This is a genomic window from Heyndrickxia shackletonii, from assembly GCF_001420715.1.
GTDB lineage: Bacteria > Bacillota > Bacilli > Bacillales > Bacillaceae_C > Margalitia > Margalitia shackletonii.
Genome location: NZ_LJJC01000004.1, coordinates 3,246,783 through 3,304,453, shown reverse-complemented (window position 1 = coordinate 3,304,453; position 57,671 = coordinate 3,246,783). Strand labels below are relative to the sequence as shown.

General features: G+C 35.6%; 55 protein-coding genes and 1 pseudogene. 47 read left to right on the top strand and 9 right to left on the bottom strand.

Going from position 1 to position 57,671, the window contains the following annotated elements:
• Positions 1–298 precede the first annotated feature (298 nt).
• Positions 299–1,342, top strand: coding sequence for a YkvI family membrane protein (locus tag AN964_RS15845; protein WP_055740617.1), 1,044 nt, complete (start codon positions 299–301; stop codon positions 1,340–1,342).
• Between the two features lie 43 nt (positions 1,343–1,385).
• Here AN964_RS15845 and AN964_RS15840 read toward each other — a convergent pair whose 3' ends face one another.
• A complete protein-coding gene (locus AN964_RS15840) occupies positions 1,386–1,574 on the bottom strand; it encodes a YkvS family protein (RefSeq protein WP_055740616.1) in 189 nt (62 codons plus the stop codon).
• Positions 1,575–1,778: 204 nt separating this feature from the next.
• On the opposite strand from AN964_RS15840, the gene AN964_RS15835 reads away from it, so the two are divergent.
• The 8 genes from AN964_RS15835 to AN964_RS15800 all read left to right on the top strand — a co-directional run bounded on the left by AN964_RS15835 (position 1,779) and on the right by AN964_RS15800 (position 9,673).
• Positions 1,779–2,723 (top strand): AAA family ATPase, encoded by a 945-nt coding sequence (locus AN964_RS15835; protein ID WP_055740615.1) that lies wholly within the window; start codon positions 1,779–1,781, stop codon positions 2,721–2,723.
• Positions 2,720–3,880: a DUF58 domain-containing protein gene (locus tag AN964_RS15830; RefSeq protein ID WP_055740614.1), complete on the top strand. Its 1,161-nt coding sequence runs from the start codon at positions 2,720–2,722 to the stop codon at positions 3,878–3,880. Before AN964_RS15835 ends, AN964_RS15830 begins: the two co-directional genes overlap by 4 nt.
• Positions 3,871–5,145 carry a hypothetical protein gene (locus AN964_RS15825; protein ID WP_055740613.1) on the top strand — a complete coding sequence of 425 codons (1,275 nt, stop codon included), beginning with the start codon at positions 3,871–3,873 and terminating at the stop codon, positions 5,143–5,145. Before AN964_RS15830 ends, AN964_RS15825 begins: the two co-directional genes overlap by 10 nt.
• A gap of 274 nt (positions 5,146–5,419) precedes the next feature.
• A complete protein-coding gene (locus AN964_RS15820; RefSeq protein WP_055740612.1) occupies positions 5,420–5,686 on the top strand; it encodes a phosphocarrier protein HPr in 267 nt (88 codons plus the stop codon).
• Positions 5,686–7,401: a phosphoenolpyruvate--protein phosphotransferase gene (gene ptsP / locus AN964_RS15815; RefSeq protein ID WP_055740611.1), complete on the top strand. Its 1,716-nt coding sequence runs from the start codon at positions 5,686–5,688 to the stop codon at positions 7,399–7,401. The genes AN964_RS15820 and ptsP overlap by 1 nt, the downstream gene beginning before the upstream one ends.
• A gap of 255 nt (positions 7,402–7,656) precedes the next feature.
• Positions 7,657–8,442: an SDR family oxidoreductase gene (locus AN964_RS15810; RefSeq protein WP_055740610.1), complete on the top strand. Its 786-nt coding sequence runs from the start codon at positions 7,657–7,659 to the stop codon at positions 8,440–8,442.
• A gap of 123 nt (positions 8,443–8,565) precedes the next feature.
• A complete protein-coding gene (locus tag AN964_RS15805) occupies positions 8,566–9,438 on the top strand; it encodes an NAD(P)-dependent oxidoreductase (protein ID WP_268888343.1) in 873 nt (290 codons plus the stop codon).
• Positions 9,439–9,493: 55 nt separating this feature from the next.
• A complete protein-coding gene (locus AN964_RS15800) occupies positions 9,494–9,673 on the top strand; it encodes a hypothetical protein (RefSeq protein ID WP_055740609.1) in 180 nt (59 codons plus the stop codon).
• A gap of 244 nt (positions 9,674–9,917) precedes the next feature.
• On the opposite strand, the gene AN964_RS15795 is transcribed toward AN964_RS15800, so the two are convergent.
• Positions 9,918–11,072 (bottom strand): aminotransferase A, encoded by a 1,155-nt coding sequence (locus AN964_RS15795; protein WP_055740608.1) that lies wholly within the window; start codon positions 11,070–11,072, stop codon positions 9,918–9,920.
• Between the two features lie 284 nt (positions 11,073–11,356).
• Between AN964_RS15795 and AN964_RS15790 the strand changes: the two are divergent.
• Positions 11,357–11,824: pseudogene (locus tag AN964_RS15790) on the top strand (chemotaxis protein CheW); the annotation flags it as partial.
• A gap of 166 nt (positions 11,825–11,990) precedes the next feature.
• On the opposite strand, the gene AN964_RS15785 reads toward AN964_RS15790, so the two are convergent.
• Complete coding sequence (locus AN964_RS15785) at positions 11,991–12,452, bottom strand: YkyB family protein (RefSeq protein ID WP_055740606.1); 462 nt, start codon at positions 12,450–12,452, stop codon at positions 11,991–11,993.
• 189 nt (positions 12,453–12,641) lie between these two features.
• Between AN964_RS15785 and AN964_RS15780 the strand changes: the two genes are divergently transcribed.
• The 3 genes from AN964_RS15780 to AN964_RS15770 all read left to right on the top strand — a co-directional run bounded on the left by AN964_RS15780 (position 12,642) and on the right by AN964_RS15770 (position 18,545).
• A complete protein-coding gene (locus tag AN964_RS15780) occupies positions 12,642–13,100 on the top strand; it encodes a MarR family winged helix-turn-helix transcriptional regulator (protein ID WP_055740605.1) in 459 nt (152 codons plus the stop codon).
• Positions 13,097–16,219 carry an MMPL family transporter gene (locus AN964_RS15775; RefSeq protein WP_055740604.1) on the top strand — a complete coding sequence of 1,041 codons (3,123 nt, stop codon included), beginning with the start codon at positions 13,097–13,099 and terminating at the stop codon, positions 16,217–16,219. The genes AN964_RS15780 and AN964_RS15775 overlap by 4 nt, the downstream gene beginning before the upstream one ends.
• Before the next feature lie 247 nt (positions 16,220–16,466).
• The gene (locus tag AN964_RS15770) at positions 16,467–18,545 is read left to right on the top strand and encodes a bifunctional diguanylate cyclase/phosphodiesterase (RefSeq protein ID WP_235950585.1); all 2,079 of its coding nucleotides are present in this window, start codon (positions 16,467–16,469) and stop codon (positions 18,543–18,545) included.
• Positions 18,546–18,799: 254 nt separating this feature from the next.
• Here the strand turns inward: AN964_RS15770 and AN964_RS15765 are convergent, their stop codons facing one another.
• Positions 18,800–19,675 carry a metallophosphoesterase gene (locus AN964_RS15765; RefSeq protein ID WP_055741263.1) on the bottom strand — a complete coding sequence of 292 codons (876 nt, stop codon included), beginning with the start codon at positions 19,673–19,675 and terminating at the stop codon, positions 18,800–18,802.
• 213 nt (positions 19,676–19,888) lie between these two features.
• Here AN964_RS15765 and AN964_RS15760 point away from each other — a divergent pair, with 213 nt between their 5' ends.
• The 18 genes from AN964_RS15760 (at position 19,889) to AN964_RS15680 (ending at position 39,788) form a co-directional block, all read left to right on the top strand.
• Positions 19,889–20,110, top strand: a complete 222-nt coding sequence (locus tag AN964_RS15760) for a hypothetical protein (protein WP_055740603.1) — start codon at positions 19,889–19,891, stop codon at positions 20,108–20,110.
• 354 nt (positions 20,111–20,464) lie between these two features.
• Positions 20,465–21,229, top strand: coding sequence for a 2,4-dienoyl-CoA reductase (fadH, locus tag AN964_RS15755; protein ID WP_055740602.1), 765 nt, complete (start codon positions 20,465–20,467; stop codon positions 21,227–21,229).
• Positions 21,230–21,247: 18 nt separating this feature from the next.
• Positions 21,248–22,126 carry an acetamidase/formamidase family protein gene (locus AN964_RS15750; RefSeq protein WP_055740601.1) on the top strand — a complete coding sequence of 293 codons (879 nt, stop codon included), beginning with the start codon at positions 21,248–21,250 and terminating at the stop codon, positions 22,124–22,126.
• Positions 22,127–22,580: 454 nt separating this feature from the next.
• On the top strand, positions 22,581–23,195 hold the full coding sequence (locus AN964_RS15745; RefSeq protein WP_161809260.1) for a DUF3993 domain-containing protein: 615 nt from the start codon (positions 22,581–22,583) through the stop codon (positions 23,193–23,195).
• 265 nt (positions 23,196–23,460) lie between these two features.
• Positions 23,461–23,715 carry a YkuJ family protein gene (locus tag AN964_RS15740; protein WP_055740599.1) on the top strand — a complete coding sequence of 85 codons (255 nt, stop codon included), beginning with the start codon at positions 23,461–23,463 and terminating at the stop codon, positions 23,713–23,715.
• Between the two features lie 85 nt (positions 23,716–23,800).
• Complete coding sequence (locus tag AN964_RS27320) at positions 23,801–23,929, top strand: hypothetical protein (RefSeq protein WP_280513065.1); 129 nt, start codon at positions 23,801–23,803, stop codon at positions 23,927–23,929.
• 91 nt (positions 23,930–24,020) lie between these two features.
• Positions 24,021–24,467 (top strand): cyclic-di-AMP-binding protein CbpB, encoded by a 447-nt coding sequence (gene cbpB / locus AN964_RS15735; protein ID WP_055740598.1) that lies wholly within the window; start codon positions 24,021–24,023, stop codon positions 24,465–24,467.
• A gap of 105 nt (positions 24,468–24,572) precedes the next feature.
• Entirely contained in the window at positions 24,573–25,460 is an 888-nt protein-coding gene (gene ccpC / locus AN964_RS15730; RefSeq protein ID WP_055740597.1) for a transcriptional regulator CcpC, read from the top strand.
• An 84-nt stretch (positions 25,461–25,544) separates the two neighbouring features.
• Positions 25,545–26,255, top strand: a complete 711-nt coding sequence (gene dapD / locus AN964_RS15725; protein ID WP_055740596.1) for a 2,3,4,5-tetrahydropyridine-2,6-dicarboxylate N-acetyltransferase — start codon at positions 25,545–25,547, stop codon at positions 26,253–26,255.
• A 55-nt stretch (positions 26,256–26,310) separates the two neighbouring features.
• Positions 26,311–27,432 (top strand): N-acetyldiaminopimelate deacetylase, encoded by a 1,122-nt coding sequence (locus AN964_RS15720; protein WP_055740595.1) that lies wholly within the window; start codon positions 26,311–26,313, stop codon positions 27,430–27,432.
• 235 nt (positions 27,433–27,667) lie between these two features.
• Positions 27,668–30,058, top strand: a complete 2,391-nt coding sequence (locus tag AN964_RS15715) for a DUF8725 domain-containing protein (RefSeq protein WP_055740594.1) — start codon at positions 27,668–27,670, stop codon at positions 30,056–30,058.
• Positions 30,055–30,990, top strand: a complete 936-nt coding sequence (locus AN964_RS15710; protein WP_055740593.1) for an ABC transporter ATP-binding protein — start codon at positions 30,055–30,057, stop codon at positions 30,988–30,990. Before AN964_RS15715 ends, AN964_RS15710 begins: the two co-directional genes overlap by 4 nt.
• A complete protein-coding gene (locus AN964_RS15705; protein WP_055740592.1) occupies positions 30,987–31,826 on the top strand; it encodes an ABC transporter permease in 840 nt (279 codons plus the stop codon). The genes AN964_RS15710 and AN964_RS15705 overlap by 4 nt, the downstream gene beginning before the upstream one ends.
• A 25-nt stretch (positions 31,827–31,851) precedes the next feature.
• The gene (locus AN964_RS15700; RefSeq protein WP_126647133.1) at positions 31,852–33,366 is read left to right on the top strand and encodes a DUF8809 domain-containing protein; all 1,515 of its coding nucleotides are present in this window, start codon (positions 31,852–31,854) and stop codon (positions 33,364–33,366) included.
• 16 nt (positions 33,367–33,382) lie between these two features.
• On the top strand, positions 33,383–34,384 hold the full coding sequence (locus tag AN964_RS15695; RefSeq protein WP_055740590.1) for an AAA family ATPase: 1,002 nt from the start codon (positions 33,383–33,385) through the stop codon (positions 34,382–34,384).
• Entirely contained in the window at positions 34,381–35,250 is an 870-nt protein-coding gene (locus tag AN964_RS15690) for a DUF58 domain-containing protein (protein ID WP_055740589.1), read from the top strand. The genes AN964_RS15695 and AN964_RS15690 overlap by 4 nt, the downstream gene beginning before the upstream one ends.
• Positions 35,204–37,045 (top strand): vWA domain-containing protein, encoded by a 1,842-nt coding sequence (locus AN964_RS15685; protein ID WP_055740588.1) that lies wholly within the window; start codon positions 35,204–35,206, stop codon positions 37,043–37,045. Before AN964_RS15690 ends, AN964_RS15685 begins: the two co-directional genes overlap by 47 nt.
• Entirely contained in the window at positions 37,029–39,788 is a 2,760-nt protein-coding gene (locus tag AN964_RS15680) for a VWA domain-containing protein (RefSeq protein ID WP_055740587.1), read from the top strand. Before AN964_RS15685 ends, AN964_RS15680 begins: the two co-directional genes overlap by 17 nt.
• 43 nt (positions 39,789–39,831) lie before the next feature.
• On the opposite strand, the gene AN964_RS15675 is transcribed toward AN964_RS15680, so the two are convergent.
• On the bottom strand, positions 39,832–40,521 hold the full coding sequence (locus tag AN964_RS15675) for an ArsR/SmtB family transcription factor (protein ID WP_055740586.1): 690 nt from the start codon (positions 40,519–40,521) through the stop codon (positions 39,832–39,834).
• Positions 40,522–40,609: 88 nt separating this feature from the next.
• On the opposite strand from AN964_RS15675, the gene AN964_RS15670 reads away from it, so the two are divergent.
• From AN964_RS15670 to mraY, 5 genes are all read left to right on the top strand, one after another.
• Positions 40,610–41,239: a flavin reductase family protein gene (locus tag AN964_RS15670; RefSeq protein ID WP_055740585.1), complete on the top strand. Its 630-nt coding sequence runs from the start codon at positions 40,610–40,612 to the stop codon at positions 41,237–41,239.
• Between the two features lie 94 nt (positions 41,240–41,333).
• Positions 41,334–42,119, top strand: coding sequence for a GNAT family N-acetyltransferase (locus tag AN964_RS15665; protein ID WP_055740584.1), 786 nt, complete (start codon positions 41,334–41,336; stop codon positions 42,117–42,119).
• A gap of 139 nt (positions 42,120–42,258) precedes the next feature.
• Positions 42,259–42,450, top strand: coding sequence for a helix-turn-helix transcriptional regulator (locus tag AN964_RS15660; RefSeq protein WP_055740583.1), 192 nt, complete (start codon positions 42,259–42,261; stop codon positions 42,448–42,450).
• Entirely contained in the window at positions 42,443–43,024 is a 582-nt protein-coding gene (def, locus tag AN964_RS15655) for a peptide deformylase (RefSeq protein ID WP_055740582.1), read from the top strand. The genes AN964_RS15660 and def overlap by 8 nt, the downstream gene beginning before the upstream one ends.
• Positions 43,025–43,264: 240 nt before the next feature.
• Positions 43,265–44,221, top strand: a complete 957-nt coding sequence (mraY, locus tag AN964_RS15650; protein ID WP_321198430.1) for a phospho-N-acetylmuramoyl-pentapeptide-transferase — start codon at positions 43,265–43,267, stop codon at positions 44,219–44,221.
• On the opposite strand, the gene AN964_RS15645 is transcribed toward mraY, so the two are convergent.
• Together AN964_RS15645 and AN964_RS15640 are read right to left on the bottom strand one after the other, a co-directional pair.
• Positions 44,181–44,369 (bottom strand): hypothetical protein, encoded by a 189-nt coding sequence (locus AN964_RS15645; RefSeq protein ID WP_055740581.1) that lies wholly within the window; start codon positions 44,367–44,369, stop codon positions 44,181–44,183. The genes mraY and AN964_RS15645 overlap by 41 nt on opposite strands.
• Positions 44,370–44,471: 102 nt before the next feature.
• Positions 44,472–45,278 carry a mechanosensitive ion channel family protein gene (locus AN964_RS15640; RefSeq protein WP_055740580.1) on the bottom strand — a complete coding sequence of 269 codons (807 nt, stop codon included), beginning with the start codon at positions 45,276–45,278 and terminating at the stop codon, positions 44,472–44,474.
• A 335-nt stretch (positions 45,279–45,613) separates the two neighbouring features.
• On the opposite strand from AN964_RS15640, the gene AN964_RS15635 reads away from it, so the two are divergent.
• The 9 genes from AN964_RS15635 (at position 45,614) to AN964_RS15590 (ending at position 54,439) form a co-directional block, all read left to right on the top strand.
• Positions 45,614–46,162 (top strand): peroxiredoxin, encoded by a 549-nt coding sequence (locus tag AN964_RS15635; protein ID WP_055740579.1) that lies wholly within the window; start codon positions 45,614–45,616, stop codon positions 46,160–46,162.
• Positions 46,163–46,236: 74 nt separating this feature from the next.
• Positions 46,237–46,692, top strand: a complete 456-nt coding sequence (locus AN964_RS15630) for a TlpA disulfide reductase family protein (protein WP_055740578.1) — start codon at positions 46,237–46,239, stop codon at positions 46,690–46,692.
• 489 nt (positions 46,693–47,181) lie between these two features.
• Entirely contained in the window at positions 47,182–48,936 is a 1,755-nt protein-coding gene (locus tag AN964_RS15620; RefSeq protein ID WP_055740576.1) for an ABC transporter ATP-binding protein, read from the top strand.
• A 43-nt stretch (positions 48,937–48,979) separates the two neighbouring features.
• Entirely contained in the window at positions 48,980–50,770 is a 1,791-nt protein-coding gene (locus AN964_RS15615) for an ABC transporter ATP-binding protein (RefSeq protein ID WP_152982426.1), read from the top strand.
• Between the two features lie 145 nt (positions 50,771–50,915).
• A complete protein-coding gene (locus AN964_RS15610) occupies positions 50,916–51,266 on the top strand; it encodes a lmo0954 family membrane protein (RefSeq protein ID WP_055740574.1) in 351 nt (116 codons plus the stop codon).
• Between the two features lie 21 nt (positions 51,267–51,287).
• Complete coding sequence (locus AN964_RS15605; RefSeq protein ID WP_055740573.1) at positions 51,288–51,932, top strand: PspA/IM30 family protein; 645 nt, start codon at positions 51,288–51,290, stop codon at positions 51,930–51,932.
• A 107-nt stretch (positions 51,933–52,039) separates the two neighbouring features.
• Positions 52,040–52,759: a cell wall-active antibiotics response protein LiaF gene (gene liaF / locus AN964_RS15600; protein ID WP_055740572.1), complete on the top strand. Its 720-nt coding sequence runs from the start codon at positions 52,040–52,042 to the stop codon at positions 52,757–52,759.
• Positions 52,756–53,799, top strand: coding sequence for a sensor histidine kinase (locus AN964_RS15595; RefSeq protein WP_055740571.1), 1,044 nt, complete (start codon positions 52,756–52,758; stop codon positions 53,797–53,799). Before liaF ends, AN964_RS15595 begins: the two co-directional genes overlap by 4 nt.
• Position 53,800: 1 nt before the next feature.
• Positions 53,801–54,439 carry a response regulator gene (locus AN964_RS15590; RefSeq protein WP_055740570.1) on the top strand — a complete coding sequence of 213 codons (639 nt, stop codon included), beginning with the start codon at positions 53,801–53,803 and terminating at the stop codon, positions 54,437–54,439.
• On the opposite strand, the gene AN964_RS15585 is transcribed toward AN964_RS15590, so the two are convergent.
• Complete coding sequence (locus AN964_RS15585) at positions 54,436–55,464, bottom strand: XdhC family protein (protein ID WP_055740569.1); 1,029 nt, start codon at positions 55,462–55,464, stop codon at positions 54,436–54,438. The two genes, AN964_RS15590 and AN964_RS15585, sit on opposite strands and share 4 nt — an antisense overlap.
• Before the next feature lie 158 nt (positions 55,465–55,622).
• On the opposite strand from AN964_RS15585, the gene AN964_RS15580 reads away from it, so the two are divergent.
• A complete protein-coding gene (locus AN964_RS15580) occupies positions 55,623–56,636 on the top strand; it encodes a cytochrome d ubiquinol oxidase subunit II (RefSeq protein ID WP_055740568.1) in 1,014 nt (337 codons plus the stop codon).
• An 85-nt stretch (positions 56,637–56,721) separates the two neighbouring features.
• Positions 56,722–57,387, top strand: coding sequence for a potassium channel family protein (locus AN964_RS15575; protein ID WP_055740567.1), 666 nt, complete (start codon positions 56,722–56,724; stop codon positions 57,385–57,387).
• 137 nt (positions 57,388–57,524) lie between these two features.
• On the opposite strand, the gene AN964_RS25650 is transcribed toward AN964_RS15575, so the two are convergent.
• A partial coding sequence (locus AN964_RS25650; protein ID WP_200915591.1) for a transposase occupies positions 57,525–57,671 on the bottom strand: 147 nt, incomplete at its 5' end.

Here is a 57,671-nt window from a genome sequence, read left to right as displayed (position 1 = left end):
AATTTGACATTGACTAACTTTGACTAATTAATTATAAGAAAAAGGTTTAATAGATCAAACCCTTCAAAAAAATATTTATGAATTTGATTAACAAGGAGTTATTTGACCAACTTTGACCTTGTGAAATCAGTATACATCAACCAAAACGATTTGTAAACCATTTTTGACTATTTTTGACTAATAAAATTTTCCATATACAAAATACGATTATTATTTCTTTTTCATTAATTGCTTGTCTTATTTTAGACAACTTGTACATATCTTTTAATAGTGTCGTTTATTTGAAAGGAGATGCAATGTGACTAAGTGGGTTGGTGCTTTGCAAGTTGCGGCTGTCTATGTTGGAACAGTGATCGGAGCAGGATTTGCAACTGGTAAAGAAATTGTTGAGTTTTTTACTAAATACGGTTTTGTTGGGTTTTTCGCCATATTAGCAGCGGGGTATTTGTTTATCCTTTTAGGATCAAAATTAATGGTGAAAGCAATTGATCTAAAAGCTAATTCATACGAAGAATTAAATGAATATTTGTTTGGACCAATATTAGCTAAATTCATGAACATTTTTATGATGATCATGTTGTTAGGTGTTTGTGCAGTGATGTTATCTGGAGCAGGTGCTGTTTTTCAGCAGGAATTAGCCTTAGAAAAATGGGTAGGAGTTTTTTTTACTATTGGTCTTACAATTCTAGTGATGGCCGTTGGTTCAAAAGGGATATTTGCAGTGAATACCTTCGTTGTCCCCATTATGCTTTTATTTAATTTTATTGTAATGACAAAATCAATTACTCATTGGCAATTTGTTCAATATTTTATGAATATACCAGAGGATCTTCATTTATGGAAGGCGGTTGTTTCCCCTTTTTCCTATGCCGCTTTTAATTTGTCGTTAGCGCAAGCTGTTCTTGTTCCGATTGCAGCAGAAGTAAATGATAAAAAAACCGTAAAATTAGGGGGAATCATCGGGGGAATCCTTTTAACGTTGATTTTAGTTTCTAGTCACTTTACCCTCATTACATTACCTAATGTGCAGTTTTATGAAATTCCAATGGCTGCAATTGTTAAGAGTTCCTTTATCGGCATCTATTTTATATATGTACTAATTATTTTCGGAGAGATTTTTACTTCATTAATTGGAAATATTTATGGGTTGGAAAAACAATTTAGTAAATATATTTCCATTCATCGTGGATGGATATTTACATTTATTTTAATCATTATTTATAGTCTTAGTTATTTTCATTATGGTACACTACTATCCTATTTATATCCTTTATTTGGCTATTTCAGCTTGCTTTTTGTTTTTCTTCTTTGGTTTAAGCCTTATAATAAGCTCCGTAAATAAAAAGAACCTAAGAAATGATTAATCATTTCCTAGGTTCTTTTATTTACTTATGAGATGTTGCAATAATTTTATAGTTTTTATGATTTACAACCGTTTTTTCTTCGAGGTCAAGATCACGATAGTTTTCCATATACGTTAAATCAACTATAACAGAATTTTCATTTACCTTTTCAACAATCCCTTGTAATCCATCCCTGAATTCAATAAGATTGCCCACATCGGCTTTTTTCAATGCCATCTCCCCTTATCACTAAAAGGTAATTTTATAATATTCAATCTACTTAGTTAACAGTTTGCACCATATATTAGAAAATTTCAAGTTATTTTAGTACAAAAGTATTTTATTCATCGTATTTAAATATTCAAAAAGATGACAATTTTTGTTTTATTTGTTATATTTTAATTACATTTTAATTACAAAAAAGGGGGAAATGATTTGAAGGAATACATAGTAAACTTAAAAAGTGAAATTGCAAAGGTCATCATTGGGAGAGATAAAGAGGTTGATATGATGATCGTTGCATTATTACAAGGTGGGCATATTTTGCTGGAAAGTGTTCCGGGAACAGGAAAAACATTATTGGCTAAAGCATTCGCCAGTTGTTTAAATGTTGAATTTAAACGAATCCAATTTACTCCAGATGTTTTACCAACTGATGTAACCGGAATTCATTTTTTTAATCCAAAATCTCAGGAATTTGAGCTAAAGCCAGGACCTGTTATGACTAATATTTTACTTGCAGATGAAATTAACCGTGCAACCCCAAGAACCCAATCGAGCTTACTCGAGGCCATGGAGGAAAGGCAAGTTACGATTGATGGAGAAACATTATCAATTTCTGAGCCTTTTATGGTCATCGCCACGCAAAATCCTGTAGAATCGCAGCAAGGAACCTTTCCATTGCCAGCTGCACAACTCGATCGATTTTTTATGAAACTGTCCATTGATTTTCCTTCTTTCGAAGAAGAACGAGAAATTCTAAGAAAGCATGCTGCGGATAGTGGTTTAGGAAGACTTATGTCCGTATTGCAGCCTGAGCAATTACGCCATTTGCAAAAAGAGGTTAAAAATGTACAAGTTCACGAGGATATTGAGAAATATATAATTTTAATTGCCAAAGAAACAAGAGAACATTCGTCTATAGAATTTGGAATGAGTCCAAGAGCAAGTCTTGCCTTACTAAGAGCAAGCCAAGGATATGCTTTTATTAATGGCAGAAATTTTGTCACACCGGATGATGTAAAAGCGGTTGCGCCAAATATTATCAAACACAGGCTCCATCTTACAATCGAGGCATCATTAACAAAGACCGTGGATGAAATACTAGCCGATGTAATTAACTCTGTTTCAGCCCCGGTTGAAATGGAGTATATCAAATGATTTGGGAAAAAGAGATTATCCAGGAAAAAAATGTTCTAATCATAGGACAATTAATGATCCTATTTGCTATTCTTTCGTTTATCTTCGGTTCAACCACAATCTTATTTTTGTTTATTTTTGGTTGTTTTATGTCGTTAGGAAATTATTTGTACTTAAAACTAGTGGGAAACAACTTAATATTACAAAGCGATAGGTCTACTGTCAGGTTAAATGTTGAAGACACAGATGAATGGAAATTTACCCTCGTAAATAAAGGATTGCCGATTTTAAAGGGGAATCTGCGAATTAGCTTTACAAATAAGGTGCAACCAGTAAATCATCCTTTTATTGATGTTCGTTCTATTGTGGAGGTCAATATCCCTTTTAAGGCTTGGAGAAATGAACAAGTGGACGTTATCATTCCAGTGAAAGCAGTAAGAAGAGGGGTTTCTAGAATCCATGGTATTGAAGTGAAAATTCCGCATTTGTTTGGGACAGGATTAGTGATTCTTCAAAATAAAAAAATGTTAGGAGTAAAAAAGCTAGTATTTCCCAATAGAAAGACAGTCCATACTTCTAACAAAGAATATAATTTTTTACAGGGAAGTCAACATAATCAAACATCCATCTTTTTTGATCCTTTGCAGCCTATTGGGACAAAGGAGTACCAAAAGGGAGATCCTTTTCAATATATTCATTGGAAGGCAAGTGCCCGAACACAGAAATTGCAAACAAAGGTTTTTTCACCTATTGGAGCTAGAACTTGGTTGCTGCTATTAAATGTAGATGGAAAAAAGACAGATTTGGAGGCAAGTATAAGTCATTGTGCATATCTCATTGATTATGCAGTGAGAGAAAATATCCCATTTGCATTGGCGATAAATGTAACAACCTTTGGGAAATCTTTGTATTATTTTTTAAATGAGGGAGAAGGCAGAGGTCATCGTCAAAAAGCATTTGACTTATTAGCCCATTTATCTGTTGCTTCCTTTACCATTCCATATCATTTAATGATCAAGGATATTTGCGGGAAGGGGATTTCCTATCCATATGTTATTCATATTGGTGATATCGAGCCTTCTGGTTATGCATCCCTTATAGGATTTGGAAAAAAAGGTTCACTGGTTTTTTCTGTGAAATCAATTGAGAATCAAGGGGCAATGGAACTATGGAAGTAAAATCGAGTGCTAATATTCAAATGAACTTTTTGAAAATATTTGAAGTACAAAGGCTGTTTCTTAGTGACGCGATTATTTTCGCACTTGTTCAATATGCCATTCCATATATAAATGGGAAAGGATCTATAAGTTGGAGTCTTTTAGGGATATTATTTTTGGTATCGCTTACTACTTTGTTATTTTCCCAGGGGGAAATAGAACGGTTTTCGAAAGCTTTCTATTTTTGTTCCATACCAATCATCATTATTTGTACATGGTTAGGGGACATTCCTATTTTCGAAATGTTTCTATTGTTTATCTTTTCCCTTTGGAGACTTAAGGTTTTATTTATAGAAGATGGTGATGAGGACTCCGAAAATATCCTAAGCAGTCGTTTACTGGCTACGATTTTAATTTTTATTTTCTTGTATTTTGTAGGGTTTATATCGGGTATGAAATCGAGAAATTTATTGATAATTTTTCCGGTGCTTCAAATATTCTTGTATTCATATGGGACTTTTTTTAAAAGATATATTCAAAGTTCATCTATTTCAAAAAAAACAATAGCTGCTTTTAGTAGTTTTCTCATCATTACTCCTATTGTCATATCAACAGCGGTTACCTTAATAGCAAGTGTTATTAAAAATGGACTATCCGTTATTTTTGACAAAATTTTTTGGTTTATTGTGACACTTTTAAGCCCACTGATAAGTTTCTTAAGTAATTTCATGGAAAAGAAGAATGAAGAGTACAATAACCGTATGATGGAGTCTGCGAAAGAACAGATGAAGCTCAGAATACAAAAAGGAAATTATTTGGATAATTTTCGTAGACTACAAAAAAACGACAATGAGAAAATTTATATTATAATAGGGATTGTAATTGTAGTTATCATCATCATTTCGCTAATTTTGCATTTTAAGAAAAGGAAATCCAAAACTGCGAATGTGGGAAATGAGATGAAGCAAAGTATTTTTCACAAGCTAATTGATAATCAAAATAAAAAAGACAATCATGCAAACTATTACTCAAAATCCAACCAGAAAATCCGAAAATTTGTCCGTCAATTGGAGCATTTCTCAGCTAAGCACAAATCGAAAAGACGTGGAGCTGAATCTGTAAGAGATTGGTTAAATCGACTAAATATACAGGTCTCTGAAAAATGGGTATTCATATATGAAAGTGTTCGATATGGTTCCATTCAGGTTACAGAGGAGGATATAGAGCAATTTGCTCTTGAAATGGAAAAAATAAAAAATAGGATGAAAGAGTTCCAGAAAAAATAAATTTTTTCATTAGATTATTCATAACTTATTAGGGGCAGGAAATATTAACCTTAAGCAACAGGATTGAATTCTAACATGGTGGATGATATTCTTTTAATTGTGTGCTCTAAAAATGATTTAATCAGTTTTTTAAAAAGCTGAGAGAATATTTAGTGAATGCAGAATCTTGCTTTAATGTTATTTCGTTGCTAAATAATTGACGAAAAAAGCAAGGTGGATTATTTTTTATATAGTAGACACTTTAATTTATTATTAATGTAAAGGAGAAATTCAAATGGTAGAAAAACAATTTAAAGTAGTAGATGCAACAGGAATTCATGCTCGTCCAGCAACACTATTAGTACAAACAGCGAGCAAATTTGATTCTGAAATTCAACTTGGATATAACGGTAAACAAGTAAATCTTAAATCAATTATGGGTGTAATGTCTTTAGGTATCGGTAAGGATGCACAAATCAACATAAGCGCAACTGGCAGCGATGAGCAAGATGCATTAAATGCCCTTGAAGATCTATTGAAAAAAGAAGGTTTAGCTGAGTAATGTCAACCATTTTAAAAGGGATTGCGGCATCAAACGGTATTGCGATTGCAAAAGCATATCGCTTGGTAGAGCCTGATCTGTCATTTTCTAAGAAAACCATTGAAAATGCAGACGAGGAAATTGCCCGCTTTCAAGCAGCTATGTCTGCTGCTAAATCCGAATTGGAAGTTATTCGTGAGCGTGCAGGGTCTGAATTAGGAGCGGATAAAGCTGCTATTTTTGATGCGCATCTTTTGGTTTTAAACGATCCAGAACTTATCACACCCATCGAAGATAATATTAAAAACAATAAACTCAATGCTGAAAGCTCTTTAAAAGAGACAACAGATATGTTCATTACTATGTTTGAACAAATGGATAATGAATACATGAGAGAACGCGCTGCTGATATTCGTGATGTAACGAAGCGTGTGCTATCTCATTTATTAGGAGTGAAAATTCCTAATCCAAGCTTAATTTCAGAGGAAGTAATTGTTGTGGCAGAGGATTTAACACCTTCTGATACAGCCCAATTGAACCGAAATTTCGTAAAAGGCTTCACTACTAATATTGGTGGAAGAACATCGCATTCTGCTATCATGGCAAGATCCCTTGAAATACCTGCAGTAGTTGGTACGAAATCAGCTACAGAGGACATTCAAAATGGCGACTTAATCATTGTCGATGGACTAAATGGGGAAGTACATATTAATCCTACTCCAGAAATTGTTGACCAATATAAGAAAGTGCAAGAAAGTTACGAAAAGCAAAAAGCCGAATGGGCAAAGCTTATGAATGAAAAGACCGTTTCTAAAGATGGTCATCATGTAGAACTTGGTGCAAATATTGGTACACCTAATGATTTAAAAGGTGTATTGGACAATGGCGGCGAAGCAATCGGTCTTTATCGTACAGAATTTTTGTATATGGGAAGAGATCAGCTTCCTTCTGAGGATGAACAGTTTGAATCCTATAAAGCTGTTTTAGAAGGAATGAATGGAAAGCCTGTCGTTGTTCGTACTCTCGATATTGGCGGCGACAAAAAGCTTCCATATTTAAATCTTCCAGAGGAAATGAATCCATTTCTAGGTTTCCGTGCGATAAGATTATGCCTTGAAGAACAGGATATGTTCCGTACACAACTACGTGCATTACTTCGTGCAAGTGTTTACGGAAATTTAAAAATCATGTTCCCGATGATTTCAACCTTGAATGAGTTCCGACAAGCCAAACAAATATTATTAGAAGAAAAAGATAAGTTAGTAAGTAATGGCGTCAATGTTTCTGATAATATTGAGCTTGGAATTATGGTCGAAATCCCTTCAACTGCGGTAATAGCTGACCAATTCGCTAAAGAGGTTGATTTCTTTAGTATTGGAACAAACGATTTGATCCAATATACAATGGCTGCTGACCGTATGAATGAGCGAGTATCTTATTTATATCAACCATACAATCCTGCAATATTACGATTAGTGAAAATGGTAATAGATGCCTCTCATAAAGAAGGAAAATGGACAGGCATGTGCGGTGAAATGGCTGGGGATGAGCTAGCAATTCCAATTTTACTTGGTCTTGGTTTAGATGAGTTCTCTATGAGTGCTTCTTCTATTCTCAAAGCAAGAGCACAAATCAAAAATCTTTCCAAGGCAGAAATGGAAAAGCTTGCTGAGCAGGTTCTTCAGCTTCAAACAACGGAAGAAGTAATTGAAGCTGTAAAGAAAGCAACTCTATAGTCATAAAACTGTAATATTGATTAGGTTTAAATTGGGGAGAAAGGTGGAATAGATAAGTATTCTCAAGTATTTGTGGATAGTTGAATGGGAAAACTGTTACAAACTTGGGTTAACCATTTCTTTCCTATTTTTCCCCCTTTATTTTTCCGGATGATTTCATCCGGTTTTTTTTATTTTAGGAGCATTTATAATGAAACCTTATTAGTGGTTCATTTATAATGAAGTCGTGAAAAACTATTTTAAGGAGGCTATAAAATGGAATTTGGCTTAAATGGGAAAACCGCACTTGTGGTAGCTTCAAGTCAAGGTTTGGGAAAAGCAATTGCTGCTTCATTGGTAAATGAAGGGGTAAATGTAATGCTAGCCAGCCGGAATGAAGAACAGTTGGAAAGTGTTGAGTATGAATTAGCAGGACTCGAAAAAGGAAAAGTAAGTCATATTCGCTGTGATATTACTAATCCTGAGGATATAAGAAACATGGTGGAAAAGACGAAAGCAGAATTCGGCCGGTTAGATATTTTAATCAATAATGCCGGAGGACCACCTGCAGGCAGTTTCGAAGAAATGACTGATGAGCATTGGCAAAACGCATTTGAACTTAACCTTTTATCTTACATAAGAGTTATTCGTGAAGCATTACCATTATTAAAAGTGAATGGCGGAAAAATTATTAATATCGCATCCTCTTCCATAAAAGAACCAATTCCAGGTTTGATTCTTTCAAATACCTTTAGAACCGGTATTGTCGGATTGTCAAAAACGTTAGCCTCTGAATTAGCACCATTCAATATCTTAATTAACACTGTTGGTCCCGGAAGAATTGCAACAGACCGTGTGAAGCATTTGGATGAAGTAAATGCTTCCAAGACAGGTTATTCACGTGAGGAAATTGAAAACCTTGAGAAGAAAACTATACCATTACAAAGATATGGACGGCCGGAAGAATTCGCTAATGTTGTTACTTTCCTAGTATCGGATGCCAACACCTATATGACCGGAAGCAGTTTCCTTGTAGACGGCGGAAAAATTAAGGCAATTTAAATACGGCCCGCACACATAGGAAAAGAAGCAAAGTGTCTTTTAAATGTCAATAAAAGATAGTTCACACCCAAGAATCATGAAAAGTTTTATTTAACATTGCCAATAGAAAAGGAGAGGACCCCTTTGGAAAAAACAATTGGATTTATCGGAACAGGTGTTATGGGGAAAAGTATGGTTCAGCATTTGATTAAGAGTAATTATCCGGTTTATATATATAATCGTACGAAAGAAAAAGCTATGGATTTGATAGAAAAAGGTGCTGTATGGTGTGACAGTCCTAAAGAGGTAGCACAGAATGCTGATGTTGTTTTAACAATTGTCGGCTATCCATATGATGTAGAGGAAGTATATTTTGGGAATGATGGGTTGCTTTCTAATGGGAAAGAAAATAGTATTTTTATCGATATGACCACCTCTACGCCGACACTTGCGATCAGAATATATGAAGAAGGTAAAAAGAAAGGTATCCAAACGATAGACGCACCAGTTTCTGGTGGAGATATTGGTGCAAAAAATGGTACATTGACCATCATGGTCGGAGGGGAAGAGCAAACATTCAATACCATTCTTCCGATATTATCTTGCTTTGGGCAAAACATCGTATATCAAGGTCCGGCAGGCAGTGGCCAGCATACGAAAATGTGTAATCAAATTGCCATTGCTACCAATATGATTGGGGTATGTGAAGCATTAGTTTATGCCAAGAGAGCAGGATTAGATCCGGAAACTGTTTTAAAATCGATTAGTGCTGGTGCGGCAGGAAGCTGGTCCCTCAGCAACTATGTTCCAAGAATTCTTACGGGTGACTATTCACCGGGATTTTTTATCAAACATTTTATCAAAGATATGAAAATTGCACTTGAAGAAGCGGAAAAAATGAATTTACCTTTGCCTGGTCTTGCATTAGCGAAACAAATGTATGAAGAATTAGCTGAACAAGGCGAGGAGAACAGTGGTACACAGGCATTAATAAAATATTGGAATCAGTTTGAATAAAATCTTACGTACTCCTAACAATAGATATGACTATGTAAGTTAGGAGGAACTCTTCGTGGCGAAGCGAACAAAGAAAAACGATGCTGATCAAAAAAATAAAAAAGGATTTGATTCTTCTGTATTAAATGAGGAATTTGCCCATGAAATGGGAAGTGCTGCAACGAATAAAATTCATAAGGATAAAGCGAAGAAAGAAAAAGCTCCCAAAAATAACGGTAAATACAAAGGTCAATAAGAACAAATGCGCAAAACGCCTTGCTCATCGGTGTACGGATTTCGTAGTCGCTCACCTCGAGATAAAGGAAACACAGTGAGGTAGTTCACGAGCTATTGAATATTGAACTACCATTTTCACCGAGTAAAATTTGAAGTGTAATTTTACCTGATGTTGACTTATCGTAGGGAGGAGACGGAGAAATCCGCTAGACGATAGACGCTGGAGCTAGACGTAATAAAAAAAGTGTCCATTGGACACTTTTTTAGCTTTTATTCACCAAGTACTTCTCCATTCGATTTAATCCTTCCTCGAGTTTTTCCATAGAGCATGCGTAGGAAAGTCTGAAAAAACCTTCTCCATAGATAGAAAAAGCACTGCCGGGAACAACTGCAATCTTGTTTTTATACGCCAATTCAACAGCAAAATCGAAAGAAGACAATTCCAGCTCATGAGGGATTTTTACGAAAAAGTAAAAGGCGCCATCCGGTTTAACATATTCCAATCCCATCTTCGTTAATCTCTCACAAACGTAATCTCGCCTTTTTATATATTCCTCGCGCATTGGTTCTGCATCATTATAACCTTTAGTAAGTGCTTCTATAGCAGCCATTTGCGAAATGGAAGATACACACGAAACATTGTATTGATGTACCTTTATAATATGTTTTGCAATATTTTCGGGAGCAAATAAGAAACCTATCCTCCAGCCTGTCATCGAATGTGATTTGGATAATCCATTAATGACAATTGTTTGCTCCCTAAGATCGTTTGCGATGGAATAATGCTTATTTTCATATACTAATTCACTATAAATTTCATCAGCAATTACAAATATATTTCTTCCTTTAAGAAGCCTAGCTATATCCTTTAATTCCTTTTCCGTTAAGCTGACGCCTGTTGGATTCGATGGATACGGTAAAATGATACATCTTGTTTTATCTGTTAAATAAGGAGCTATTTTTTCAGCCGTCAGTTTAAAATGGGAATCCCTTGTATCCACATGAACTGGAATTCCCCCAGCTATCCTTATGATAGGCTCATATCCCGGATAAATGGGACCTGGTAAGATTACTTCGCTGCCTTCTGTTAATATCGTTCTTAATGAAACATCTATTGCTTCACTTGCACCAACTGTTACAATTACTTCTTTTTCAGCATCATACTGTAAGTTATATTTTTGTTTCACAAAATCACTGGCGGCTTTCCGTAATTCTATATAGCCAGCATTATGGGTATATATTGTAAAATCGTTTTCAATTGCAGCAATGCCTGCATTCTTTACATGCGTGGGAGTTGGGAAATCAGGTTGTCCGATGGTAAAGGAAATCATATTTTCCACACCACTAACCATATTGGAGAATTTCCGAATTCCGGATATTTCTATATCTAAAACTCTTTTATTTAGTAAGTGCTCCACTAATAAGTCATCCTTCCCATGTTATCTTTCTAAATGGTGTCCAGCTCTATCGCCTATCGACTCACCGTGTTTCGTTTATCTCAGTCGAAGCCCTAAAGTTTATACGTAGTTGGACAGGCGCATTTCGCTTTCTTTTATATTACCACTTATTCACCGATTTTCTTATCATTTTTGATTCAATAATACTCTCTTTTCTTCTATTTAGAAATTTCATAACGATAGAACACTTCGGCAATTTTTCGTGTTATATTTACATTATGATAGATTGGAAGGGAAGTTGCTATATGACAATAGAAAAGGATATCCCATTAGAGAGTGGTTCAAAAGAATTAGAAATTATCGAATTTCAATTGCAAAATAATAAATTTGGCATCGATGTGATAAAAGTAAAGGAAATTATTCAGCCTCTGCCCGTTACCTTTATACCTCACGCACACCCGTATATGGAAGGAATTGTCCAGTTACGGGGAGAAGTTTTGCCGGTTATTGATTTAGCAAAAGTATTAAATTTTGATAACAGTGAAGATAGGTCAAAGGAGAAATATATTGTTTCAGAGTTTAACCAAATGAAAGTGGTTTTTCATGTTCATGAGGTAAGTCAAATCCATCGAATTTCGAAGCAGCAAGTGGAGAAGCCATCTGATATGTATGCAAGTGAGCGGCAACAAGTAATTGGCATCATAAAAAAAGAAAACGAGATGATTTTAATGCTTGATTTTGAAAGCATTATTTCAGAAATGAATCCAATCTCGATCAATTAAAATGAAAAGAAGAGCTTTTAGTGCTCTTCTTTTCTGCTTTTAAGAAATGATAAAATTTAATCTTGTGAAAACACCTTTTAACAAAAGCTGGACCTATAGCGCCAGCGCGTGTGCATTTGTTATGTTAGTTACAAATGCTTTATTAGTCGTAATGATATTAATAACTGTCTCCAAGTTTTTTGAAAATAGGTCTTTGAGGCCGCGGTTTACGGCTGTTGGAACGGGTATTACTTTTTTCCTTTAACCCAGTATATGTCTGCAATATTTGCTTTGCCTGATTTAATGGCATGTGACATTTAGGATTTCTCGTATAACGATCTAATTTTCCTAGATGAGGAAGCATTTCGAAATCTTGTTTTGTTGGGGGGATATGAAAAGAATATTCTCCGCATTGTACAAGAACATCCGATTGCTGCTGACTATATTTCGGATTGTCAGAAAAGTGAAGTCCAATCTTTTTAGCCTTTCCTTCTTGCACCATTTTCTCAATTGCTTCTCTTTTTAATTTATATAAAAACTTTGGGTTAGTGGCAGTTTTGGCATGCCGGTTCACAGTGAAAATAGCATATGAGAGGTTTAATATAGAAGGTGGTAACGGAGCGGAAGAGTGTGAATTCAAAAAAACGAACTCCTTTCCATTGTTAAATAATTTTGAAATTGATTGACTTTATTATACTACTAATTCATAAGATTGGAAAGGCTGTCTCAAAAAACATGTATATTTTGTGTCAATTTTATCAAGTTATTGACAGGACAAAAAAATACTCCTTATAGTTATGTTGTTAACAGTTTAGGGGGTGAACTATTATTGGAACGTGAAAAAATAAAGCTATTAATAAAAAGATACGAAGACGTCTATTTATTTGCTACAAAACGAATTTCTTCCCTAATTTCAGAAAACGTGTTGAAAGAATTGTCATTAGAACAGTATTCAATGCTGAGAATTATTTATTTTCAAGGTCCACTTCGCGCTGCTGAATTATCGGAACAATTAAATGTAAATAAAAGCGCTATAACTTCTAAAGTGGATAAATTAGAAACTAAAGGTTTCATTAAGAGAGAAAGAGATCAAAACGACCGTAGAAATATATACATAACTGCAACAGAAGAAGGAAAAAAGGTTTGTGAAGAAGTGGAAATAAAAATAGAAAAGTTTGTCAGTCATTATTTAGAGGAATTAGATCCAGATGATTTAGAAGAATTTATTAACCTCTATGAAAAAATATCCACTATTATTCAAAATTCAAAGGAGGGAGATACTCTATGAAATTTGTTGTCCGTTTTAGATGGCTGCTACTAGCCTTTTGGATTGTGGTGGCAGCTGTTCTTACATGGAAGGCTCCAAATATGGAGAACCTTGTCCGTGAAAAAGGCCAGATTACTGTTCCGGATGGATATCCTTCCAGACTTGCTTCTGAAATAAAACAGCATCATACAAGTGAGAAGGAAGGCTCTGAATCCTTTATCGTCGTTTTTCACGATAATAAAAAATTGGATTCTAATCAAATTGAAAATATTCATAAAACTATTCAAAAAATAAAAAGTAAAGAAAAGGAACTTAGCGTAAATAGCGTTACAACCCATTTTGACCAAGAGGAATTAAAAAATCAATTAGTTTCAAAAGATGGAAAAACCATTTTAGCTATTTTAGATGTTGAGTTAAAGAATAGAGAGATTAGCAGTGTCCGCGATAAACTGGACAATGCGATTGCTACACCGCATGTCCAAACGATGATGACAGGAAATGGACTAATCAATGAGGATGTAGTGATAAGCTCGCAAAAAGGGCTTAAAAAGACAGAATTAATAACCGTAGCGTTTATATTAATTGTTTTAATCCTTGTCTTCCGGTCGGTAGTAGCTCCTATCATTCCTCTGATTACCGTCAGTTTGACTTATTTGGTGAGCCAATCGGTTGTCGCCTTTTTAGTAGATAAGCTGAATTTTCCGTTATCGAATTTCACGCAGATTTTTTTAGTCGCAGTATTATTTGGGATTGGAACGGATTATTGTATTCTCCTATTAAGTCGTTTTAAGGAGGAATTATCGAAGGGAAATGAAGTGGTGCCGGCAATTATTGCGACATATAAAACTGCCGGGAAAACGGTTTTATTTAGCGGGATTGCAGTTATGATTGGATTTGCATCTATAGGTTTTGCAAGCTTTAAGCTTTACCAATCTGCATCAGCAGTCGCTGTGGGAGTAGTATTTCTTCTTCTGGCCCTACTAACAGTGGTTCCATTTTTTATGGCTACACTCCGCAAAGTAATTTTTTGGCCGCTGAAAGGAAATATTTCTCATTCAGAAAGTAAACTTTGGGGATGGGCAGGGAATCTTGCTATTACTCGACCGATTATAGCATTGGGAATTGTTGCTGTTATTACGATTCCGTTATTAATAAGCTACAATGGAAAGCTATCCTTTAACTCTCTAGATGAGCTGGGCAATGACTATGAATCTGTTAAGGCATTTAATATCGTTTCAAATGGCTTTGGATCTGGTGAAATTATGCCAGTTACGGTCGTTCTTGAAAATGATGAATCGATGAAATCGAAGGAATATTTAGGATTAATTGAAAATGTCAGTGGTGATTTATCTAAAGTAGATCATATTGAAAAAGTCCGCAGTGCAACACGTCCTGTTGGGGATGTTATGAAAGAGCTTTATGTTAGAAATCAAGCAGGTACAATCAGTGAAGGGATTGGCAAAGGAAATAAAGGAATCGGAGATATTAAAGCAGGCTTAAATACCGCAGCAAAGTCTTTAAGTAAAAATGAACCGAAACTTAAGAGTGCTACAGCCGGAATTGGTGATCTTCAGACAGGAACAAAATCATTACAATCTGGAATCACGGATTTACAGACTGCACTTGAACAAATAGAGAAAGGGATTCGCAGCGGATCGACGGGAGCAGGTGAACTAAAGACCGGAATTATGGAAGCCCGCAAACAAGCCTTTGCATTAAAAGCGGGAGTAAATGAACTCCTGACTAACTATCAGAAGATGCAGCAAGGAGTCCAGCAATTGGAATCAAATTATAAGCAAATAACTAATGGGATAACTTCCATTCAAGCGAGCTTGATGAATTTAAATAGCCATTTTACCCAACTTGAATCCAAATATAATGGGCTTAAAGAAGATGGTGACTACAATGCTATCAAACAAACTGTACAAGGTACGGCACAAAGTCTTGGTGTAAGCGCCGGAGCTTTAACAGAACTAGATAAAAATTTATCAGCAGTAAATAATGGTTTTCAGCAAGCAAATACAGGCTTAAGTAGTATTTTATCTGGAATTAGTCAATTTGCAAACAGCTTTAATTCCATTATAACGGGATTAGACCAATTAGAAAAAGGTATGTCAAAAGCGGCAGATGGACAATCGCAAGTCATCCAGAAACTCCCTGATGTATCAAATGGATTAGGAAAAATCGCAGATGGGCAACAACAGTTGCAGAAAGGGTTTGGATCCGTTGGCGAGCAATTATCTAATCTCACAAATGGTTTAAATCAAAGTACAGATGGTCTTGGGAAAATACAATCAGGATTAGATGATGCTAGTGACTATTTGAATAAGATGTCTAACGATAGTAACTTACAAAAATCTGGTGTATATATTCCGGATGAATTATTAACCAATGTGGATTACCAGAAAGCATTAGACACATATATTTCAAAAGATGGAAAAATGACAAGCTTTGATTTAGTACTAAACCAAAATCCATATTCCAACCAAGCAATGCAAACGATTGATCGAATAAATCAGGCATTAAAAACCTCGCTTAAGGGTACGAAGCTTGAAAATGCCCATATCGGAATATCCGGTGTTACTAGTATGAATCATGATTTGAATAAAATGTCAAACTCGGATTACAGCAGAACAGTTATGTTTATGCTGGCGGGAATAGGGATTATTTTAATTATCCTTTTAAGATCACTCATCATGCCGATTTACTTAATAATTTCTTTATTACTAACCTATTATTCTTCGATTGCCATGACTGAATTGGTATTTGTCCATATGCTTGGATACTCCGGTATCAGTTGGGCTGTACCATTTTTCGGATTTGTTATTTTAATGGCGTTAGGAATAGATTATTCTATTTTCCTTATGGATCGTTTTTCAGAATATCGTCAACTACAAGTAAAAGAAGGAATTTTAATGGCGATGAAAAATATGGGGACAGTTATCATTTCAGCTGCGATTATACTAGCAGGAACATTTGCGGCAATGCTTCCTTCTGGTGTAATGTCCTTATTACAAATTGCCACACTAGTCTTATCAGGATTGTTATTTTATGCATTCATCGTGCTACCGCTGTTTGTTCCTGTGATGGTTAAAGCACTTGGTAAGACAAATTGGTGGCCATTTATGGGAAATAAATAGGAAAATTTTCATAATCTCTTTATTTTAATGTCAGACTCTTATAAAATGAATGAGTCTGACATTTTTGTTGAAAATATGCTATTTTTCGACAAAAACTGGAGTTGTTTTTAGATGCAAATAGAAAAAATAATTATTTTATCTTTCATTATATTCATTTATACTGATAATTAGTAAAATAGACATAAGTAGATAAATAATGACAATTTTTGAATTAAAGAGGGCCTGGGGTTTAAAAAGGGATGGTTATATGAAGCAGACTAATAATACACATACGAAGAAAAAAATGGTACATCCTGAAAATGGTCATGAAGAAAAAATGCTTCGTGATATTTTCTTGCATCAAATTTCAGATATGGTATTTATCATGAAAGTGGAACCTGGTCCAACATTTCGTTATTTATTTGTAAATCAAAAAGGATTGGATCATGCGAATTTAAAGGAAGAGCATATAGGCTCTCTTATGGAAGAAGTGTTACCGGAAGAACTCTCTACCCATTTAAATAGATATTATCAAAAAGTGTTGGAAACAAACGAAACCGTCATTTTTACGGATTATATTCAAGTAAATGAACATGAAATTAGAGTGTTTGAGAGTCGTCTTACAGGAATAAATGATCAAAATTCTATTTCCTATATTGTTGGTATTACACGAGATGTTACGGATTTAGTTGAAACAAGACAAAAATATCAATCACTTATCGATCATAATTTAGATGCGATTTTTTCTATTAATGAAAAGGGAAGAATATTAAGTGCCAATCCTGCTAGTTTGAAAATGATAGGCTATACCGAAGAAGAGCTTATTAATCGTTCTATTTACGAATTAGTAGATAAAAACGGAGTCGGGGAAATATTCAGAGTAATGTCTAATACTTTATCTGGAGAACCGCAAGAAACGAATGATTGTACATTTATTAATAAACAAGGTGTTAAATTATATATACAATTAAAAACGGTCCCAATTAAAATTAATGGGGAAATAAGGGGAATATACGTCATTATTCGTGATACTACCGAGCAGTGGAGAACGAATGAAAAGATGAACTATATGGCAATGCACGATTCATTAACAGGTTTGTGGAATCGTCCGGCGTTATTAGAGCATCTTCAAGCTGAAATTACGACATCGATGATTAAAGAGCAAGATTTTGCCCTTTTTTATATTGATTTAGATCGATTCAAATACTTTAATGACACATTAGGTCATCAAGCAGGAGATGAACTGTTAAAGCAAACCTCTCACCGGTTATTAACTTTAAATGTCTCTTATAATCGTGTATATCGATTAGGCGGAGACGAGTTTGTTATCATTTTGCCTAGAATAAAGAAAAAAGAAGCGGATCGTGTCGCTGGAAATATCCTTGCATTGTTCCATGAACCATTTAATATTTATGATCAAGACTACTACCTAACCCCATCCATTGGTATTAGTCTCTTTCCGGCAGATGGGAAAGATGCGGAAAGCTTAATCAAAAATGCTGACAGTGCGCTTATTCAGGTAAAGGAAAAAGGGAAGGGACATTATCGTTTTTACCGTACAGAAATGAATGAAGCCTTTCCAAACTATATTTTGATGGAAGCACATTTGCGAAAGGCTATTGAAAAGAATGAATTTATCATGCATTATCAACCGCAAGTTAATTTACTTGATGGCAAGATAAAGAGCTTTGAAGCGTTAATACGCTGGAATAATCGAAAGTTTGGTTTTGTATCCCCGGCACAATTTATTCCGTTGGCTGAAGAAACGGGGCTGATAATCTCAATTGGTGAGTGGGTTATCCATACTGTTTGTGAACAACTTGCAATTTGGAGAAAAAAGGGTTTTAAAGATATTCGTGTTGCAATCAATATATCACCGAAACAATTACTTGATCCAAATCTGCCAACTATTATTAAAAAGGCACTGTTATTTTACCAATTACCGGCTTCTTCCATTGAAATTGAAGTAACGGAAGGAGCAATGGAGGATACTAGAAATGCTCTGTCCATGCTCCAGCGTCTAAAAGAAATCGGGATTGTAATTTCAGTTGACGATTTCGGAACAGGATACTCTTCCTTGAATTATTTAAAAAGATTTCCGATAGACATTATTAAAATTGATCAGTCCTTTGTAAAAGAAATTCAAGTAAATGAAAAAGATGCCGCTATTACGAAAACAATTATTAATCTTGCCCATAATTTAGGGATGGAGGTCATTGCTGAGGGAGTCGAAGAAAGCGATCAGGTTCAATTCCTCATTTCCGCACAATGTCTTAAAGCACAAGGATTTTATTTCAGCCGTCCGGTGAGTGCAGATGAGATTGAAAAAAATGTATTGTGTATATAAGAAGATCGCAAGTATACGGATGAGCAAAATTGGCACTTCAAAATTTCACCGAGTAACATTTGAAATGTAATTTTACCAAGTATAAATAGCACTACCATTTTCACTTGTTGCACTATCTCAAGCAAGAGACGTAGAAATCCGCTAATCAATGGCTTCTTACTTTAGATAGATATAGAATACTTGAAAATTAATTTATGCGATCCCCCTAAGAAATGCCCGCTACTTAACGGATATTGCAATGTTGCGGTCATTTCTTATGTTTTTCCCGATTGTAATTGGAAGATCGTTATTTCTGGTACGGATAAAAACCGAAAAGGTAGTCTGGTCGTCCCAAGTCCGCGGTTTACATATAAGTAAAGTGGATTCCTTATATTTACATGGTATTCCCCTTCGATATACTTCCTTCCATATGGAGGTGTTACTAAAGGTCCGTAAAACGGTATTTTTACTTGTCCACCATGGCTATGTCCGCTTAATTGAATATCAATGCCGATTGCGGATGCGGCATCTGCAAGGTCAGGTGCATGAGACAGGAGGATAGAAAAATAATGAACAGGTATTCTTTTAAGTGTTCCTGGAATATCTGGCTTCCCTAACATAGCATCGTCAATGCCCGCTACAAATATTTTTTCACCATTATTTAACTCAAGCGAAATGGCTTCATTTCTTAAAACGTAAAAATTTGCTTTTTCCATGATTTGCATATAAATATCGGTACCATAGCCGCCATGATCATGATTCCCAAAAATCGCATACTTTCCATAAGGAGCATTTAATTCCTTCAGAATATTGCATAGCGCTTCTTTAAATGGATACTGATTTGGTTTGTCCATTAAGTCACCTGTAAAAAAAATGATGTCAGGCTTTATCTTATTGATGGCTATAATATGTTTTTTTAATTGTTCTAAGCTATATTGAAATCCAATATGTGTGTCGCTAAATTGAACAATTTTACAGCCGTGAAAGCTTTTCGGAATTTTCTCGTGATAAATGGGAATATAATTCATGTCAAGACGGTGTGGTTCAATGTATCGACTATAAATATAGCCACCGCTGCTGAGACCTATTAATGCCAAAAAATAACTTATTACCCTTTTCAAAAAGCTTCTTCGGGATATGGGATTATTCATTTTTATCAATGAAGCAACATAAACTATTTGTTAAGTTTTTCATTTTATTCGCGGTATGCTTCTCTCCTTTATGCCATATCTATTGAAATCTTAAGTATTTAAAGGTATATTCTATTTATATTGCGAGGTTAAATGAATAATAATTTATTAGATAGATAAAATTTAAAAAAGTTTTTAGAAGTATCGTGAATAGATAGGAAAGGGGTTATTATTATGCACAAACATAAGCATATGGACGTTTTCTTCTTACCAACGAAGTCCGGAATGATAAAAATCTATTCATACGGTTTTTCATCTGGGGAATCATGGGGTCAAGTTTTTACTGAATATAATGATATTACAGTATCGGTTAAAGGATATAATCAAAAGAAGGCAATTATTAAATCGATTTCAAGATTAAATGATTCCTTGCTTAATAAAAATAGAGATAAATAAGAAAAGTGCAAGCGCCTTGCTCATCGGCGTACGGATTTCGTAGTCGCAGGCTCGAGATAAAGGAAACACAGTGAGGTAGTTCACGAACTGATGTTGACTTATCGTAGGGAGGAGACGGAGAAATCCGCTAGCCGATAGGCGCTGTAGCTAGACAAGATTAAACTTGTTAAATTATTTAGATGTTGAAAAATTTTATACTTTCCTATCCATTAAAAAAGGGTTTTTAACCCTTTTTTTTGCTTCAAAAAATTTGAATATTTTTAAAAAGGGCAATTCGTGTTACAATGGGAAAAGAACGAGATATATACACAAATAAATGAATGACTATTCATTCACTGCGAAGGGGAGGAACAAATGAAAGATCGAGTAGTTATTATCACTGGCGGTTCAAGCGGAATGGGTAAATATATGGCAAAGAAGTTTGCCCAAGAGGGTGCAAATGTCATAATAACCGGAAGAAATTCCGATAGGCTGCATGCGACAAAAGAGGAATTAGAAAAAATAAATTCAAATATATTAACTGTCCAAATGGATGTAAGAAACCCAGAGGAAGTACAACAAATGGTGGATGAAGCACATTCGTGTTTTGGAAAGATTGATTTCCTTGTCAATAATGCTGCCGGGAATTTTATTTGTCCAGCTGAAAAGCTTTCCATTAACGGGTGGAATTCAGTTATTAATATTGTATTAAATGGAACATTTTACTGCTCTCATGCGGTCGGAAACTATTGGATTGAAAAAGGCATTAAAGGAAGTATGATTAATATGGTTGCAACATATGCATGGAATGCAGGACCTGGAGTTATTCACTCAGCTTCCGCAAAAGCAGGGGTCTTAGCCTTAACAAGAACCTTAGCAGTAGAATGGGGAAGGAAATACGGAATTCGTGTAAATGCCATTGCTCCTGGACCAATTGATAAAACCGGCGGAGCAGAAAAATTATGGGAATCAGAAGAAGCAGCGAAAAGAACATTAAATAGCATCCCGTTGGGAAGATTGGGAAATCCAGAAGAAATTGCGGAATTAGCAGCCTTTTTATTTTCTGATAAAGCTGCCTATATAAATGGAGAATGTATTACGATGGATGGCGGCCAGTGGCTGAATCAATATCCTTTTTAACAATCGGGGGTTACATAAATGAAGTTTTTTGGAAAAGAGCATTATATAACTAGTTTTTCTGCTAAACATCAGCCAAAGTATTTTGTTGATTTAGGGGAAACTTTTCAAGTTGAAACACATGATTGCTACGGCGGAGCATTCACGAGTGAAAGTCAATTGCGGACAAGTATGAAGATGGATTATATTAATCCTGCTACTGGGCCCATTTATATTAATGGCGTAGAAAAAGGAGATATTCTTTGTATTGAAATAGAGAATATCGAATTAGATTCTCAAGGTGTCATGGTTCTTTACCCTGGTATGGGGAGATTGGGGAACAAGGTGAAGATTGAAGATACCAAAATAATTCTGATAGAAAATGGGACAGTTTTCTATAACGAACAACTTCAATTTAAAGTCAGACCAATGATTGGAGTCATTGGAGTTGCTCCAGTAGATGGGGAGATATTAAGTGAATCGCCTGGGGATCATGGGGGTAATATGGATACAAAATACATCACTGCCGGGAATAAACTGTATCTACCTGTTTTTCATGATGGCGCACTATTAGCACTTGGGGATTTGCATGCTGCCATGGGGGATGGAGAATTAAATGGTTCCGGTATCGAAATTGGCGGAAAGGTAACACTTAAAGTATCAAAAAAAGAAAACCAACCACTTGCATTACCAGTTGTTGAAACGCTTGATTCCTATATGTTTATTGCTTCAGAAAAAACGGTAGAAAAAGCTGCAGAAAAAGGAATGATTACTGCCGTAGAAGCTATTCAAGCAAAGCAATCTTTGACCTTTAACGATGCATACCGGCTTCTTAGTGCATTATGTGATATACAAATCAGCCAATTAGTTAACCCTTTAGTAACAGTTAGAATTAGTGTTCCAAAGGAATTACTGATGTAAAGACCAAATACGCTGATCTCCGCAGATCTAGCGTACGGATGGGTGAAATTTATGTGCCAAATTCACTTTTATGGGTCAGGTGAGCCAAAGGAAACACAGTGAGGAAACGGAAAATGCTGAAGTGAGACGGAGACAATTTTTTCAGGTAATCCACATGGATTTCATAATACTTAAACAATGAAAAATCCTTACTCAAATTTGGGTAAGGATTTTTTGTCGAACGGATAAAAATAATATGACAAAAATTGCATATTTGAAGTTTATAGACAGTGATATATTTTTATCATCAAAAATGGTTAAAACTACCTATATTCATATGAAAAATAAGATTGTCATTATTTCCGTTAGGATGTCTGTTTCTGTGAGAAATTTGCGAACGATTCCATGTATATCGACATTTTTCCATTGTTACAATGAAAAGGCATAGACAAGCATTGGAGAGGAGAGTGACATGTTGAAGAAAATAATAATCACTACAGTTCTGATTGTGGGTGTATTGTTTGGACTTAAGTCTCATGTTATGGCCGAAGGGAAAAGTGCAGATTATAAACAATTTGTAAAAGATGCTTTTCATACCCAGGTTGCACTTAGCGAAAAAGAACGTTCTTTAAATGAAATTAAGGACATGTTGAATACTTACTTTACTAAAGATTTCATTTCTCTTTTCCTTAAAGAAAATCTTGTGAAAACGGATAAAGGTTATCAAACGTTTGGCTCCGATTTTCCTTTATATTACATTCCCTTCTTTTCTTATGATGATCAAACAAAGGTGAAGAAGTTGGGGAATAGGGTGTATATTTTTGAGAATATGGCTAAAAAAGACACTGGCCCAGTCATTTATAAAAGTGATTATCAAGGTGTACGCTTAAAGAAAGTAAAAGGTGTTTGGAAAATTGACGAAATACTTTACTACGTCCCAAAGAATATTATTCAATCGCCAAAGGCAACAATGAAACATCCAACACATCATGGATTAAAAAGTCTAAAGAATTCTTTTCTTAATCCTTTAACATCGTTCATTTTACCGATCAACTTTAAACCAATTTGGCTGCTGATGTCAAAGTTTTAAAAGGAACCTCATCCAGATGAGGTTTTTTATTTTGAATGTTTTCATTGCAATCATGATAACTATTCTCTTATAATGTTTTTATTGCTTGCAAAATTGTTTACATAACTATTTATAAAAAAAGAATGCATCATAAAGAAATATAGATTTTTGATGGTTAGAAATGTACATTCGGGAATGATAAAATAAGAAAGTAAATGTAAATACCTCTAAATAAGGTATTGTGAGAGCGAGCAGATAAAGCTTGATTGTTGAAAGGAGTTTATGTATGTCCCAATTGTTAGGAATTATACAAAGATTAAAAGCAATGCAAGAAGGAAATGAAACAGGTGATGTTCAACAAAGACGTTTTGAGGTAAATGGAAAAACTCTTTGTCAGGTGAAATACTTTCCGGCTACGGAGACGTTTGAATTAGAAGTGTATGGTGATGATAAAAAAACGAATAAATATCAATTTGATGATATTGATATTACATCCATTGAAATCTTTGATTTAGTCCAAGAAGAAAGAAATCCATCCTAGAGCCTTATTTTTTGGCTCTTTTTTTATTTTAAAAACGTTATAATGAGGGTTAGGATAACATTATAATGAATGGAGGAGAAAGTATTTGTTGCTATACATCATACTTGGAATTCAAACGCTTATCATGCTTTTAGTGGTAGCTGAATTAATGAACATCAGAAAAGAAATAAATGAAATTAAAGACTTATTTAAGAAAAAAATAGACACGAAATAAACATGCTTTCTACACGAATTTCTAGTTCTCATTTCCATGATCTATGATAGAATATGTAAGGATATATAAATACAAACAAGGGAGTTTTATGATGATTTCCTTACAAAGCCACGAATTTTTAGAACCGAAAATTAGTGATTTTATGATCCCTTCTGAAAAAGTTGCACATGTTCAAGTCGGAAATAGCCTTGAGCATGCATTATTGGTATTAACGAAGAGTGGTTATTCCGCAATCCCAGTATTAGATGCAAGGTTTAAATTGCACGGATTAATAAGTTCTTCCCTTATTACGGAGTCCATCCTTGGATTAGAAAGAATTGAATTTGAAAAATTAAGCGATTATAAAGTTGAAAATGTGATGACGAAAAAAATTCCTCGAGTAAAATTGGAGGATCAGTTTGAAAAAGCACTAGGTTTATTAGTTGATCACCCGTTTTTATGCGTAGAGGATGAAGAAGGTTTCTTTGCCGGTATCTTTACCCGTCGAACATTGCTAAAAGAATTGAACCATCATATACACAAGCTCAATCATTTTTAGAAGTTCCCTTATTGGGGGCTTTTATTATTTGTAAATAAAAGTTTTTTATAATGAATTTCCTTCATCATTAAGATACAATATAAGAAAAACTTATGAGGTTTGAAAATGTCCACAACTGAATTCCAATTATTAGCGGTACTGGCTCAAGAAATGAACATGAGAAAGGCAGCGGAACGACTATTTGTTTCCCAGCCTGCTCTTTCCCAGCGATTACAAAATATCGAAAAACAGTGGGGAACAAAGCTATTTATTCGCACGCAAAAAGGGCTAACATTAACGCCTTCGGGTGAACTGGTGATCCGACTAGCTAATGAAGTGCTGGAAAAGGAAGAAAAAGTTCGAGAGGAATTGCAGTCCTTGGACTCAAAAGTACATGGAACATTGAAAATAGCTTGTGCATCTATAGTCGGACAAAATTGGCTTCCTAAAGTATTAAAGAGCTTTGTAGATCAATATCCATTAGCAAAAATATCCCTTATTACTGGCTGGAGCAGTGAAATTCTCAAATCCTTATATGAGGATGAGGTACATATAGGAATCTTGCGTGGCTCGACAGATTGGAAAGGACCAAAAATTCATTTATTTGAAGATACCTTGTATCTTGTCGATAAAGAAATTGAGAAAATTGAAGATGTCTTAAAAACGGAACGACCATTTATTCAATTTAAAAGCGATTCAAATTATTACCAGGAAATTCAAGATTGGTGGCATCGTGAGTTTCAGACAACTCCAAAAAATACGATTGTGGTAGATCAAATCGAGACGTGCAAGCAGATGACTTTTAATGGGATTGGGTATGCAATCTTACCTGCCATTACCCTGAACGAGTCGGCGAAAGATATGAAAAAAATCCCTTTAAAAGGCGGTCATGATCAAAGACTAAAACGTGACACATGGCTGCTTGGCTACGAATCAGCCTTCGAATTAAAACAAGTACAAGCATTCATTGAAGTGGTGAACGATTTTTTAGCTACTCAGCCGCATACATTCTAGATGAATATACTTGTACACTGCGATTTAGTCTGTTAAAGTAATGTGAGAAATAGTAAATGAAATTCATGAAAGGGGAATACATAAATGAAAATGATGGATGCGAACGAAATTATTTCGTTTATTTCAAACAGCAAAAAATCAACACCTGTTAAGGTATATGTAAAAGGAAATTTAGAAGGGATCTCTTTTGGTGACAGTGTTCAAACCTTCCTTAACGGCAATACAGGTGTCGTTTTTGGAGAATGGTCTGAAATTTCCGAGGTCCTCCATACATATAAAGATCAAATTGAAGATTATGTCATTGAAAATGATCGACGTAATTCTGCCATTCCATTATTAGATCTTAAAGGGATCAACGCGCGCATTGAACCAGGTGCTGTCATTCGTGACCAAGTTGAAATTGGCAATAATGCAGTTATTATGATGGGGGCAGTAATTAATATTGGTGCAGTTATCGGTGAGGGTACCATGATTGATTTAAATGCAGTACTTGGTGGTCGTGCCACAGTAGGGAAAAACTGTCACATTGGTGCAGGTGCTGTTTTAGCAGGCGTTATTGAGCCGCCTTCTGCTAAACCGGTTATTATCGAAGATGATGTATTAGTTGGCGCGAATGCTGTCATTCTGGAAGGTGTAACAGTAGGCAAAGGATCCGTTGTTGCTGCAGGTGCTATTGTAGTTAATGATGTTCCACCAAACACTGTTGTTGCAGGTGTTCCTGCAAAAGTGATTAAAGAAATTGATGAAAAAACAAAATCTAAAATTGAAATTAAACAAGAACTAAGAAAACTATAATTTTTTTAAGCCTGGCGCATGCAGCCAGGCTTTTTCAAAAAGGGGTTCATTAACGATGGAGAAAGTAAATCCTTTTGTACAAATACGGCGCGAGTTACATCAAATACCTGAACTAGGATTTCAGGAATTTAAAACACAAGCATATTTATTACACTATTTAGAAACACTGCCTCAAGAGCGTATGGAGATAAAAAAGTGGAAAACTGGATTATTTGTAAAAGTCTATGGTACTTCACCGAAAAAATTAATCGGTTATCGTACGGATATTGATGGATTGCCAATTGTGGAGCAAACGGGCTTGTCCTTTAAATCTGAGCATGAAGGCAGAATGCATGCTTGCGGTCATGATTTTCACATGAGTATAGCATTAGGTGTCTTAACCAATGTTGTTAATCATCCTGTTCAAGATGATGTTTTATTTATTTTTCAACCTGCTGAAGAGGGACCTGGCGGAGCTTTGCCAATGCTAGAAACAGATATAATGAAGGAATGGAAGCCGGATATTATTTTTGCCCTTCACATTGCTCCTGAATATCCGGTTGGAACAATTGCGATTCGGGAAGGTTTGTTATTCGCAAATACATCTGAATTATTTATTGATTTAAAAGGAAAAGGCGGTCATGCTGCATATCCTCACGAAACGAGGGATATGGTAGTGGCGTCATCGTATTTGGTTACTCAGCTGCAATCGATCATTTCAAGAAATGTAGATCCACTGGATAGTGCAGTTATTACGATCGGAAAGATAACGGGCGGCACAGTGCAAAATATTATCGCCGAAACAGCCAGGCTTGAGGGAACAATTCGGACGTTATCGCCTGAAGCGATGCAAAAGGTTAAGCAGCGTATTGAAGCTGTTGTAAATGGTATTAGTGCAAGTTTTGAGTGTGAAGCTGAAATCGATTATGGGTCCATGTACCATCAGGTATATAATCACGAAGCACCAACCCGAGATTTTATTAAATTCCTAGAAGCAAAAGAAAATATAAACGTATTTATTTGTAAAGAAGCAATGACAGGAGAAGATTTTGGGTATATGCTTAAGGAAATTCCGGGATTTATGTTTTGGTTAGGTGTTGATTCTCCTTACGGACTGCATCATGCCATGCTAAATCCAGATGAAAAAGCAATCGAAATTGCCATTAAGGTCGTATCGGAATACATTTTTCAAATGTAATAAAAATAAGTTACACCACACTAATTAGGCGTGGTGTTTTTTTTTTTTATGTAAAATATTTAATTTTTGGAAATGTATTGTAAAATAGTAAAGTGAATATTTTTTTAGAAAATTCTGTAGGGGATGGGCAGGAAATTTCGTTAATGATTTAGTATGAATATCTTATAAAGAAAAAGGGGGAATACCAAATATTAATGCTCAATATTGGAAATGGAAGAGAATATGGAGGTTTATGATGACAAAAAAATTAAAGAGGTCAATTTTTTTCATATTATTTGTTATTTCTCTCACTTTTGCGTCTTCACCAGTTTTGGCAAAAGAGAGTATCCAAGTCAAAGCAAATATTGGCTACGATCGAACAGTGAAAACGGGAAGAGGAGTACCGGTACATATAAAGCTTGAGAATAAAGGAGAAGACTTTAGTGGAGATCTCCTTATTAATTTTGCCCCTGCCTATAATGCTGGCGGTTCCAAGATTTTGCATGTACATATCCCCGCAGGCTCAACAAAAAGTTACTCTGTTTCCATCCCAGGTTTTTCTGATGAGGTGGGGTTTTCGAACAACAATACAGCATTTATTCATTTATTTAAAGGCGATTGGCAGGATGGCCATGAAGTAAAGGTATCAACAGAGGCATTTAGCATCCCTAGAATCCTATCTTCTGATTCTACTACAATTGGTTTATTAAGTGAGAATACTGATAGATTAAAAGAATTAAAAGTTTTGCAGCTGAATAATGGAAGTTCCCAAAGCTTTACTCTATCGAAAGATAATTTCCCGAATGATTCCGCAGGACTTGAGTTTTTTAACTTTATCGTGGTAGATGAGTTTGCAATAAGTACATTAGATAATAAACAGCAAGATGCTTTACTAGGCTGGATAAAAAATGGCGGGGTATTGATTGCAGGTGCAAACCCAAATGGCAATCAGGCATTCGGAAGCATACAATCTAGTATGCCTTTAGATATAAATGATGAAATAACCGTTCACGACCTATCCTTTTTAAAAGGGAGCGAAAAACCTTCTTTCAATAGTCTTTCCATTTTTACTGGAAATGTCCAAAAGGATGCAGTCGCAACCGCTTATTCAGAATCGCATCCCGTGGTTGCACAAAAATCGTTAGGAAACGGAAGTATCTGGCAAACAGCATTTTCACTTGGTGATGCCCCGCTTTCATCATGGAATGGTTACGATGAATGGTTTAGTACATTACTGGATAAAGCGGATAATACTGCTCTGAGAGAAATGTTTAAAGACGATAATTTCTATAGCAATATTATGTATCAAATAGGAGATGTAAATGACTTATTTCCTTCCTCATACTTTTCAATTGGGATATTAATACTGATTCTAGTTTGCTATTTTATCATCGTTGTACCAATTTTGTATTTTGTCCTCCGTAAAATAGATAAGAGAGAACATGCATGGTGGCTTATCCCTGCGCTTTCGCTTCTTTTTTCAACGGGTATCTTTGCTGCCGGTGCAAAAGATCGTATTGCAGCTCCACATATGAATGAAATAGGAGCATATAAGGCTAATGGTGATGGAAGTTTATATGGTTTGTATGCAGCAACCCTTATGTCGAACACCGGTGGGGATTATAAAATTGTTTACCCAAATCAGGAATTGAACGCGATTCCTTTTTATCGAAATTCAGTCGTTAATTCACCTCAAATGTATAAGCAAGCTACCATTGAAAGTAAACAAATGAATCAAGAACTAACCTTCCCCAATGTCGAGTTTTGGTCAACCCGCTCCTTTTTCGGATTCGCTCAAAAGGATGGAGTTGGCGGTTTCCGAGCTAATTTAGATTTACAGGACGGAAAGTTAACCGGAACAATAAAAAACGAGTTTCCATATAGCTTTGAAGACTTATATGTGTGGTCAGGTACCAATACATATGATTTGGGGGCTGTAAAAAAAGGGGAAACCTTAAATGTTACTAAGGAGGTTAATGTACCGTTTTTATCAGCCATGCAATATGTGGATGGTATGTTCTATCAACAAAACATTAACCGTTTGCAGGCTAGTAATATCCAACCTATGAAAGAAGAGGCTTTAAAGATGCTAGCTGGAAAATTAAATAATAGTCAAATAAATAACCCGGTTATTGTTGGTATTACGAAAGATGAAGTAATCAAAACAAATATTGTAGATAAAAAGGAAAAAAAGGAAAAGCTATCGCTAATTTATCAGCCGTTTAAAGTGAATACAGCTCTGCGTGGGCCATTTACTTTAGATACTGATCAACTTGCCATGAATATTAAGGTTTTAAAAGGAAATATTATGGACCGAAATACAGGGAAAAAGAATTATATTGTTCTTGATGACGGTGAATACGAGCTGAATTACCAAATTCCACAGCAACTGAATCCTGGCAAAACAAATATCAACGAAATCAAATTTGTGCTAGAAGCAAATGCTTATACGACTTATAGTGTTTTTGATTTCAAGGCAAATAAATATGTAAAATTAAATCCACAAAATAGAGTGGTGGAATTAAAAGACCATCCGCAGAGGTTTGTTTTGGATAACAAGATAAAAGTGAAGCTGGAGAAAAACGGCAATGAGCATCCGGACGTCAACCTCCCGCAATTAACATTGAAAGGGGATGTTCGTCCATGATTGAAATCATCGATTTAACGAAAAGATACGGAACCTTTACTGCACTGGATTCTCTTAATCTTAAAATTGAAAAAGGAAAGGTCTTTGGTTTTGTGGGGCAAAATGGCGCCGGAAAATCGACTACCTTTTCCATATTGGCTACATTATTATCTCCTACATCCGGAACAGCTTTTGTTAACGGATTTAATATTTCAAAGGAGCCGAAGCAAGTTAGAAAGCAAATTGGGTATATGCCTGATTTTTTTGGTGTATATGATCATTTAAGAGCAGATGAGTATCTTGATTTTTATGGTGCAAGCTACGGTATGGACGCAGATGCGAGGAAAAAATTGATTCCGCAGCTCTTGGAACTGGTGAATCTATCGCATAAAAAAGATTCTTATGTAGATGTCCTCTCTCGTGGAATGAAACAAAGACTTTGTTTGGCGAGGTCATTAATTCATGACCCTGAGGTGCTTATCTTGGATGAACCTGCTTCAGGACTTGATCCGCGTGCACGTGTGGAAATGCGTGAAATCTTAAAAGAACTAAAAACGATGGGGAAAACTATTTTAATCTCATCACATATACTACCTGAGTTAGCCGAAATGTGTGATGAGATAGGGGTTATTGATGGCGGAAAACTTGTTGCCCATGGAACAGTTGCGGAGATCCAAAGACAATTGCAAGCAGAAAAATTAATAATGGTAAAAGTTCTTGGGGATAGGGAGAATGCAATTCGCTATTTTGAGGATCAGGAAAAAGTGGTGCAAATAGAAAGAATGAATGAGGAAGACACCTTCCAATTTATATATAAAGGTGATGAAAAGTCACAGGTAATTCTATTAAAACAAGCAATATTACAAGATATTCCGATTGTTAGTTTCAAGGAATTTGAAACCAATCTGGAGGATGTCTTTATGGAAATAACGAAAGGAGTCGAACGATCATGAGACAATTTTTCATTAATCCAGTTTTAAATAAAGAAATAAAGCTTAGGTTTCGCTCCTTAAAAACATTTTTAGGCCTGCTTGCATATCTATTGGCAATAGGGATTATTGTTGTAGGATTTATTTATTTGATGACAAATTTCAGCAGTTCCGGATTCTTTCGTCCCGAGGAAAGTAAACAAATGTTTATCATGCTTTCTTTCATTCAATTAGCATTAATCTTGTTTATTACACCGGGTCTTTCAGCTGGCATTATTAGCGGTGAAAGAGAAAGACAAACATTAAATATTTTGCTCACTACAACGCAAAGCTCGACAAGTATTATATTAAGCAAATTATTTTCTTCCGTCTCTTACTTATTGCTTTTGATTATTGCCAGTTTACCGGTATATAGTATTGTATTTCTGTTTGGAGGAGTCTCACCGGGTATACTTTTGTCCATCATGGGACTTTATATCTTTACGATTCTAGTATTTGCGAGTATTGGCGTTTTCTTTTCAACTTTAATTAGACGTACCATTATTTCCATCATTACGACATATGGTGTAACCCTTTTCTTTGCTGGTGGTACAGCATTCCTATTTTTGATTGCAGTGAATTTTTCGCAATCTCAACAGTTAACGGATAATGTTGCATGTTATGTATTAGCAATGTTAAATCCTCCTATTGTTTTAGCAAGTATGCTAATGCCGGACATTAAGGAACAGATTATTCGATTATCTGGAGTTCATACGTCTCTATGGATTAGCTATATTGTGTTTTATTCGGTAATGATTATTGTATTAATTTTTGTCAGTATCCGAAAGCTTAGGCCAAATATGAATCCGAAAATTAGGTGATGACATGGAGACAAAAAGCAGGTTCATGAATCTGATAAAATCGGTAATGCGCCAATTATGGCTTTTACATGCTGCAAAGCATTTACAGCTCCTGTTCATGGCAGCAGGAGCATTCTCCTTTATCATGCTTATCGGTGCAAGAATTGTAGTGATTCCTTATTTAGGAATATATTGGTTCGTTAGTATCATCCTTATTTTTGTACTCGGTTTCCTTTATTTTTATAGACATAAACCAACTATCCGTGATGCAGCACATATTTACGATCATTTTATTGGAGATGACCGAGCAGGGACTTCCCTTTCCTTTCTAAACCGTGATGAAGAAATATATCAGCTTCAAAGGAATGATGCTATCAAACATATGAAGGCAGCTGAAGCAACTGTTTTAACAAGAAAGAAAAAATGGATTTTTTCAAAATGGCTAACCATTGCTTTCCTGTTGTGGTCATGTTCTGCAGTCTTCTTTTTTATTCCTAATGCAACGATGCAGGCTGCCAAACAAAAAGAGAAGGAAATAGAAACAATAAAAAAAGCAGAAAAGAAGCTCAAAAAGTTTGCAGACAATGCTAAAAACAAAGAAGTGAAGAAAACTCTGCAAGAAATAAAAAAGGATTTGAAATCGTCCAAAACTGCCAAGGAAGCTCTTAATAAACTGGTAAAGCAAAACAATCAGCTTGAATTGAAGCAATTAAAGGCAGAGAATCAAAAGCAAGAGCTGCAAAATTTTCAAAATCAGTTAAAGAATGCGGGTTTGAACCAACTGGCCAAAGCAATTTCCCAAAATGATCAAAAAAAAGTGGAACAGCAAATGAAACAATTAAAATCAAACTTGGACCAATTAACAAAAAAACAAAAACAAGCTTTAAAGCGATTTACAAATAATACATCATCTTTGACCAAAGAAGAACTTGCCAAACTGGAAAAGCAATTAATAAATGCTCTGAAAATAGCAGAAGAACAGCAAAATTTACAGCTTGCCCAAGACTCCTTACAGGAATCGGCACTTGAAATGCAACAGGAAATGATGAAGCAGGGCTTGCTTGATTCGAAACAAATTGCCTTCGCACCTGATAATCAACCCACTTCACAAAACAACCAAGGAAATACTTCATCAGGAAATCAGTCGAATGGTGGTCAAACTAATGGCAAGGGAACTAGTAATGGAAAAGGGTCCGGCGGCCAGACCGGAGGGCAAGGAAAAGGCTCAGGGAACGGGAATGGGCAAGGTGGCTCAGGAAAAGGAGGCGGCAATGGAATTGGAAGTGGCGCTGGTCAAGGCCAGGGCACAAGAAAATTCCTGACCATTCCCGAAAAAATAAACGGGACAACAAATATCGAGAAGGATTCGGGAAAACTTGGCAAAGGAAGTCAGCATCAATATTCGAGTAATGGACCGGTCCTAAAAGGTAATGTCCGTCCATACGAAGAAGCATATGGGAAGTATGAACAGGCATTTCGCGAAAGCACGGAGCGGGTTCAATTGCCAACTGAATTAGAGGAATTAGTAAAGCAGTACTTTTCAAATTTAAATCCCGACTAAAGGAGTGTTGCGGAATATGTTACAGGCAAAGGAAGAGCTGTTTCAATATATAACGGGGCTTTTGCACGATACAAAAGCGGAAATTCAATCATTTATTGTTGGCCAAGAGGAAACGATTGACCAGGTCTTATGGACAATTGTTTCTGGAGGTCATGCTCTATTAGAAGGGTTACCAGGCCTTGGAAAGACAATGTTAATTAGAACCATTGCTGAGGTAATGGATTTATCTTTTTCACGTATTCAATTTACACCGGATTTAATGCCATCTGATATTACCGGCACGATGATTATTCAGCCTGATGAATCCGGTAAGCAGCAATTTGTGTTTCATCATGGACCAATATTCTCCAATATCGTTCTAGCGGATGAAATTAACCGTGCTACACCGAAAACACAAAGTGCATTATTAGAGGCAATGGCGGAGAAAACGATTACGGTGTTAGGGGATACAAAGAAATTGGAGGCACCATTTTTTGTCTTGGCAACGCAAAATCCTATCGATATGGAAGGGACTTATCCGCTTCCGGAAGCCCAAATGGACCGATTTATTAGTAAAATCAATGTGCATTATCCAACGAAGGAAGAATTAAAGGAAATCGTTAAAAGGACGACGGGTTTGGAGTCAAGAACATTGAAAAAGATAATGTCACAGGAGGATGTATTAAAAATCCAGTTATTAGCACGGGAAATGATCGTTTCTGAAGAAATTCTTGAATTGGCTGTCTCCCTTGTTTCTGCTACACATCCGGATTCAGCGGATGCCCCGGAATCTATCCGAAAATATGTTCAATTCGGAAGCGGTCCAAGGGGGATGCAAAGCTTAATTCAAATGGCAAAAACTCGTGCCCTTTTTCAAGGGAGATATCATGTATCCATTGGAGATATTAAGCATGTTGCTGCACCTGTCCTTCGTCATCGCATCCTTCTTAATTTCGAGGGAGAGGCTAGTGGGGTAATTCCTGATCAGCTCATCGATGATTGCCTCAATGCTATCCAAAAATCGGTGGGTGTAAAATGACCATGCTCTCTTCAGATCTACTTACAAAGCTCAGAAAGGCAACGATAACGGTGAAGACTAGGAAGCGAGGAATGCATAAGGGAGTAAGAAAATCCCCAAAATTCGGTTCATCCTTAGAGTTTTCTGATTTTCGCGCCTATCAACCGGGAGATGATCTTCGGCAAATTGATTGGAATATATTCGGGAGAACGCAGAAGCATTATATTAAACGTTTTTTGGATGAACAAGAAATCAAAACAGCCATTTATTTGGATTGCACTTCGTCTGTTATCTCTATTGACAGTAAGTGGGAAAGGGCGAAACAGGTAGCAGCTGCCTTCTCTTATCTAACTTTAACGAGTGAGGATAAGCTTTCGTTTCTTCCTGTTGCATCTAAAGATGGCAAGTTGATTAGCAGAAAAGGAGCCGTACATGCTAAAACAGTTCTCTATGAAATCATTCATCTACAAGCAGATTCCAAACCTGAGCCCTTTACAGAATGTATTCAAAAACAATTTTTGCGTGATCGCGAGTTTTGTATTTTAATAACAGACGGATTGGAACCGATAGAGCAGTATGAAAAGATATTCAAAAAGTTAGCGGCAGTTAAGGGAGATGTATGGTTTATCCAATTGCTTAGTCATGAGGAAGAACAACCAAATTATATTGGCGATTTGAAACTGATTGATAGTGAAACTGCAAAAGAAGTAAATATAAGTATGACAGGTAAACTTATCGAAGAGTACAGGAAAAAGCTCAGAGAGCATAATGAAAATCTAGAGAGCTTATGCAAGCGATTAGGTTTTCAATATCTTTATACAACAGATGCGAAGACTATTGATGAAATTATGTGGAAAGATTGTAATCACAGAGGTTGGATTAAATGAGGTGAAAACAATGGGGTTAATGAATCCAATCTATCTTTTGTTAAGTATATTTATAGTGGCTGTAATTGTATTCTATTTATTTCGTAAACAATATCAAAATAAAGTCATTCCTTCCAATCTTTTTTGGGAGCAAGTAATGAATGAATGGCAGGCATCTCCATGGATCGATAAGTTACAGAAAAACCTTCTTTTACTGCTGCAGTTAGTAATATTGTTTTGTTTAATGCTTGCGTTGGCAAAGCCTTATTGGTTAGTAAAAGCGATAGAAGGGGATCATTTTATCTTTATTGTTGATACTTCAGCATCAATGTCTGCTACTGATAAAGGAATAACACGATTCGAACAGGCAAAACAGGAAATAAATGCTATGGTGGACAAATTAAACGGTCAAGATGTAACAATCATTACTGCAGGAAAGGATCCGATTGTCAGTCTGAAAAAGGAAACATCTAAATCGGTAACGAAGTCAAGAGTGAATAAGATCCGTCTTTCCTATCAAACTAGCAATATAGAGAAAGCGTTGCGCCTCGCTGAATCGCTTTCTAAAAATAACAATACAACGATACATATTTTTTCTGACAACGTTAAAAAGCAAGATATACCAAATATGAAAAAATCCATTCCGATTCAGGTTCATAACATCGGGCATATTGGATTCAATGTGTCGCTCCAATCCTTTGGTGTTGCGGAACGAAACGGTAAAGTAATGGGAATAGCGATAATAGAAAATCAAAGCGGTAAAAAGCAAAGTTTTCATTTAAAGGTACGATTTGAAAAGGAAGAGTTATTTGACAAAGAAGTAGATATTAAAGCACATTCACAACAAATCGTTCAGATTCCATCTCTCCCTAAAAAGGATTACTATACAGCTACGATAACCGCAAATGATGATTATGAAATTGATAATGAAAGGACAACCGTTTTTAGCCGTTCCTATAACAATATGTATGCGATTGGAGATGTGAATCCTTTTATTATTAAAGGCTTTGAAACGGTTGGGGTGAATGTAATTCAACTTTCCGAAAAGAATTGGGATAAGGAAGCGAAGGATGGTGTTATTTTAACGGAAAAACTGCCAATGGAAAAATGGCATACTTCCTTGCCTTTATTTGTAGTCAATCCATATAAAGAGAAACATGTGAATTTGCAAAAAAGTATCGAGACGAAAAATGATCCGTTATTCCAGTATGTTGATTTTGCAAAAACCTACATCAAATCAGCTGCTGAAATAAACCCGCCAAAAACAATGGAGATAATTGCTAGAAGCGGTGAAATACCATTAATTGAGAAAGGTGAATTAAACGGAGAACGCGCTATAGCCATTAATTTTCAAATAGAAAATTCTGATTGGCCATTACAGCCTGGTTTCCCAATCTTTTTATATCAATCCTTTCATTGGTTGTCAGAACAACATGATTTTCAAGGGTTTTTTCAACCCGGTGAAAGAAAATGGGTTAGTGCAGATTCGAAATCGCAATCGTGGAAAGTGTTCGATGCAAATGGAGATTTTATTCGGTCCTACCAGCTTCAAAAGGAAAGCTTTACTGCACCAAGTAAGCCGGGACTATATCAAATAATATCTGATAATAAAAGCAAGTATTTAACTGTAGTTTTAGATGATTCAGAGCAATCAATCGAGGTCTCATCATCATTTGAGATAAATCAGGAAAAATTGAAAGCTTCGAAACAAAATCATGTTCAGACTATAAGCGATACATGGTATTGGTTTGCAGTAGCTGCATTTCTAATTTTATTGATAGAATGGGAGGTTTATCGCCGTGGTATTAGACGTTAAGTATCCTATTCTTTTCTTACTGATCCTTCCATTCGGATTTATGCTTTATCTCTTTTATAGAAAAAGCCACATCCAAAATAAATGGGAGAAAAACTGGATTACTATTTTGCGAGCAATTATCTTTTTGCTAATAATCTTCGCATTGACGGTCCCCCAAATGCTCCTTCCTGTTAAAGGGGAAAATGTAATTTTTTTAGTGGATCGCTCAGCCAGTATGCAGGGTACGGAAGATAAAGCAGTAGCATGGATAGGGGGAAGTATCCAATCCAAGCACAAGGACGACTCCTATTCAATCATTACAATTGGAAAAAACGCTGCAATGGAGCAACCCCTGAATAGAAAGGAAACACCAATTCAACAGTTATCGGCGGATATCGATGAAGGAGAAACAAATCTAGAAGAGGGTATTCAGTTAGCTGCATCGCTTATCCCAGAAAATCAAAAAGGGAGAATTGTTCTATTTTCAGATGGAAATGAAACAGCCGGGAATGCATTGGAAGCAGCGAGACAATTAACAGGACAACATACGGTTATTTCCTATGTACCAATGCAAGGAAAACATGGCGAGGATATAGCATTAACCGAGTTCAATGTTCCTACCTCGATGTATAAAGGAGAAAAGGCAGAATTAAAGGTTAAAATGGTTAGCGACACACAGAAGGAGGCAACCATCCGAATCTCCTTAAATAATCATGAAATATTAAAGAAAAAAGTTACTGTAAAGGAAGGAGAAAATCTTTTTACCTTCTCTCACATCGTTAAGGAAACAGGTATGTATGTTTATAAAGCAGAGGTTACGACTTCTGATGATACATATCTTGAAAATAATGAGCTTTATGCAGTATCTAATGTTTCCGGCACTCCGAAGGTTTTGATCGTGCAGGATGAAAATGATTCCGCTTTGGCAAAACTCTTGCAATCAGCAAATGTACAAGTGGAGACAACGATACCAGAGAAAATGCCCACAGTGATGACAGGCTATTTGCCATATCAGTCTATTATCTTTAACAACGTACCTGCAACAACCATTGGAGAACAAAAGATGGAATTGATAGAAAAAGCGGTGAAAGATTTTGGAACGGGCTTTATTATGACCGGTGGAGAAAATAGCTTTGGATTAGGAGGTTACTTTAAAACACCCATTGAAAAGATCCTTCCTGTAGATATGGATATAAAAGGAAAGAAAAAATTACCTTCTTTAGGATTAGTCATCGTACTGGACCGTTCCGGAAGCATGGGCGGTCAAAAGCTGGCCTTAGCAAAAGAAGCGGCAGCAAGATCCGTTGAATTACTTCGCGATGAGGATACAATTGGATTTATCGCGTTTGATGATCGGCCTTGGGAAATTGTCAAGACAGCACCAATCAAAAATAAAAAAAATGTTATGAATAAAATTCGCTCTGTAGAGGCAGGTGGAGGTACTGAGATTTATACATCTTTACAGCTTGCTTATGAAAGATTAAAACCTTTGAAGCTGCAGCGTAAACATATTATTTTATTAACAGACGGGCAATCTTCCACTAATTCCAGTTATCAAACTTTAGTAGAAGAAGGGAAGAAGGATAATATTACGATTTCAACGGTAGCACTAGGCCAGGATGCGGATCGAAATTTACTTGAGGATATTTCAAAATACGGAGCAGGGAGATTTTACTACGTAACCGATTCGACGGTCATTCCAAGTATTTTATCAAGAGAAACAGTAATGGCAACACGTACTTATATTGAAGACAACCCGTTTTATCCGAAAGTTCAACCTTATCCTGAATGGGTGAAGTTGTTTGAGAATGGTGTGCCTAAAATGAATGCATATATCGCGGTAACACCCAAATCTACCGCACAAGTTTCCATCTTGAGTAAGAAGGACGACCCGATCTTAGCGCAGTGGCAATATGGATTAGGACAAACGGCTGCCTTTACATCAGATACTTCCGGGAAGTGGGCAGGCGACTTTGCAAGATGGGAAGGATGGTCGAATTTCTGGAGTCAACTAGTAACAAAAACATTCCCATCTTATGAGAACGTTCCATATGAAATCAATCTCAAAAAAGAAAACGGAGATGCAAAGATTACACTGAAATCAGATAAGCTTGATCTTTTACCGCTGGAAGCAGCCGTTGTTTCACAAGAGGGGAAGGAAATGAAAGTCCAAACAAAGATGACTGCACCCGGTGAGTACGAATTGAATATGGAAGATAAGGCGGGGATGTATTTTTTACGTTTGAAGCAACAAACGGAGGACGGCAGCACGAAACTGTATCAAACAGGGTTTACAGTTCCTTATTCTGATGAGTATTTACAAAAAGGTATCAACAAACCATTTTTAAAAGAGATTTCCTCCATTACAAAAGGCAAGAAACTGACGAAAGAAAGTGAAGCTTTTGCACCCATACATAAAGCTTCCTTTAAAAAACAGCCCTTTGGTGATAGATTGTTGCTCATTGCATTTCTTTTATTCTTCTTAGAAATTGCAATCCGCAGGTTTGGATTACAAAAATTCTTATCCTTGTTTCCGAAGAAAAAAGAACGGCCACATAAGGAGAAAGAAGCTTCTACTCATGTTAATCAGCTGATACGAACGAAAGACCGAAGTACGAGACCGATGATGGAGAAGCAAAAAGAAATATCAGTTTCGCCCCCTCAAATAAAGGATAGAAATAATACCAAAGAAACACAGGACAGTCCATCCAACGAAGAGCGTTTACAGAGATTGATGGATGCCAAGAAGCGAAGAAATCGGTAAATAAAGATATCCCATAAGGAACATCACTTATGGGATACTTTTTTTATATATTCATAGATGGAAAAATATTTTTTATTTCTTTTACACCATTTTGCGTAACAATAATGGCTCGTGACTTTGGATGACGCTTGATCCAATTTAATTCAAGCAATCTTTCAAGTATAGCATTTCCAAGCGCTCCGCCTAAATGATAGTGACGTTCACTCCAATCAATGCATTTCAATGAAAATTTCCGCTTTTTTCTTTTTATTTGTTCAATATTAATTTGAAAATCGGAGAAAAATTGCTTTCCGTTTTCAGTAACGATAAACTCTTTGTCACATTCCGTGAGATATCCTTTATGGAGCAAGCCTTTTGTAAGTTCTACTCCCAATTTCCCGGCAAGATGATCATAACAAGTTCTGGCATTTTTTAATGCCTTCATTTCCGTTGATTGTTTTAAGGATTTAATTTCTACAGGCGGTGAGAGTGCAAGTAGTGACTCAAGAATTTGGGCAATTTCGGAATTTGCCAGGCGATAATAACGATGGCGGCCCTGATTTTCTATAGTAACCATATTTAATTCGGCTAATTTTGCTAAATGAAAGCTTGCCGTTTGTTGCTTGATTCCCGCTTGATAAGCGAGTTCACTAGCCGTATGAAAGCGATCATCCAGTAAAGTCGTCAAAATCGCGGCCCTTGAAGACTCACTTACTAGAGAGGCAACCTTTGCAATATTTGGACTGGTACTCAAATACCTCATCTCCTTTAAAAGGATTTCATATTTCGATGATAATGGAAATATTCCTATTTTACAATGATATTGCAGAAAGAAAGAGGAGATGAAGAAAATGAATCCAACCAAAACAAGAGTAAACCATATTTCTATTACACCCAAAATCTTATATTATGGGACACCTGTTATATTACTTAATACATTAAATGAAGATGGATCAACAAATATCAGCCCTATTTCGTCTTCATGGGCATTAGGAGACAATATCATTTTAGGGATTGGTCAAGGCGGAAAGGCAATGGAGAATCTTCAAAGGCATAAAGAATGTGTGTTAAACATCCCTGACTATTCACTTTGGAGACAAGTGGAAGCTATAGCTCCTTTTACAGGTAAGAACCCGGTTCCGGAAGGAAAGCAAAAACTGGGATTTTCCTATAAAAAGGATAAATTTCATGCTGGTGAGCTAACGGAGCAAGCATCCCATAAAGTGAAGCCTTCCAGAATAAATGAATGCCCAATCCAAATAGAAGCAGAAGTAAAAAATATTAGAATCCCGGAATATGACCCTTTCTTTGGGATCATTGAAACGAAGGCATTAAAAGTACATGTACTAGAGGAGTTGGTAATCGGAGATCATCATATCGATCCTGAAAAGTGGAATCCGTTAATTTATAATTTCCGTCACTACTTTGGATTGGGGAATCAGTTAGGAAAAACGTATCGCGCAGAGGTTTAAATTGGACGATTTACCCTTTGAATTAGAAAATTTCGATTGATATATCGATATAGATTGTTTAATATATTCTATAAACTAATTTGGAGGGTTATTAATGATTAGGAAATTGACAGCTTCAGATAACGTTCAAGTAATGGAGTTCTTGATGGATGAACCATCTTTAAATCTCTTTATCATTGGGGATATTGAATCATTTGGATATGATAGTGATTTTCAAGAATTGTGGGGAGATTTTACACTGACCGGTAATTTAAGAGGTGTATTATTACGCTATTATCACACTTTTATCCCTTATGGAAAAGAAGATTTCGATGTTCTTGGGTTTGTTGATATCATTAAAAAAGATCCGGAATTCAAACTGTCAGGAATCGAAAAGATTGTGGAAAAGTTGGAAGATGCTATCGAAGGGAATCTTGGCAGAAAGCAAGTGACCTATTTTTGTGAGTGCACTAAAGAACAATTTAATGGAGAAAGCAGTGAACTGTTTGCCGTAAAGAAAGCGGGAATCGATGATATTGATAGAATTTTAGAATTACGGGCGGGAATACAAGAATTTGTTCCAAATCCTCATGGAAAAGAAATGATGGTAAAGGCGATGGAAATTGGAAAAGCGCGAACCTATTTTATTGAAGTAAATGGTGAAATGGTGGCTTCAGTTTCCACAACTGCTGAGAATTCCATATCCGCGATGATAGTTGGTGTTTGTACATCTGAAAAACATCGAAAAAAAGGGTATGCTAGCCAGGTAATGGAAAAATTGATGGCAGATGTTTTAGAGGAAGGAAAGTCCTTATGTTTATTTTACGATAATCCTGAAGCCGGGAGAATTTATAAAAGATTAGGATTTAAGGATATTGGCAGGTGGACAATGTACCGATAAAAAAATAGACTTCGGACTTACCGAAGTCTATTTTTTGTGAATCATTTAGTTGATTTTTAAATAATATGTCTAATAGGTTGGACATTTTAACGAATAAATGGTACTTTAATTTATATAAATCTTTTTGATGGTGAAGGCTATGAAAAATAAAATAAAAGAATTTAGAAGGAAACTTGGTTTAACACAAGAAACCTTAGCATATAATTGTGGTGTCGTAAGGCAGACCATAAATTGTGTGGAAAATGATAAATATGATCCGACATTGGATTTAGCTTTCAAAATAGCCCAGAACTTACATGTAAAGGTAGATGAATTGTTTATTTATGAGTAAATTTAATGAGTCTTATATCATAACGATGAAGGATATTGTACGGGAAGGCGATCCCATTTTACGTCAGCAGACAGAAGAAGTTACTCTCCCACCGACAAATGAGGAATTGGAAACATTAAAATGTATGCTGCAATTTCTGAAAAATAGCCAAGATCCAGAATTAGCCGCAAAATATAAATTGAGATCCGGTGTTGGTTTATCCGCTAATCAGATCGGCCTAAATAAAAGGATGTTTGCTGCTTATTTTCATGATGAAAAAGGCAATCTTCATGAATATGGTCTTATCAATCCGAAGATAATCAGCCATTCCATTTCAATGATTTATATTACAAACGGGGAAGGATGTCTCTCAGTAGACAGAGATGTACCTGGATATGTTCCAAGATATGAAAGGATAAAAGTGAAAGCAATAGATATAACAGGTAAGGAAGTTACGATAAAATTAAGCGGTTTTGGGGCTATTGTTGCTCAACATGAAATCGATCATTTAAATGGTATTATGTTTTACGATCATATAAATCAGGAAAACCCGTTTAAGCTTCCTGAAAATGTGGAAATCAAAAGTGTATTTTAATAGAAAATTCACTAACCGGTAGTTGCTTGTGTTAGATAGAGTCACACTTGTTTAAAAACTTTCTTATACATTAATTAAAACGAAGCATTTTTGCTTCGTTTTTTCTTTTATTACGAACTTTTTCTTTAGTCATTGCATAAAATCTTAATATTTGAGGTTGTTTTAAAATGAATATAGAAAATTGGAATTATTTACTGTATCCTTATAATTATGAATGTATAGATAAAAGGAGGACCACATGTGGTAGGTTCATTTATGCCTGCAATAATATCTTTTGCATCTGTTTCAATTTTGTGTCCATTTTTCATTCTTTTATTGAAAAAACTTGGATTAACACAGCCGATCAGGAAAGAGCTTCCAGCAGATCACCAGTTAAAAAAGGGAACGCCATTAATGACAGGGTGTATTTTTGCCCTTGGAGTAGTAATTGCATTACTTTTTAATCATTCACCATTGATGGTGTTTTTGGCCATCACCTACTTTTTATTCGGATTGATAGGCTTTTGGGATGACTTTTGGAAAGCATCCCGGCAAGATCCTGGTGGAATTTCCGGCAAAACAAAGTTAGTATTTCAATTTTTGTTCACGGGAGTTTTGCTTTATTATATGGTATCCATATTGGGAATCGATACAAACATACAAATCACAAGTTCTTTCGTTATTCCGATGCCGATGATCGTTTACATTGTCATTGTTGGTTTATTTGTGATTGGTTCAGCCAATGCGATAAATTTTACGGATGGAATGGATGGACTATTGGGAGTTGTTTGCATTCCAACTTATTTTTTCTTTTATTACATTACAGATAGCACGGAAGTCCAAATTTTTTGCCTAATAATGATTGCTTGTGTGCTCGCATTTCTCATCTATAATATATATCCGGCAAAAGCGTTCATGGGTGATACGGGCTCTTTAGCCATTGGAGGGTCGTTAGCCTTTTTAGCTGTTCATGAAAAAGTGGAAATCGTTATTCCTATCTTGTTCTTTGTTTATTTTGCAGAACAATTATCTGTAATTATGCAAGTCAGCTATTTTAAGATGACGAGAAAACGTATATTTCGAATGACACCAATTCATTTTCATTTCGGGTTAAAGTATGGCTGGTCGGAAAATATGATAGTAATTGTCTTTGGTTTCGTCTCTTGGCTCTGTACTTTTATGTGTTTAATTTATTGGAGATTCTTTTTAAATCAATAAATGCTGTCAACATGGTTCCGATAAAGAAAAAAGGCAGCCATGCGATACATAAGATGGCAAAAAGCTTCCATGGATGAAAATCGGCAATCATCATAAAAAGTGAGCTAATCACGATACCAATGAATAAATAAATAGTTAATATCTCCATAACACACACTCCTTTTAGTTATTATAAGGAGCTGTGAATAATTTGTTTGGGCGATTATTAAAAAGGACTGGGCATATCATATTTGCTCCAGTCCTTTTTGTATTATGCTTCCGCAACCTGTTCATCTAAAGTTTCTTTAATCACTTTCTTTAACTTTCTTTCTACTTCAGCTTGTTTTCCGTTTGTTGTTTTTGCAATGACGCGAAGGACAATTTCAGATGTGCTAAAGGATTGAACACCCAAAACATTCGGCCCTTCCACAATGTTTTCATCTTCAAATTTTACGGCGTCGCATGCTTTTTGGATGACAGTAATCGCATCATCAATATTTGGGTTATCACTAATCTTTATATCTACAAGGGCTTGCATATTTCCTCTTGAATGGTTACTTAAGCTTGTTATTAAGCGATTTGGTATATAATGAAGCGTTCCATCCACGGAACGTAACTGAGTAGTCCGAAGACCAACCTGTTCGACCACTCCTGTAAAGTTCCCCGTTGTAATATAATCATCAACGTCTACTTGCCTCTCCAGTAATAAGAAGAAGCCTGTTACGACATCGCTCACTAGTCCCTGTGCTCCAAAACCTACCGCTAATCCGACAATACCAGCACCTGCTAATAATGCGGTAACTTTAATGCCGAACATAGGAAGTACTGTAGCGAAGAAAATGAAAACCAGTACATAGGAAAATATATTTTCACATAAGATTTCTAATGTTTTAGAACGACTTGTCGAGACTAACGGGTTTTTTGCATGATTCACAAACGCGGTATGGATAATCTTTCTCCCAATTGCCTTAATAATTATGTAGATTATATAAGTAACAACTACTTTAAGAAGAAGAGTTCCGATTTTTACCAATAATCCCATCCAATCAAAATCAATTATTTTTTCTGCCAAATTCATCTACGTCTCCCTTTCTAGTTAAACTATATATATTATAAATGAAACAAGCATATTATTTCATTCCCAATATCATACATGATAAACTCAGGAAATAAATGAATTTTCATCATCATTTAATTAAATTGTTTATTTTTTACCTAAAACGGGAAAAACATTAAGGTGTTAACTTTTTCGAATAGCTCATGAAAATATAATTATTTTTTATTTACACTGATTTTAATTTAAAGTTGACGATAATATAGTTGTATTACTATAATTATAATTGTAATGTACAAGAAGTAATTGAGAAAATCCTCATTACTTTATCAATTATAAACTTAATGGAGGGATTTTTAATGGCAGAACGCATGGTAGCGAAACAAGCCCCACGTTTTGAAATGGAAGCAGTAATGCCAAACAAAGAATTTGGTAAAGTTAGTTTAGAAGAAAACATGAAAAATGATAAGTGGACAGTGTTATTTTTCTATCCAATGGATTTCACATTTGTTTGTCCTACTGAAATCACAGCAATGTCCGATCGTTATGATGAATTCGAAGATCTTGATGCAGAAGTAATTGGAGTATCTACAGATACAATACATACACATTTAGCTTGGATTAAAACAGATCGTAAAGAAAATGGTCTTGGCGATTTGAACTACCCGCTTGCTGCTGATACAAACCATAAGGTAGCTAGTGATTATGGAGTTCTTATTGAAGAAGAAGGTGTTGCGCTACGCGGATTATTCATCATCAATCCTGAGGGTGAATTAATGTACCAAGTTGTCAACCATAATAATATTGGTCGTTCTGTAGATGAAACTCTACGTGTACTTCAAGCATTACAAACTGGCGGACTTTGCCCTGCAAACTGGAAGCCAGGACAAGCTACATTAAATGTTTAATTGTCCGGAGCAATATAAGGCCTAACAAAATATGTTAGGCCTTTTTCTAAATAAAATAAATGGAGGGATCTAATATGAAGCTTCGTGAACCAATGCCAGAATTAAATGGTGCTACCGCATGGCTTAATGGTGAAGTTTCTCGCTCTGAACTTGTTGGAGAGAAACCGACTTTAATTCATTTCTGGTCCATTAGCTGTCACCTATGTAAAGAAGCAATGCCACAGGTAAATCAATTTCGCGATGAATATAAAGATAAATTGAATGTGGTGGCTGTACATATGCCACGATCTGAAGATGATTTAAATTTAGATGAAATAAAACGAGTAGCTGAGGAGCATGGCATTACTCAGCCGATTTTTGTAGATAGTGAGCATAAATTAACAGACACATTTGAAAATCAATATGTACCTGCTTATTATGTATTTGATAAAGACGGCAATCTTCGCCATTTTCAAGCAGGTGGAAGCGGCATGAAGATGTTAGAAAAACGTGTAAACCGTGTACTTGATGAAATGGAAGCAGCAAAATAAAGATGAAAAGGCAGATAATTTATCTGTCTTTTTTTTGTCATATTATAAATAAGGGAGCATATGTATAGGAGGTGTTTCTTTTTGGGTTATCGTTTAACATCGAAACTGGACTGCTCTAAAATAAATGATTACTACCCAAAAGGGCTACACTCGAGGCTCTTTTTTCTTTTTGGAAAGAAAGGTAATTTATACTTCATTGAAGTTTTTAAAACTGTTTCCTTTCAGGGATCTTCCTCGAAAAGAAGTCATACGGAAGAAGACCTATAAAAAATAATTAGATTTTCAAGTAAAAAAGCAACAAGTTTATGAAAATAAGCTTTGAAAAAGCAAAAAAATTGTGTAAAAAGACCTAAATTACATTCCGAAAAGACGAAACTTAAAAACATCTAAAAAAATTAAAAAAATTGGGATAAAAAGGTGGAAAAATATTTCGAAACCCGATATATTTATAATTACGTTCAATTAATTTTTACAACGGGGGGGAATTCTGTGGAGACATTTAAAAAGCTTAAACAGTTTTATATGCCATACAAGCATTTGTTTATTACATCCATGATTTTTCTATTGTTTGTTAATGCCATTACAATTGTTTATCCCATAATTCTGCAAATTACCATTGATGAAGGTGTCGTAGGAAAAAAATACAGCTGGATACCATATTTAGCGCTAGGTTTTATTGGAATCATGGCTGTAAAAGGAATTGCAACTTTTATACAGCAATATACAGGCGATATGTTTGGAATTACTTCTGTCTATCGTTTACGGAATGAACTGTATAAAAAGCTGCAATTCTTACCATTCAAGTATTATGACAACGCAAAGACAGGGGATTTGATGTCTAGGCTAACATCCGATGTGGAAGGATTCCGTTTCTTTTTATCCTTCGGGTTTAGTGAATTATTAAGGTTTATTTTTACTTTAACGATCTGTTTTGGTGTTATGTTTTACTATTCTGTTTCCTTAACATTTATGACCATGATTTCTTTACCGTTTTTGGCAGTTGTTGTGTTTCGCTTTGATAAATTAATTCACCCTGCGTTTCGCGGAATAAGACGATCTTTTGGCCGATTGAACACAAATGTTCAAGAAAATATAAGTGGAATTAATACGGTTAAGTCACTGTCTCGTGAAGAGTTCCAAAATTCAAAATTCAATGTATCTAATGAGGACTTCAAAGATAGACAAATTCATACATCCGATATCTGGGCTAAGTTCTTTCCTTTAATGGAACTTATCGGTAACGCATGTATCGTGATTATTTTAGCTTATGGTGGTTACTTAGTTATTCATGAAAAGTTATCACCAGGAGAGCTTGTTGCATTTTACAGCTTAGTTGGGTATATTATTGAGCCAATTATAAATCTTGGATTTACCATTAATATGTTCTCTCAATCGAAGGCATCCGGTGAACGTTTATTAGAGATATTGGAAGCAGATGAAGAAATATTCGATAAGAAAAATGCGATAGAAGTGGAACGAATTCATGTAGATGTGGAGTTTCAAAATGTAACACTAAAATATTTTGGGGATGAAAATGAAGCGATTAAAGATGTCAGCTTTAAAGCTGATAAGGGAAAAGTAATTGGTCTGATTGGGGCAACTGGTTCAGGAAAAACAACGATTACTCAATTAATGACTCGTTTTTATGAACCGGTTAAAGGCGAAGTGCTCATTGATGGACGTCCTGTTTCAGATTATTCCCTGCAATCCTTGCGCTTCAATATTGGATTTGTTCTTCAGGAGTCCTTTTTATTTTCATCCACAATCAAATCGAATATTGCTTATGGGCGACCAGATGCATCAATGGAGGAGATTATTCACGCTGCGAAGCTTGCGCAGGCACATGACTTTATTATGGAATTGCCTGATGGATATGACACTATGCTTGGTGAAAGGGGACTTGGACTTTCCGGAGGTCAAAAACAAAGGATTGCCATTGCACGTGCTATCTGCCTGAATCCAAGTATTTTAATTTTGGATGATGCAACAAGTGCAGTAGATATGGATACAGAATTTAAAATTCAAGAGGGCTTACGAGAGGTAATGAGGGATCGAACAACCTTTATCATTGCGCATAGAATCTCATCCCTTAAGCATGCAGATGAAATTCTCGTATTTGAGGATGGAAAAATCGTGGAAAGAGGAAAACATGAAGAGCTTCTATCCAACGGTGGACCATATGAAAGAATTTACACCATTCAATACAAAGACCAACAAGCCATTCTTCAAGCACAAACAGGGTGAGGTGATATAGGTGGAAGATGCAAAAAAACTTAATCCAAAGGTGATGGAAAGGTTTCATTACTCATCTGAACAGTTGATTGATAAACCTTTTAACTGGAAGCAAATGTTTCGCCTATTGGGTTATGTCAAACCATACTTAAAAACATTAGTACTAAAATCATTTATAACCGTATTATTAAATACCATTATCCGTCTAATTATTCCTACCCTAATAGGAGTATATGCAATAGGTAAAGGGATTGATAAAAAAGATGGTTCTTTTTTAACAACCATAATCGTCATTATCTCTGTATTATTTGTTATGTCCTACATCGCGGGGATATTGCGAATTCGGTGGTTAAATAAGCTTGGACAAAATGTTATCTATGATATTCGGAAGGATTTATTTACACATGTACAAGGATTGTCCCATAATTTCTTTGATAAGCGTTCAGCAGGTTCCATTCTTGTACGTATTATGAATGATACAGGGTCGTTACAGGATTTGTTTACAAACGGGGTCATCAATTTATTAATGGATATGCTGATGTTGGTGGGAGTTATTGTCATTCTCTTTACTTTAAGTCCGCAGATGACATTAGCTGTTATTATCATTTTGCCAATTATGTTTTTGATTTCAACCAAACTAAGGAAAAAAATCCGTATGGCCTGGCAATATATGCGCTTAAAGCAATCAAAGCTTAATTCACATTTAAATGAAAGTATTCAAGGGATACGCGTAACACAGGCATTTACTCAGGAAAAGGAAAATATGGCGTTCTTTGATGGTGTCAATTATGAGAATTATGATGCTTGGAGAAATGCTACTAGAAGATCAGCCATGTTTAGACCGATGGTAGACCTTACAAATGCGGTTGGTTCAGCGGTTCTTATATGGTACGGTGTCCATTTAATTCAACATGACCAACTACAGTTGGGTGCCTTTGTATCTTTTGCCTTTTACTTAGGGATGTTCTGGCAGCCAATTTCTCGGATGGGGCAAGTATACAACCAGCTATTGCAAGCGATGGCATCCTCAGAGAGGATATTTGAATATATGGATGAGAAGCCGCTTGTAAATGAAAAAGGTAATGCGACTTCTTTAACAGACATTAAAGGTCACATTGTTTTTGAAAATGTTGAATTTGCATATGATACAAGACGTAAAGCATTAAATGGTATTAATCTTGAAATGAAGGCAGGGCAAACCATTGCACTTGTCGGCCACACTGGTTCTGGAAAAACAACTATTGCCAATCTAATCAGCCGGTTTTACGATCCAACCGCAGGAAGCGTGAAAATTGATGGTTATGATTTACGTGAGATTACATTGCGCAGTTTAAGAAATCAAATTAGTGTTGTACTTCAGGATACTTTTATCTTTTCCGGAACCATTATGGAAAACATAAAGTTTGGGCGTCCTGATGCAACAGATACAGAAGCAATAAATGCAGCTAAAGCAATTGGAGCTCATCATTTTATAGAAAAGCTTCCGAATGGATATGAAACACAGGTAGAGGAACGAGGAAACATCCTTTCCGTAGGGGAACGCCAATTATTATCATTCGCTCGTGCGTTACTTGCGGATCCGAAAATTATCATTTTAGATGAGGCAACAGCAAGTATTGATACGGAAACAGAAGTTCAAATTCAATCCGCATTAAGAACTTTATTAAAGGGGAGAACATCTGTTATCATTGCTCACCGTCTTTCAACGATTAGGGAAGCTGATAAGATCTTTGTTCTGGATCATGGAAACATAATCGAAGCGGGAAATCATGATGAACTTATGAAGCATCAAGGTGAATATTTCCGTTTGGTGAAAGCTCAATTTAAAGTATTAGAAGAAAAATAAGAGGCAAGAAGGAGAACGACTTCGGTTGTTCTCTTTTTTTGTGTAATTATTATACGTCTTAGGTCCTATTAAAAAATAAAGCTTGAGATTGTTATGCATTCTAACGATTTTTTTTAAGATAAGTATATCGAAAGGAGGAAATAACATGAAAAAGGTTTTGATGTTTAGTTTGGCGGTGATTTTAGCCATTGTCGCTTTAGCAAGCTTAGGTCACATCATTGGTCTTGCGATTAGCTTGGTTGTCGTCTATATCTCATTTAAACAATTTTTAAAATCCCATTCCTTCTGGGGTAAATTGCTTTGGGCTTTAATTGGTATTGCTGGCCTAAGTGCTGTATTAGCAAGCCTTCCAGCATTAGCAGGGATTTTGGCAATCTACTTACTCTATGTAGGATATAAACATTGGAAAAAAGATGAGAACGTAGAAGGGACAAAAGGCAATCCATTTGATAACTTTGATCGCCAATGGGATGAACTAAAGAATAAATTATCTTAAAGATGTAAAGGAGTAATGAAAATGACAAACCTATTAGAAAGAATCAAAAATACTGTAATGGCAGATTTACATGAAGTATTAGATAAAAAAGAACAAAAGAATCCAATCTCTCTCTTAAATCAATATTTAAGAGAGAGTGAAAATGAAACAAAAAAAGTCGCAGGCTTAATAGAGCGCCAGTACATGTTAAAGGAAGAATTTCTTAAAGAGTGGAAGCAAGCAGATTACTTAGCAGATAAGCGCAAAAAACAAGCGGAGGTAGCAAAATTAGCGAATGAGCCGGCACTGCATGAAATGGCCATCGAAGAAGAAGCACAGTACAGAGAGCAAGCTGATAAACTTCGCTTAGCTTATGAGCAAGCAGCTAATCAATTAGAAGAATTGGAACGTAAGCACCGTGAAATGAAACTTAGATTGAAAGATATGAACATTAAAAGATTGGAACTAATGGGCCGTGAAAATGTAATAAAGGTAAATGAAAAGATTCATCATGTTCTAGATGATTCTATAATGGGAAAAGCAGCATCCAGATTTGATGAAACAGAAAGGTATATGGAGCATCTTGAAGCACGCATTAATACTGGTTATGAAAAAAGCATGTTTGATGCTAGAATTGGGCAATTAGAAAAAAAGTTAAAAAGTCAAGAAATATCTGTTAATGAATAGAGTGTACATGGTAATATAATAAGGCAAACATATCTCCCTTTAATTAAAGGGAGATTACGTTATTTTTTATGAAAAGATCAGTCAAGAAGGCAAAAGGAGGGCAGCAAATGAGAAAACTATTTGAACATACATCCCTTTCTTGGATATTCATTGTTGCCGTTATTGGTATATTATTTGAAATATCATTTAGATCCGATTCTTTATTTACACTTGCTGTTGCCGCTATATTAATTTATTACGGGAAGAAAAAGGGCAAGTCTACTCTTGGCATGATTTGTTTTATTATTGGTATCTCCATCGCGTCTATTATTGTAATATCAACCTTCTTTTTTAAGTTTATTTTGTTATGTTTGCTTATCTTCTATTTATTTAACTATAGGAAAAAGAAAAAATTATCGAAAACGATAAAGGTTGAAACGATTGAACCATCAGCAGACAGAAAAATGTACAGAAAACAGCCACTTATAACCAATAAGCTGCTAGGCAGTCAGAAAGTAATAAATCATGTCTATGAATGGGACGATATCAATATTCAAACAGGGATTGGGGACACAGTTATTGATTTAAGTATGACCATGCTCCCGTTAGGAGAATCGGTTATTATCATAAGAGGAATTGTCGGCAACATCCAATTACTTATACCATATGATGTTGGATACTCCATCAATCACTCATCCCTAACTGGAAGCTTGAAGCTATTTGGAAAAGAAGAAAAATTATTGAACCAAAATGTAATATGCTACTCTGATAATTATTATGATGCATCGAGAAAAGTGAAAATTATCACTTCAATTTCCATTGGTGATATTGAGGTGAAACACATATGAGTATTCAAAGATCATTTTTATATTACTTTTGTTCCTTTTCAATTATCATTGCTGCATTTATAACCGTCATATATTGTATATCTGTTAAAACAGATTGGTATCAGGCCCTTTTCTTCACACAAATCTTTTTAATACCGGTAATTGTTTTCATCCTATTAACAAGTTTAATAGTAGGGGCAATTTTTGGAATAGTAATTGGATACTTTGTGAAAAAGAAAATTGAAGAAGTTGATTCCTATTTAGTGGAATTGGAAAAAGGGGATTTTCAATCTTCCTTATTCCCTAAAGAGAAACTAAAAGAAATTGCTTATTTGTACGAGCGGTTATCTGCTATTCAGAAACGGTTTGAGGATCAGGTAAAGGCCTCACAAAAATTAGCGAGTGAAAAAGCTGATTGGAGTGAGAAAATGAAACAGGAAGTGCTGTCTCAGGAAAGAAATCGCCTTGCAAGAGAGCTGCATGATTCCGTCAGTCAGCAATTGTTTGCTGCCAATATGTTATTATCAGCTATTAATCAAAATCCAAACCCTGATGCCTCTACGACAAGTAAACAGATGAAATTAGTAGAGGAAATCATTAGTGAATCCCAATCCGAAATGCGAGCGCTTCTTTTGCATTTAAGACCAATTCAATTGGAAGGAAAAGCATTAAAAGTAGGAATAGAGGAGCTGCTTCATGAATTAACCGCAAAGCTTCCGATGAAGGTAACATGGAAAATCGATAATGTTCATCTGGATAAAGGGGTAGAGGATCATTTATTCAGGATTGTCCAGGAATCGATTTCGAACACGCTTCGTCATGCAAAGGCGAAATTGCTAGAGCTTCATTTAATAAATCGTCAGCAATTTGTATTGTTAAAAATTATTGATAATGGTGTCGGATTTGAAATGGGAAAAGAAAAAGCGGGCTCATACGGATTACAAAATATTCGTGAAAGGGCAGCTGAAATAGGCGGAACAGTAAAAATGATTAGCTTTCGCGGGAAAGGAACAAGTATAGAAGTGAAAGTGCCAATCATTGATGCGGGAAGGATGGGATAAAATGATAAAAGTTTTATTAGTGGACGATCATGAAATGGTTAGAATAGGAGTTTCCGCTTTTTTATCCATTCAACAGGATATTGAAGTAGTAGGGGAAGCAGATAGTGGGGAAAAGGGCGTGGAGTTAGCGCTATCCTTACGCCCGGATATTATTTTAATGGATTTAGTAATGGGGGGCATGGATGGTATTGAAGCAACTAAAGGCATCATAAAGGAATGGCCGGAAGCAAAGATCATTATTGTTACTAGCTTTCTGGATGATGAAAAAGTTTATCCAGCATTAGAAGCAGGTGCTACAAGCTATATGTTGAAAACCTCTAAAGCAAGTGAAATTGCCGAAGCTGTTCGTTCCACATATGCGGGTCAATCGGTATTAGAGCCGCAGGTAACAGGGAAAATGATGATGAGAATGAAACAAGGAAACAAACGACCTCTCCATGAGGATTTAACAAATCGCGAAATCGAAATACTGCTATTAATGGCAGAAGGTAAGTCCAATCAAGAAATTGCGGATGAATTGTTTATTGCATTAAAGACCGTCAAAACACATGTTAGTAATATTCTTAGTAAGCTTGAGGTTCAAGATCGAACACAGGCCGTCATTTATGCATTTAAACATCAATTAATTAAGGAATCTTAATGAACGGTATTCCATTTTTTGTGACGGAATTGTATTAATTCTGCCATAATACTTATGCTTATTTCATCGGATCCTTCTGCGTGTATTTTTAATCCAATCGGGTAATGTATTTTCTGTTTCTGTGATCCATTAATCGTATTAAGTAATTTTTCTGTCCTTTTTTTTGAACCTAAAATACCAATATAATCGACCCGTTCGTATGGTAATTCCTCTAATATTTGTTTATCCCTTTGGAAGTGATGGTTCATTATTACAACAAAAGCTGCTTCGTTTATTGTATGATGCTGAAAAAAAGCAGAGGGATGTTCCGTAATAAGTTTTTCAGCTGTCGGGAAAAAATCGCGATTACAACGACTTTCACGCGGATCAATAACAGTCACTGAAAAATCCAAGCTGGAAGCAAGTTTAACTAGAGGTTCAGCATCATACCCGGCACCGAAAACATATAAACGGGTTTTGGGATTGTTCTTTTCAAGTAAAAAATCTTCCCCTTCGATGGTAACAATTTTTATTTTTTCGAAAGAGTGAATGAATTCTTGGATGGTTTTTTTTATATATGGATGGAATATCGCTTTTTCTCCCTCTTTAACTTGTTTGCCTTCATATGTAAAGAGGTAAGTTGCTTGCGGGCTTTCAGTCATCAGGGATTTTAAAGTAACCATATTTCTTCCGCTTAATAAATAGTTTTTCAATGTTGAAATGGCGAAATTGGAAAAAAGCGGTTCAATAAATACTTCAATTTTACCGTTACATCCAACACCCCATGTAAGGCCATCTTCATCTTGTAAATCATATATTACCCTTTTGCAGCGATTTTTCTTTATTACCTCCAAGGAATGAATGGCTAAATCATCTTCCAAGCAACCGGAACTTAGATTTCCGTACCTCTGTCCATCCTCCCAAAACAGCATTTTTGCACCTGCTTTTCGATAGGATGAGCCTTCAATACGAATGATGGTCGCCAATGCTAATCTCTCTTTTCCATTTGCCTCAATTTGCTCTAATACTCTGCATATATCATTCATGCTGTTCACCTCAAAATTTTAAAACTTTCTTTACTTTTAATGAGTATGCAAAAATGGAAAAGATTATTTTCTTTGGTACAATAGATATTATGAATGAAGAAATTTTTTCTTATTATTGTACTTTTTTAAGTAGTTGTTTTTGGGAAAGGGTGTAAAACATGAGTTTAGAGGTAATGGGAATCACAGCCCTTTGGATATTTTTATATGGCTATTTAATGGTTGCCTCCATTGATTTTGGAGCCGGTTTTTTTGCCTTTTATGGGAAATTGACAAAACAGGACCATATCATGAACCACTTGGTTAGAAGATATATTTCACCAGTTTGGGAAGTAACAAATGTCTTTTTTGTCTTTTTTCTAGTCGGATTAGTTGGATTTTTTCCGGATACTGCCTTTTACTTTGGAACGGCATTACTTATTCCGGGCAGTATTGCACTGTTGTTAATTGTAATTCGTGGTTCCTTTTATGCATTTGGAAACTACGGCTCAAAAGACAATATTATTTATTTGTTTGTATATGGGGCAACTGGTCTATTGATTCCTGCCTCCCTTTCCACTGCGTTAACAATATCTGAGGGAGGATTTCTTTCTCAAAAAGGTGTGCATGTAGATTTTTTGGCGAAACAATTATTTATGAGTCCATATTCCTGGAGTGTTGTTTTTCTTGCTATAGTTTCCGTTTTATTTATTAGTGCTGGATTTCTTACTTTTTATGCGGATCGAGCAAACGATATTCAAGCAAGGGAAATATTAAGAAAGTTTGCTTTATTTTGGAGCACTCCAACCATCATTGCAAGCTTTCTTGTTTTTATTGCTTTGCATGAACACAATAGTAAGCATTTTGAAAAGGCCATGCATATATGGTGGATGTTCGGACTATCGCTTGTCTTTTTTTTAATAGCGTCCTTTTTAATCTATAAACGAAAGTATTTTGGAACTGCGTTTATCATGATTATGCTTCAATTCTTTTTTGCCTTCTTCGGTTATGGGGCATCACATTTACCGTACATTCTCTATCCCTTTATTACTATTCATGCAAGTGTAACAAATCCATCGATGGGTACTGCGCTAATATTTGCTTTTATTGCAGGTCTATGCTTGCTCATCCCTGCGTTATATTTATTATTGAAGCTATTTTTATTTGATGCTGATTATAGTAAAAGGAAAAAGTAATCAAGGTTTAAGTTGAGAGAATTACTTCGGACCTTATTATTTGTAATACTAGAATAGTAGAAGAAATAGAAAAGGGGAAATGGATGTGAAGAAAGAATTTGTTGTTATTGGTTTAGGTCGATTTGGGGGAAGCATTTGTAAAACATTAATCGAACAAGGGATGGAAGTTTTAGTGATGGATCGTGACGAAGCTAGGATAGATGAATTTGCTTCTATTGCAACACACGCGGTTATTGCGGATTCTACAGATGAAACAGTTCTCAAAAGCTTAGGAATCCGTAATTTTGATCATGTGATAGTGGCAATCGGCGCGGATATTCAAGCAAGTATCCTTACAACATTAATGTTAAAAGAAATTGGGGTAAAAAGGGTTACTGTAAAGGCGCAAAATGATTATCATGCAAAAGTGCTGCGGAAAATCGGAGCAGATAATGTTGTCCATCCGGAAAGAGATATGGGAAAAAGAATAGCACATAATATCGTTTCAAAGAGTATTCTGGATTACATTGAGCTTTCTGAAAAATATAGCATAGTAGAAATTGCAGCTAATTATCATTTGGCTGGACATTCCATTCTCGATCTCAATATTCGAGCGAAATACGGTATTACGATAGTAGCTATAAGAAGAGGTTCAAACATCATCGTTTCTCCGCAAGCGGGAGATGTTATTGAGAGAGAAGATGTATTAATTGTCATAGGAGCAGTAGAGGATATTAATCGCTTTGAAAAGGACCTTCTGTTAGACAAATAAAAAAAATGGCAGCCCTGGCTGCCATTTCAGATTGTAGACAAAAGGGGTTCGGAATGGTCACATTCCGAACCCCTTTTGATTTTGTTCTTACTTTTTTACCTTTTTGGGTGTATGCTGACCTCTCTCATCCTCATCTACTAGGCCATTTCCGGACCTTTCCATATCCAGTTGGCCATTTTCTTCAAATTCATGGCAGCGAAAGTAAGCATCGCCTGCATCGACAATTTTTTAAGTCCCCTTAACGTTGTCCAACGCATACCATGCTTTTCTTTTGCGTCTGCAAA

What these genes read in the sequence shown, in the direction of transcription:
- AN964_RS15830 (WP_055740614.1), top strand. Translation starts at nt 2,720, where the DNA reads ATGATTTGGGAAAAAGAGATTATCCAGGAAAAAAATGTTCTAATCATA.
- AN964_RS15825 (WP_055740613.1), top strand. Translation starts at nt 3,871, where the DNA reads ATGGAAGTAAAATCGAGTGCTAATATTCAAATGAACTTTTTGAAAATA.
- AN964_RS15820 (WP_055740612.1), top strand. Translation starts at nt 5,420, where the DNA reads ATGGTAGAAAAACAATTTAAAGTAGTAGATGCAACAGGAATTCATGCT.
- ptsP (WP_055740611.1), top strand. Translation starts at nt 5,686, where the DNA reads ATGTCAACCATTTTAAAAGGGATTGCGGCATCAAACGGTATTGCGATT.
- AN964_RS15810 (WP_055740610.1), top strand. Translation starts at nt 7,657, where the DNA reads ATGGAATTTGGCTTAAATGGGAAAACCGCACTTGTGGTAGCTTCAAGT.
- AN964_RS15775 (WP_055740604.1), top strand. Translation starts at nt 13,097, where the DNA reads ATGAAATTTGTTGTCCGTTTTAGATGGCTGCTACTAGCCTTTTGGATT.
- AN964_RS15770 (WP_235950585.1), top strand. Translation starts at nt 16,467, where the DNA reads ATGAAGCAGACTAATAATACACATACGAAGAAAAAAATGGTACATCCT.
- AN964_RS15765 (WP_055741263.1), bottom strand. Translation starts at nt 19,675, where the DNA reads ATGAATAATCCCATATCCCGAAGAAGCTTTTTGAAAAGGGTAATAAGT.
- AN964_RS15760 (WP_055740603.1), top strand. Translation starts at nt 19,889, where the DNA reads ATGCACAAACATAAGCATATGGACGTTTTCTTCTTACCAACGAAGTCC.
- fadH (WP_055740602.1), top strand. Translation starts at nt 20,465, where the DNA reads ATGAAAGATCGAGTAGTTATTATCACTGGCGGTTCAAGCGGAATGGGT.
- AN964_RS15750 (WP_055740601.1), top strand. Translation starts at nt 21,248, where the DNA reads ATGAAGTTTTTTGGAAAAGAGCATTATATAACTAGTTTTTCTGCTAAA.
- AN964_RS15740 (WP_055740599.1), top strand. Translation starts at nt 23,461, where the DNA reads ATGTCCCAATTGTTAGGAATTATACAAAGATTAAAAGCAATGCAAGAA.
- cbpB (WP_055740598.1), top strand. Translation starts at nt 24,021, where the DNA reads ATGATTTCCTTACAAAGCCACGAATTTTTAGAACCGAAAATTAGTGAT.
- ccpC (WP_055740597.1), top strand. Translation starts at nt 24,573, where the DNA reads ATGTCCACAACTGAATTCCAATTATTAGCGGTACTGGCTCAAGAAATG.
- dapD (WP_055740596.1), top strand. Translation starts at nt 25,545, where the DNA reads ATGAAAATGATGGATGCGAACGAAATTATTTCGTTTATTTCAAACAGC.
- AN964_RS15720 (WP_055740595.1), top strand. Translation starts at nt 26,311, where the DNA reads ATGGAGAAAGTAAATCCTTTTGTACAAATACGGCGCGAGTTACATCAA.
- AN964_RS15715 (WP_055740594.1), top strand. Translation starts at nt 27,668, where the DNA reads ATGACAAAAAAATTAAAGAGGTCAATTTTTTTCATATTATTTGTTATT.
- AN964_RS15710 (WP_055740593.1), top strand. Translation starts at nt 30,055, where the DNA reads ATGATTGAAATCATCGATTTAACGAAAAGATACGGAACCTTTACTGCA.
- AN964_RS15705 (WP_055740592.1), top strand. Translation starts at nt 30,987, where the DNA reads ATGAGACAATTTTTCATTAATCCAGTTTTAAATAAAGAAATAAAGCTT.
- AN964_RS15700 (WP_126647133.1), top strand. Translation starts at nt 31,852, where the DNA reads ATGAATCTGATAAAATCGGTAATGCGCCAATTATGGCTTTTACATGCT.
- AN964_RS15695 (WP_055740590.1), top strand. Translation starts at nt 33,383, where the DNA reads ATGTTACAGGCAAAGGAAGAGCTGTTTCAATATATAACGGGGCTTTTG.
- AN964_RS15690 (WP_055740589.1), top strand. Translation starts at nt 34,381, where the DNA reads ATGACCATGCTCTCTTCAGATCTACTTACAAAGCTCAGAAAGGCAACG.
- AN964_RS15685 (WP_055740588.1), top strand. Translation starts at nt 35,204, where the DNA reads ATGAAATTATGTGGAAAGATTGTAATCACAGAGGTTGGATTAAATGAG.
- AN964_RS15670 (WP_055740585.1), top strand. Translation starts at nt 40,610, where the DNA reads ATGAAGAAAATGAATCCAACCAAAACAAGAGTAAACCATATTTCTATT.
- AN964_RS15665 (WP_055740584.1), top strand. Translation starts at nt 41,334, where the DNA reads ATGATTAGGAAATTGACAGCTTCAGATAACGTTCAAGTAATGGAGTTC.
- AN964_RS15660 (WP_055740583.1), top strand. Translation starts at nt 42,259, where the DNA reads ATGAAAAATAAAATAAAAGAATTTAGAAGGAAACTTGGTTTAACACAA.
- def (WP_055740582.1), top strand. Translation starts at nt 42,443, where the DNA reads ATGAGTAAATTTAATGAGTCTTATATCATAACGATGAAGGATATTGTA.
- AN964_RS15645 (WP_055740581.1), bottom strand. Translation starts at nt 44,369, where the DNA reads ATGGAGATATTAACTATTTATTTATTCATTGGTATCGTGATTAGCTCA.
- AN964_RS15640 (WP_055740580.1), bottom strand. Translation starts at nt 45,278, where the DNA reads ATGAATTTGGCAGAAAAAATAATTGATTTTGATTGGATGGGATTATTG.
- AN964_RS15635 (WP_055740579.1), top strand. Translation starts at nt 45,614, where the DNA reads ATGGCAGAACGCATGGTAGCGAAACAAGCCCCACGTTTTGAAATGGAA.
- AN964_RS15630 (WP_055740578.1), top strand. Translation starts at nt 46,237, where the DNA reads ATGAAGCTTCGTGAACCAATGCCAGAATTAAATGGTGCTACCGCATGG.
- AN964_RS15615 (WP_152982426.1), top strand. Translation starts at nt 48,980, where the DNA reads ATGGAAAGGTTTCATTACTCATCTGAACAGTTGATTGATAAACCTTTT.
- AN964_RS15610 (WP_055740574.1), top strand. Translation starts at nt 50,916, where the DNA reads ATGAAAAAGGTTTTGATGTTTAGTTTGGCGGTGATTTTAGCCATTGTC.
- AN964_RS15605 (WP_055740573.1), top strand. Translation starts at nt 51,288, where the DNA reads ATGACAAACCTATTAGAAAGAATCAAAAATACTGTAATGGCAGATTTA.
- liaF (WP_055740572.1), top strand. Translation starts at nt 52,040, where the DNA reads ATGAGAAAACTATTTGAACATACATCCCTTTCTTGGATATTCATTGTT.
- AN964_RS15595 (WP_055740571.1), top strand. Translation starts at nt 52,756, where the DNA reads ATGAGTATTCAAAGATCATTTTTATATTACTTTTGTTCCTTTTCAATT.
- AN964_RS15590 (WP_055740570.1), top strand. Translation starts at nt 53,801, where the DNA reads ATGATAAAAGTTTTATTAGTGGACGATCATGAAATGGTTAGAATAGGA.
- AN964_RS15585 (WP_055740569.1), bottom strand. Translation starts at nt 55,464, where the DNA reads ATGAATGATATATGCAGAGTATTAGAGCAAATTGAGGCAAATGGAAAA.
- AN964_RS15580 (WP_055740568.1), top strand. Translation starts at nt 55,623, where the DNA reads ATGAGTTTAGAGGTAATGGGAATCACAGCCCTTTGGATATTTTTATAT.